Annotated in this window: 46 protein-coding genes and 1 pseudogene (1 of these 47 cut by a window edge); 45 read left to right on the top strand and 2 right to left on the bottom strand. The window is 58.2% G+C overall.

What is annotated here, in order from left to right; all coding sequences use genetic code 11:
* Window positions 1-261: 261 nt before the first annotated feature.
* Window positions 262-795, bottom strand: coding sequence for a hypothetical protein (locus CKO25_RS21945; RefSeq protein ID WP_200387912.1), 534 nt, complete (start codon window positions 793-795; stop codon window positions 262-264).
* A gap of 20 nt (window positions 796-815) precedes the next feature.
* Here CKO25_RS21945 and CKO25_RS21940 point away from each other — a divergent pair, with 20 nt between their 5' ends.
* From CKO25_RS21940 to CKO25_RS10580, 7 genes are all read left to right on the top strand, one after another.
* Window positions 816-1,052, top strand: a complete 237-nt coding sequence (locus CKO25_RS21940; protein WP_200387911.1) for a DUF4258 domain-containing protein — start codon at window positions 816-818, stop codon at window positions 1,050-1,052.
* The gene (locus tag CKO25_RS10605; protein ID WP_200387910.1) at window positions 1,052-1,255 is read left to right on the top strand and encodes a DUF2283 domain-containing protein; all 204 of its coding nucleotides are present in this window, start codon (window positions 1,052-1,054) and stop codon (window positions 1,253-1,255) included. The genes CKO25_RS21940 and CKO25_RS10605 overlap by 1 nt, the downstream gene beginning before the upstream one ends.
* A 147-nt stretch (window positions 1,256-1,402) precedes the next feature.
* Window positions 1,403-1,600, top strand: a complete 198-nt coding sequence (locus tag CKO25_RS10600) for a hypothetical protein (RefSeq protein WP_200387909.1) — start codon at window positions 1,403-1,405, stop codon at window positions 1,598-1,600.
* A gap of 150 nt (window positions 1,601-1,750) precedes the next feature.
* Complete coding sequence (locus CKO25_RS10595; RefSeq protein ID WP_200387908.1) at window positions 1,751-2,521, top strand: TIGR04255 family protein; 771 nt, start codon at window positions 1,751-1,753, stop codon at window positions 2,519-2,521.
* Window positions 2,518-2,994: a hypothetical protein gene (locus CKO25_RS10590; protein ID WP_200387907.1), complete on the top strand. Its 477-nt coding sequence runs from the start codon at window positions 2,518-2,520 to the stop codon at window positions 2,992-2,994. Before CKO25_RS10595 ends, CKO25_RS10590 begins: the two co-directional genes overlap by 4 nt.
* Window positions 2,936-3,436, top strand: a complete 501-nt coding sequence (locus CKO25_RS10585; RefSeq protein WP_200387906.1) for a hypothetical protein — start codon at window positions 2,936-2,938, stop codon at window positions 3,434-3,436. The genes CKO25_RS10590 and CKO25_RS10585 overlap by 59 nt, the downstream gene beginning before the upstream one ends.
* 787 nt (window positions 3,437-4,223) lie before the next feature.
* Window positions 4,224-4,823, top strand: coding sequence for a hypothetical protein (locus CKO25_RS10580; RefSeq protein WP_200387905.1), 600 nt, complete (start codon window positions 4,224-4,226; stop codon window positions 4,821-4,823).
* Window positions 4,824-4,933: 110 nt separating this feature from the next.
* On the opposite strand, the gene CKO25_RS10575 is transcribed toward CKO25_RS10580, so the two are convergent.
* Window positions 4,934-5,311 carry a hypothetical protein gene (locus CKO25_RS10575; RefSeq protein ID WP_200387904.1) on the bottom strand — a complete coding sequence of 126 codons (378 nt, stop codon included), beginning with the start codon at window positions 5,309-5,311 and terminating at the stop codon, window positions 4,934-4,936.
* Here CKO25_RS10575 and CKO25_RS22140 point away from each other — a divergent pair.
* From CKO25_RS22140 to CKO25_RS10385, 38 genes and pseudogenes are all read left to right on the top strand, one after another.
* A pseudogene (locus tag CKO25_RS22140) lies at window positions 5,240-5,497 on the top strand (PD-(D/E)XK nuclease family transposase); the annotation flags it as partial. The gene CKO25_RS10575 and the pseudogene CKO25_RS22140 sit on opposite strands and share 72 nt — an antisense overlap.
* A 137-nt stretch (window positions 5,498-5,634) precedes the next feature.
* Window positions 5,635-6,630, top strand: coding sequence for a glycosyltransferase family protein (locus CKO25_RS10565; RefSeq protein ID WP_200387903.1), 996 nt, complete (start codon window positions 5,635-5,637; stop codon window positions 6,628-6,630).
* A 49-nt stretch (window positions 6,631-6,679) separates the two neighbouring features.
* Window positions 6,680-8,689: a glycosyltransferase gene (locus CKO25_RS10560; RefSeq protein WP_200387902.1), complete on the top strand. Its 2,010-nt coding sequence runs from the start codon at window positions 6,680-6,682 to the stop codon at window positions 8,687-8,689.
* The gene (locus CKO25_RS10555) at window positions 8,686-9,186 is read left to right on the top strand and encodes a class I SAM-dependent methyltransferase (RefSeq protein ID WP_242467546.1); all 501 of its coding nucleotides are present in this window, start codon (window positions 8,686-8,688) and stop codon (window positions 9,184-9,186) included. Before CKO25_RS10560 ends, CKO25_RS10555 begins: the two co-directional genes overlap by 4 nt.
* A 14-nt stretch (window positions 9,187-9,200) precedes the next feature.
* A complete protein-coding gene (locus tag CKO25_RS10550; protein ID WP_200387901.1) occupies window positions 9,201-10,307 on the top strand; it encodes a glycosyltransferase in 1,107 nt (368 codons plus the stop codon).
* Between the two features lie 172 nt (window positions 10,308-10,479).
* On the top strand, window positions 10,480-11,223 hold the full coding sequence (locus tag CKO25_RS10545; protein WP_200387900.1) for a sulfotransferase family 2 domain-containing protein: 744 nt from the start codon (window positions 10,480-10,482) through the stop codon (window positions 11,221-11,223).
* 12 nt (window positions 11,224-11,235) lie between these two features.
* Complete coding sequence (locus CKO25_RS10540) at window positions 11,236-12,462, top strand: glycosyltransferase (protein WP_200387899.1); 1,227 nt, start codon at window positions 11,236-11,238, stop codon at window positions 12,460-12,462.
* A gap of 634 nt (window positions 12,463-13,096) precedes the next feature.
* Window positions 13,097-14,032 carry a glycosyltransferase family protein gene (locus CKO25_RS10535; RefSeq protein WP_200387898.1) on the top strand — a complete coding sequence of 312 codons (936 nt, stop codon included), beginning with the start codon at window positions 13,097-13,099 and terminating at the stop codon, window positions 14,030-14,032.
* A 4-nt stretch (window positions 14,033-14,036) separates the two neighbouring features.
* Window positions 14,037-15,893 (top strand): asparagine synthase (glutamine-hydrolyzing), encoded by a 1,857-nt coding sequence (gene asnB, locus CKO25_RS10530; protein ID WP_200387897.1) that lies wholly within the window; start codon window positions 14,037-14,039, stop codon window positions 15,891-15,893.
* 265 nt (window positions 15,894-16,158) lie between these two features.
* Window positions 16,159-17,205, top strand: a complete 1,047-nt coding sequence (locus tag CKO25_RS10525) for a glycosyltransferase family 2 protein (protein WP_200387896.1) — start codon at window positions 16,159-16,161, stop codon at window positions 17,203-17,205.
* Between the two features lie 61 nt (window positions 17,206-17,266).
* Window positions 17,267-18,013, top strand: coding sequence for a class I SAM-dependent methyltransferase (locus CKO25_RS10520; protein ID WP_200387895.1), 747 nt, complete (start codon window positions 17,267-17,269; stop codon window positions 18,011-18,013).
* A 429-nt stretch (window positions 18,014-18,442) separates the two neighbouring features.
* Window positions 18,443-19,714, top strand: coding sequence for a glycosyltransferase (locus CKO25_RS10515; RefSeq protein WP_200387894.1), 1,272 nt, complete (start codon window positions 18,443-18,445; stop codon window positions 19,712-19,714).
* Between the two features lie 3 nt (window positions 19,715-19,717).
* Entirely contained in the window at window positions 19,718-20,671 is a 954-nt protein-coding gene (locus tag CKO25_RS10510) for a glycosyltransferase family 2 protein (protein WP_200387893.1), read from the top strand.
* Window positions 20,665-21,885, top strand: a complete 1,221-nt coding sequence (locus CKO25_RS10505) for a hypothetical protein (protein ID WP_200387892.1) — start codon at window positions 20,665-20,667, stop codon at window positions 21,883-21,885. The genes CKO25_RS10510 and CKO25_RS10505 overlap by 7 nt, the downstream gene beginning before the upstream one ends.
* Before the next feature lie 20 nt (window positions 21,886-21,905).
* Window positions 21,906-22,664 carry a CmcI family methyltransferase gene (locus CKO25_RS10500; RefSeq protein ID WP_200387891.1) on the top strand — a complete coding sequence of 253 codons (759 nt, stop codon included), beginning with the start codon at window positions 21,906-21,908 and terminating at the stop codon, window positions 22,662-22,664.
* A complete protein-coding gene (locus CKO25_RS10495) occupies window positions 22,661-23,686 on the top strand; it encodes an STELLO glycosyltransferase family protein (protein ID WP_200387890.1) in 1,026 nt (341 codons plus the stop codon). The genes CKO25_RS10500 and CKO25_RS10495 overlap by 4 nt, the downstream gene beginning before the upstream one ends.
* Window positions 23,687-23,795: 109 nt before the next feature.
* Window positions 23,796-24,773, top strand: a complete 978-nt coding sequence (locus CKO25_RS10490; RefSeq protein ID WP_200387889.1) for an exostosin domain-containing protein — start codon at window positions 23,796-23,798, stop codon at window positions 24,771-24,773.
* A 299-nt stretch (window positions 24,774-25,072) separates the two neighbouring features.
* Entirely contained in the window at window positions 25,073-26,002 is a 930-nt protein-coding gene (locus CKO25_RS10485) for a glycosyltransferase family 2 protein (RefSeq protein ID WP_200387888.1), read from the top strand.
* The gene (locus CKO25_RS10480) at window positions 25,999-27,075 is read left to right on the top strand and encodes a glycosyltransferase family 2 protein (protein WP_200387887.1); all 1,077 of its coding nucleotides are present in this window, start codon (window positions 25,999-26,001) and stop codon (window positions 27,073-27,075) included. Before CKO25_RS10485 ends, CKO25_RS10480 begins: the two co-directional genes overlap by 4 nt.
* A complete protein-coding gene (locus CKO25_RS10475; protein WP_200387886.1) occupies window positions 27,072-28,082 on the top strand; it encodes a glycosyltransferase family 2 protein in 1,011 nt (336 codons plus the stop codon). The genes CKO25_RS10480 and CKO25_RS10475 overlap by 4 nt, the downstream gene beginning before the upstream one ends.
* A complete protein-coding gene (locus CKO25_RS10470; RefSeq protein WP_200387885.1) occupies window positions 28,079-29,050 on the top strand; it encodes an exostosin domain-containing protein in 972 nt (323 codons plus the stop codon). The genes CKO25_RS10475 and CKO25_RS10470 overlap by 4 nt, the downstream gene beginning before the upstream one ends.
* Window positions 29,047-29,994, top strand: coding sequence for a glycosyltransferase family 2 protein (locus CKO25_RS10465; protein WP_200387884.1), 948 nt, complete (start codon window positions 29,047-29,049; stop codon window positions 29,992-29,994). The genes CKO25_RS10470 and CKO25_RS10465 overlap by 4 nt, the downstream gene beginning before the upstream one ends.
* Window positions 29,981-30,514, top strand: coding sequence for an acyltransferase (locus tag CKO25_RS21605; protein WP_200387883.1), 534 nt, complete (start codon window positions 29,981-29,983; stop codon window positions 30,512-30,514). Before CKO25_RS10465 ends, CKO25_RS21605 begins: the two co-directional genes overlap by 14 nt.
* Window positions 30,514-31,206, top strand: a complete 693-nt coding sequence (locus tag CKO25_RS10455; protein WP_200387882.1) for an O-methyltransferase — start codon at window positions 30,514-30,516, stop codon at window positions 31,204-31,206. The genes CKO25_RS21605 and CKO25_RS10455 overlap by 1 nt, the downstream gene beginning before the upstream one ends.
* Before the next feature lie 40 nt (window positions 31,207-31,246).
* Window positions 31,247-32,158 (top strand): glycosyltransferase family 2 protein, encoded by a 912-nt coding sequence (locus CKO25_RS10450; protein WP_200387881.1) that lies wholly within the window; start codon window positions 31,247-31,249, stop codon window positions 32,156-32,158.
* A 78-nt stretch (window positions 32,159-32,236) separates the two neighbouring features.
* Window positions 32,237-32,965 (top strand): FkbM family methyltransferase, encoded by a 729-nt coding sequence (locus CKO25_RS10445; protein ID WP_200387880.1) that lies wholly within the window; start codon window positions 32,237-32,239, stop codon window positions 32,963-32,965.
* A gap of 309 nt (window positions 32,966-33,274) precedes the next feature.
* A complete protein-coding gene (locus tag CKO25_RS10440; RefSeq protein ID WP_200387879.1) occupies window positions 33,275-34,381 on the top strand; it encodes a glycosyltransferase family 4 protein in 1,107 nt (368 codons plus the stop codon).
* A gap of 34 nt (window positions 34,382-34,415) precedes the next feature.
* Window positions 34,416-35,534: a glycosyltransferase gene (locus CKO25_RS10435; RefSeq protein WP_200387878.1), complete on the top strand. Its 1,119-nt coding sequence runs from the start codon at window positions 34,416-34,418 to the stop codon at window positions 35,532-35,534.
* Between the two features lie 143 nt (window positions 35,535-35,677).
* Complete coding sequence (locus CKO25_RS10430; RefSeq protein WP_200387877.1) at window positions 35,678-36,820, top strand: acyltransferase family protein; 1,143 nt, start codon at window positions 35,678-35,680, stop codon at window positions 36,818-36,820.
* A 359-nt stretch (window positions 36,821-37,179) separates the two neighbouring features.
* A complete protein-coding gene (locus CKO25_RS10425; RefSeq protein ID WP_200387876.1) occupies window positions 37,180-38,319 on the top strand; it encodes a glycosyltransferase family 4 protein in 1,140 nt (379 codons plus the stop codon).
* A 19-nt stretch (window positions 38,320-38,338) separates the two neighbouring features.
* Window positions 38,339-39,091, top strand: coding sequence for a YdcF family protein (locus tag CKO25_RS10420; RefSeq protein ID WP_200387875.1), 753 nt, complete (start codon window positions 38,339-38,341; stop codon window positions 39,089-39,091).
* 5 nt (window positions 39,092-39,096) lie between these two features.
* Window positions 39,097-40,524: an O-antigen ligase family protein gene (locus tag CKO25_RS10415; RefSeq protein ID WP_200387874.1), complete on the top strand. Its 1,428-nt coding sequence runs from the start codon at window positions 39,097-39,099 to the stop codon at window positions 40,522-40,524.
* Window positions 40,521-41,150: an LbetaH domain-containing protein gene (locus tag CKO25_RS10410; RefSeq protein WP_200387873.1), complete on the top strand. Its 630-nt coding sequence runs from the start codon at window positions 40,521-40,523 to the stop codon at window positions 41,148-41,150. The genes CKO25_RS10415 and CKO25_RS10410 overlap by 4 nt, the downstream gene beginning before the upstream one ends.
* A 38-nt stretch (window positions 41,151-41,188) precedes the next feature.
* Complete coding sequence (locus tag CKO25_RS10405; RefSeq protein WP_200387872.1) at window positions 41,189-42,040, top strand: glycosyltransferase; 852 nt, start codon at window positions 41,189-41,191, stop codon at window positions 42,038-42,040.
* Between the two features lie 36 nt (window positions 42,041-42,076).
* On the top strand, window positions 42,077-42,853 hold the full coding sequence (locus CKO25_RS10400) for a glycosyltransferase family 2 protein (RefSeq protein ID WP_200387871.1): 777 nt from the start codon (window positions 42,077-42,079) through the stop codon (window positions 42,851-42,853).
* Between the two features lie 265 nt (window positions 42,854-43,118).
* A complete protein-coding gene (locus tag CKO25_RS10395; RefSeq protein ID WP_200387870.1) occupies window positions 43,119-43,907 on the top strand; it encodes a polysaccharide biosynthesis/export family protein in 789 nt (262 codons plus the stop codon).
* Between the two features lie 49 nt (window positions 43,908-43,956).
* Window positions 43,957-46,302, top strand: a complete 2,346-nt coding sequence (locus CKO25_RS10390) for a GumC family protein (RefSeq protein WP_200387869.1) — start codon at window positions 43,957-43,959, stop codon at window positions 46,300-46,302.
* Window positions 46,283-46,475, top strand: the beginning of a protein-coding gene (locus tag CKO25_RS10385; protein WP_200387868.1) for a tetratricopeptide repeat protein. It continues 1,181 nt past the right edge of the window; only the first 193 of its 1,374 coding nucleotides appear in the window; its start codon is at window positions 46,283-46,285; its stop codon lies beyond the right edge, outside the window. The genes CKO25_RS10390 and CKO25_RS10385 overlap by 20 nt, the downstream gene beginning before the upstream one ends.

The raw sequence follows: 46,475 nt of genomic DNA, 5'->3' as shown, positions 1-46,475 counted from the left end.
ATGGGGGGTCCTCCGCAGGTTTGGTCGCCCGTTGTGGACCATCAAACCCCATGCATGTTCATTTTCTCTATAGATTGCTTCTCTAGTACATTGTATCTAATGGCGTTTTATTGGGGATACCTCAGGGATGGACCACGTTTTAATCTTGGTCATGAACGCGATCAATCGTGGTCTTCCCCCGGTTCTCCACATCGCGATCAAGACAGTTGCGATACTCATGAAACAGCGCTTCGGGCAGGAGCAAAACCGTCCTCGCTACGGTCATCGGGTGTCGACATGGCTGCGAGTCTGATTGACAGTCTTGACTTCGGCGATACCTTCACCAATCCGGCAATGCGCCATCTCTTTTCGGACGAGGCGCGCTTTCGCTCCTGGCTGGACGTCGAGGCGGCGCTGGCGCGCACGCAGGCGCGGCTCGGCTTGATCCCGGTCGGCGCGGCCGAAGAGATCAGTCGAGCGGCGGTGATCAAGCGGCTCGATTTCAGGATGCTCGAGCAGCAGATCGACGAGGTGATCGGCGCGGTGGCGCGCCTCGCCCGCGATCATCGCGACACGGTCATGGCCGGCCGGACCTTCCAGCATCCAGCAGCAGGCGGCGCCCATCAGCTTCGGCTTCAAGGCGGCGGTGTGGCTCGACGAGCTGATCCGCCATCGCGAGCGCCTGTCCGAGATCACGCGCCGCGCCCTGGTGTGCCAGTTCGGCGGCCTCTGCGAAAACCAACGTCCAGCCGTATCGCGCTGGCCGTTGAAACTCTGACCGCCCATCTTAAAATTACTTTGATTGAGTACGGTCACTTCGAGGAATTTGCTCCGCCATGGATTTCAGTGCACATTGCCGGAAGATGCTCGAAGAGCGTGAAATTCCACTGGCTTGGGCTGAGAGGGCCTTCAGGGATCCTGACCGAACAGAGGAACGCGCAGACGGTACCCGCCATTATCTCAAGCAAGTCCCCGAACGTGGGCATCGCTGGCTCCGCGTGGTGATCAGTGTCGCGGGCGGCTCGCCGACCTGTGTGACTGTCTTTTTTGATCGCCGACTGAGGACATTTTGATGAAGCTGAAACTCGACAAAGAAGGCGACGCACTTTACTTTCGTCTCCGCTCTAGCACCATCGTTGAGTCCGAAGAGGTCCGGCCCGGCGTCATTCTCGACTTCGATGAGGACGATCAGGTCGTCGGCGTTGAGTTCTTGCATGTCTCCGAACGGGCTAGCAAGGAAGATCTCGCGGTGATGCAATTCGAGCACGACCGATAACTGCCGTCCCCCGGGAATAAACAGTGACGGACCACGTTTAATCTTGGAAATGAACGCGATAAATAAGTGAATCTAGGGCACGTGATACTTCTGACGTCAACCCGCGGACCTGAGTGACGACCAAGGCAGGATCCGGAGCTGAAGACTATGAAAAAGTACACATCGACCAAGCGGCCGGCCGGAATCGCACAGACAAGACTCCCGCAATCGGCGCATGCTGAGATTCGTGCGATTGCGCGCACGGTCGATCAGCTCGAGGCTGATCCCATAGCGCTGCAGCGTGTCATGCAGCGTGCCGGGATCGTCACGAAAAAGGGCAAGCTAACCAAAGCGTTCGGCGGCTAATGGCGGCGACCCCGCGTGACGAGATACTGCCAGGTTTGTTGCTCGGCTTTCACGGTACAGACCGCGACATCGTCGAGCGGGTCCTGGGAAGAGATCTCAGAGATACAGCGAATTTCTTTCTGGATTCACTGAAATGGTACTGATGAGGCTGTGGATATCACCGTGAATGTTAGAAAATTGACCAATGCCCCGGTGCGTGAGGCGGTCATCGATATTCAGTTTGATCCCGCTGCCAATCTCGACGACCTCGATGTATACGCCGAGGCGTTGGCGTCGGAGTTCGACAGGTCGTCACCTCTTTGGCGCACGGAATTTGGATTACAGGTCGGAATAGAGGGAACAGCACCGGCCCCTGAATCACAAGTCGCACGCCATGGTTTACGTCTGCAGTCGAGTCAGCGGCCCTATGTGTTGCAATGCCGATTGAACGGGTTCACCCTGAGTCGCTTGTATCCCTATGAAAACTGGGAAGAGCTCATAGAGTCCGCGCTTCGTTATTGGGATACATTCGCTAAGGTTGTGGTGCCGAACGAGGCTGGGCAAGGCCGAATCACTCAGATTGCTGTCCGCTACATCAACGAGCTTCGTTTGCCGTTACCGATCAGGGATTTTTCCGACTATCTCAGGGCGCCGCCAGAAGTGCCGGCTTCCTTGCCTCAGGCGTTGCAGTCCTTTCTGCAGAGGGTCGTGATTCCGCTCCCGGAGACGCAAGCCGTCGCGATTGTCACTCAAGCCCTCGACGCACCGTCGGCACCGGCAGAAAGCGTTACTGTGATCCTTGACATTGACCTAAAACAACGTTTGACGATCGATGTTTCTGACCAAGAGCGGCTATGGGATCAGCTGAAGGCGTTGAGAGCGGATAAAAACCGCATATTTTTTAGCTATGTAACTGACAAGCTACTGGAGACGCTCGAATGACGACCTTGGCGATTAATCCATCCGGTCACCTCGCGCCGTGGCTTTGGGGCGAAGAAGAAGATAGTGGTGGCCCACTGGCGCATCGCCTATCGCTGACGCTGCGAGAGGCGCGCAGAAGACTGAGCGGAACTGCCGGAGGTTTGGATTACTGTTTCGATGATCTGTATGCGCTTGCAATCGAATGCGGGATCCCCTCGCACAACAATTTATTCGCCGTCGGCCGAGCGTTTCTAACCGCTTTGCCGGCCGACATCGCTGCGCCATCCATCGACCTGGACCAGGACGGTGATCTCGTCTTCGATTGGCGTGGTCCGCAAGGGGCTATGTTGACCCTTTGCTTGGCAGACGACGGGCAACTGAACTTTGCCGCTCGCTTTAATGACCATTACACGAGAAACGGCCAGGACACTTTCGATGATTCGATTCCTACGGATCTTATCGGCCTTGCTCGGAAGGTCATCGCTACGCGATAGCCAGCGGCACCAATACATTTCACCGACTGGATCGGTTGCGCGATTTGTTTTTGAAAAGCGCAAGTTTTTCGCCGATGGACATCCTAAACCCCATGTTTTCGAGCCGATGAAGAACAAGCAAACCGGAGTATTTGAGACCTCGGTCTGTGGTTTGAATGAAATGGCTCACGAACGTCTCTGGTTTATCGGAGCGCACATACGCGACAAACCTGCCCTTGCCGCTGTGGAGATCGCTGTCGCAGAAGTCAATCGAGCAGGCCTGTGCTGCGAACCCGATCCTTGCACAGCTCCCATTGATTTCCCGGAGCATGGCCTAATCCTGGGCTGGCATGAGTCCGAAAAGTCCCGTCGGATCGAGAAGATGCAGTCACTTGCCGCAGCTTGCAAAGCGACGCACAGACCATCCTCATCATGTGATGACGTGGATTTGCCAGACGTTTGAGCATTTCCATGACGGATCATGAATAGAAACCCTCCATGCCGTGCTCCAGTTGAGCGGGAATAAACAGTGACGGACCACGTTTAATCTTGGTAATGAACGCGATGAATCGTGGTCTTCCCCCCGGTTCTCCCCATCGCGGTCAAGACAGTTGCGATACTCATGAAACAGCGCTTCGGACAAGAGCAAAACCGGCTCCGCCGGCGCCATGGTGGATGCGGTGTTGGCGAAGGTGGAGCGGCGTTGATTTGTTACCGACTGCACCGGCGTACCGGGCGACCCAACGTCAACTTGATGCGACTCTCCGTTTGATCGTCTAGTGGTCAACGTCGTCGCCCAATCATCGACGAAGCGTCGAAAATGCGGCCTGCCGGAATATCGACCCTCCGGTCGTGACGCGATTCGATGGGGTCGACGCCTGTGCTCGCTGATTAAACCAGCCACCCAAAACCCAAAGAGCTCTTGACATCCGCTCCGCGATGTCGCGCATGCCCGGTGGCGCTCTGCGCCACGTGACACGATGGCCGAAATGACGAACGAGGCCGTCGACGTCCGTCAACGATCTGATGATAAAACATAAAAAGCATGAAACTCTTACTGCACCCGTACAGGTTCCCGAAAAGAACATCCGGCGCAACTGCTCCCGAGACTCATGACACTGCAACCAGAGCCCTCGTCGCTCGACTGTCGAGAGGGAACGTGTTACTGCAATCCGGTCGCTATCAGACACGCGAGCAGCTTGAGGCGCGTGCTGCGCGGATGAAGCAGCATCGTTTCTTCGCGTTGTCTGATGATTGAGAAACCTGAGCGGTTCGCAACACTTGCCAGCCTCTTTCAGCAGGCGGAAGTCCAGCTTAAACAAGCTGAGGAGATCGATCGTAATCTCACGATCCCCGCGGTCAACGAGTTACGCTACGTGGCCTTCCACCTCATTCGGGCACTTTCCGAGCAGGGCCGAGATGGATTCGATTCCGATATCGAGCGTGCCGAGAATCACGCAAAGCGAGCAATTTACGATGCAACCGAGGCAAGCATCCTGGCATTGCTCGAGAAGGCCGAGGTCTACCAACTTGAATTTCGCTCTCTGGAGTGCACGACCGAGGTGCTGCCCAACTATGTCGATCTTCTCAAACGCTTGGAGTCAGCCCGGCGCGGCATCGCACAGGTTCGGGCCACCGAGGAGCATTATCTGAACCGCCAACAGTATTATCCGGAGGTTCTCGGGTATATCAGTGGCCTCAGGGATCTCGTTGCGACACTGGAGCAAGCCGACCCACTGATTCGGATGAAGAGCCGCAAAAGAGCAGTTCATTTTTACCTGATGGTGGCGTCGCTTGTTGCGGCCATACTCGGTATCCTCATTAGCCTTGCACTATTCCTTCTGCAATGACAAAACCAAGATGGTGGAATCGCCCCGACGGCTCAACCTGGGGCGACTGGTAATAAACAGAAATAATCAGAAGAATAAACAGGGACGGACCCTGAGGTATCCCCACCAACTCATCCCCCGGCGGCGCCGTCGGCGAGCAGGCCGTCATGATCGCTCGCAACCCGTTGGTCTGGTGGCGCGATGGCGGTGAGCAGCTCATCGAGCACATCACGGGTACTGTCGAGGACGAGCAGCAGACGCGCGAGGAAGATCCGCGAGTCGACGCGGCGCTTGCCGTTGCCCGGATGCAGCCGGCGGTGGGTGCCGGCGCGCTCGGCCGCGGTACCGAACAGCCAGAGCAGAACGGCGGCCAGAGTAAATAGGGACGGACGACGTTTAATCTCGGTGATGCATTCTTCAAGGACCTCGGTGATGCATTCTTCAAGGACGGGGAGCGTCTCGACGCCGACGCCCTGCCGCCCTGGATGCAAACCGACGAGATGAGGCAAGCCATGAGCACCCTGAAGGCCTTCTCCGACAAGGATCGCGCCTATCACGCGTACCAAGCGCGTCAGAACGATCTGCGCGAGCAACGCAGTATCCAGCGCCACTTCGACGAACTGCGCGCTGAAACCGAACAGCAACGGGCGGCGCTGGAACAACAACAGGCGGAGATGGAACAGCAACAGGCGGCGTTGGTGGTTGGCTACAAGCCCCTTTTCACCAATAACTCGGACACAACTCTGATCCAGGCCATCGGCCGGGGCGATCGAGGCCAGCGAATGGCAGGGTATCGCATCGACGAGTGCATCCACCGCCCCGAAGGATCGACATGACGTCTGCGCTGGAGACGATCACCGTCATCATCCGGTCCGTCGGAGAGCGCACCGAGTCGGTCTGCCGCCAGTTGATCCTCGACCAGGGAATCGAGGAAAACGCCATCTTCGTGATCCGCGAGGCCCCGTTCTCGCAGGCAATGCGCGTCGGTTTCCAAATTGGCCTGGCGCAAGGCCGGCCTTGGACCTTCTGTGTCGATGCCGATCTGCTACTGCGCCCCGGCTCGATCCTGCGGATGGTCGAGCTCGCCGAGGAGCAGCCCGAGAACGTCTGCGAGATTCAGGGCTACATCCTCGACAAGTTCTTCGGTGGACCGCGGATCGGCGGCATTCATCTCTACCGCACGGCGCTGCTCGAGCGGGTGCTCGCGGCGATCCCGGCTGAGGGGGTGGATATCCGCCCCGAGTACCACACCCTGCAAGCCATGAAGGCCGCGGGTTTTCCGTGGGTGCTGGTGCCGGAGTTGGTCGGGTTGCACGACTTCGAACAGAGCTATCGGGATATCTATCGCAAGTGCTTCGTGCAGGCGCACAAGCACGCGCATTTCACGGATCTGTTTCTGTCCATTTGGCGGGCGAGCGCTGCTGCGGACGACGACTATCGGGTTGCGCTAGCTGGCTTCGCACGGGGGATCGAGCATCATGGCGCGGTGCGCATCGATGCCCGCTCGGAGCCCTTTCGCGTGAGCCTTGATGCCTTCGGTATCGATGAGAAGGCCGCCATCGCCCCGGCGGACTGGTCGCTGGACCAAGTGGAGCGGATCATCGTCAGCTGGTCGGATCCCGAGATGTATCGCAACAAATTCCCGACACGCATGGGATTGGTCCCGCCGCCTCCGCGACCGGTGGCGCCGGTGCAGCCGGCGACGCGCCTGGCGCGCCTGCGTCGGCGCTTGGGCACGCAGGGCCTCGGCCGCACGGTGCCGTATGCGTTCGGATGGCTCTTGCAGCGCATCGGCCAGCGCATCCAGAGAATAGTGGCAAAGCCCTGATCGATGTGAAACCGCAGACCCCTTGGGTTGAGCCGAGATCAGTGCGCCGATGAGAATCGCCTTTGTAGCCTACGATTGGCCCGGCTATCGCGGCGGCCCCATCGTCAATGCGCGCCGCCTATTGCCGGAGCTGCAGCGCCGCGGGCACCAGGTGCATGCATTGATTCAGTACCATCGCGGCGGCTCGCCGACGGCCGATCTGTTGCGCGCGCAGGGCGTGCAGGTGCATGCCGTGGTATTCCATCGCTGGACGGAAGATCGCATCGACTGGCTGTTGGAGCGGCTGCGGGCCATCGGGCCGGATGTCTTCGTGCCGAATCTGTCGGTGGCCGGCTGGTACGCCGCTCGCTGGGCTCGCGAGGCAGGCATCCCGACGATCGCTGCCTATCGCAGTGACGATGCCTTTCATGCCGGGATGGTCGAGGAGTTCGTGCTGGGCGACCCGCGCTGGGCGGTGTCTGGCCTGATCTCCGTCAGTCAGGCGGCGCACGATCGTATCCTCGCGACTGACCCGGCGCGTACACGCCTTTGCGTGATCCCGTCGGGTGTGCCGGTGCCGAGCGCGGCGGCGGACCAGGCGGACGGTCCGCTGCGGTTGGTCTACGTGGGGCGTCTTGTACAAGAGCAGAAACGCATCCTGGAGACCATCGACGCCCTGGCCGCCGTGCTGCATCGGTTGCCGGATGCCACCGCCATGCTGATCGGGCACTGCGCCGCGGCACCGGATGAGGCGACGATCGATGCGCGCATCAAGGGACATGGTCTGGGCGATCGGCTGGCGCTTTTGGGTACCCTGGAGCCGGATGCACTGCACGATGTCCTGCGTCGGTTTCACGTGCTGGTCTTGCTGTCGGATTACGAAGGCACGCCGGGCTCGGTGATGGACGGCATGGCCTGCGGGCTGGTGCCTGTGTGTCTGGACATCCCGGGCGGGGTGCGCGAGCTGGTGCGACACGAGCAGACTGGCTTGCTGGTGGCGGATCGGGGTGATGCCTTCGTCGATGCCGTCTCGCGACTGGCGCATGACGGAGTGCTTAGGCGCAGACTGGCGACCAACGCCCGGCGGCATATCCGGCAGGGCTATTCGTTGGAGGTTGCTGCCGATCGCTGGGAGGCCTTTCTCGCACAGTTGGTCGAAGAGAATCCGGTGCCGCGCACGACGATCGCCCGGCCTGCGGACGATGCGCTGCCGCCGGTCAACCCGGGCTTGGCGCGCGAGGATCACCGTCGCCCGCTGCCGCCACCGCCACGTCCACTCTGGCGCCGGGTGCTAGGCGGGCTGCGTCGGCGTCTGCGGCCGGTTCGGCTCCTGCAGCGGGGGCGTCCGCCTGCCGATCCCTCGGCGGCCTTCCTGGCGCCGCGCTGCGAGGCCGGGAATCTGGACCGGTATCTGATCCGCCGCTCGATCCTGGACGCCTTGCACGCGCAGCGCGACCGGCTGCGCGGGACGCTGCTCGACGTCGGCTGCGGCCAGATGCCCTACAAGTCGATCCTGACGGCCCCGGCCGGACAGGTGACGCGGTATCTCGGGCTGGATTTCGCGGACAATCCCATCCACGACAACCAACCGGACCTCTGCTGGCAGGACGGCCGCATCCCGCTGGAGGATGCCGGCGTGGACTGCGCGCTCTGCACCGAGGTGCTGGAGCACTGCCCGGAGCCGGAGTTGGTCCTCCGCGAGATCGCGCGCGTGCTGCGGTCGGGAGGGGTTCTATTCCTGACGGTGCCCTTCCTCTGGCCGCTGCATGAAGTGCCGTACGATCACTACCGCTACACCCCCTTCGCCCTGCGCCGCCATCTGGAGCAGGCCGGTTTCGGCGACATCGAGTTGCACGCTACCGGTGGCTGGGACGCCAGCCTGGCCCAGATGCTGGGCCTGTGGGTCCGGCGGCGCCCGATGAGCACAAGTAAGCGGCAGATCCTGTCCTGGTTACTGCTGCCGATCTATCGCTGGCTCGCCCGTCGCGACGCGTTGATGCCGGTCCGGTTTCAGGAGGGGGTGATGCTGACCGGGGTTTGGGGAACGGCAGTGAAACACGAGACAAGCCGGAGCCGATGATGCTGAATACAACACATGCCGACAGGAACCTAGAAGGCGATGCCCACACACCTGGGAGAATTGGAGTGGATCTCCAGGCATTGCCATTTGCGGATGGGGCCTATGATTTTGTCTATGCGTCTCATGTGCTGGAGCACATTCCCGACGACACGAGAGCCCTCGCGGAAATCCGGCGCATCTTGTCGCCGAACGGCATCGCCATCCTGCCGGTTCCGATTGTGGCCGACAGGACGATCGAGTATCCCGAGCCCAATCCCCACGAATCGGATCACGTCAGGGCACCGGGCTTGGACTACTTCGAGCGCTATCGCAAGCATTTCGCAAAGGTCGAGTGCATTCGCTCCTCGCAGATACCCCGGCGCTACCAGCCGTATGTCTACGAGGACCGAACAGGTTGGCCCAACGGGCTATCCCCACTCCGGCCGGCGATGACCGGCAAGCGCCATGAAGACGTGGTGCCCGTGTGTTATGTCCGCACGGCCGCAGGGCTAATCTAATGGTTAAATCAGTCGTGGCCGTCGTTTCACCCAATAAAAATGCCTATTCGGAGACCTTCATTAAGGCGCATCGAGAGTTACTGGATGCGGATGTCCGCTACTACAGCGATGGCTTCATTCCGCGGGTTCTGGACTGTCAAGGACCATTGAGCTCGAATGCACTGCCGTGGTTACTACGCCAGCGCCTACGACGTCGATTATACGGTTCACAACTATCGCTTGACGAACTGGCTCTGCTCGACTCATTTGACCAGCAAAAGGTGGATGTGGTGCTAGCCGAGTATGGCATGACCGGCGCTGCACTTGTACCAGTTTGTCGGCGCGCAGGACTACCTCTGATCGTCCACTTTCATGGCCGCGACGCTACGGTGCAGTCGATACTCGATTCGCATCGTGATTCCTACGCGGTTCTTTTTGAGTACGCATCTGCCGTTGTAGCTGTTTCGCGCGACATGGAAAAACGCTTGATCGCTCTCGGATGCCCAAAGGATAAATTGATCTACAATCCATACGGTCCACGTGACGAATTCTTCGAGATCAAACCCCGTAATAGCGCTTCTCCAATGTTCATCGCGGTGGGTCGCTTTGTGGATAAGAAGGCACCCTTCAACATCCTCTTTGCGTTTAAACGGGTTCTCGAGCGGCATGTGAACGCGCGTCTTGTCATGGTAGGTACTGGCCCCCTCTGGTTCGCCTGCCAAGTGCTGACAGAGCGCCTCCAACTACAACATGCGGTGTCATTGCCGGGTGCAGTCGAACCCGCTCGGGTACGCGATCTCTTTGCAGGGGCCCTGGCGTTTGTGCAGCACTCCGTCACTGGGCCAGATGGCGACATGGAGGGCACGCCCGTGGCAGTCCTCGAAGCGGGCGCCGCAGGGCTTCCGATCATCGCAACCCGCCATGCAGGCATCGCTGACGTGGTGGTGGAAGGGGAGACCGGATATCTGGTTGACGAACATGATGTCGACGGCATGGCAGCTGACATGTCACGCCTACTAGAACAACCTGGATTGGCACATAAGATGGGAACAGCCGGTCGGTTGAGGATAAGAGAGAAGTTTACAATGGCGAGGCATATTGGGTGTCTGGATCAGTGCATTATCGACGTCATCGGTAATTGACGGTTCCGTTGTCTCATTAGTTCTCCGTACAGTTGGGAAATACGAGAAAGGCAGTTGTAAGCGGTGCTGTTTTCAGCATGCTTTAGTCTTTGGTGTGCCCGTGAAGCTCGATAATGAGCTTCGGGTTCTAGTTGACGCAAAAATGTATCAAAAAAGCGCGATGCGATAAGCCATGCATACTAGACTGAAGCGATTTGCACAAATGCACGGGGTGATTCGGCCTCCATCTCGCCTTCTGTTTGAGCATATTCCGAAATGTGCAGGCTCAACGATTAGCTCATATTTGCGGTCGTGTTATCCAGAATGCAACACTTTCGAGATCGATGGCGCACAGCCGAGAAAAAGCATTGAATCTTTTCTCCGCTCAAGTGAATCAACTCGGTATGGATACAGTTTGATCATGGGTCATGGTGCGCACCAACTCATCAGCTTTAGCCACCCTGAGACAATTGGCTTTACGGTATTGAGAGACCCCGTTGATCGAATCATATCGCACTATTATTTTGTCTTGAAATCTCCGAGACACTACTTGCATCAAGAGGTGGTTTCTCGTCGTATGTCATTGATTGACTATGCGACATCGAATCTCTCGGGCGAGCTCAGGAACAATTATGTCACTCGCTTTATCGGAGTTGATGCTGCAGAAGCGGAGCGAAACGCGAACGAATCGGTCACAGCCGTTATAGATGCACTTCGTCGGTATGCCGTCGTTGGCGTGACGGATCGCGTGTCGCTGGCGATCGAAAAGCTGTCTAAGATTGCTAACTTGCCTAATGACTATTCGGGCGAGCGGCATAATGTCAATAGGGGTCGCGTGGCCCGCGATCAAATACCACAAGAAACCAAACGCCTGATCGAGGAGGTTAACTTTCTTGATATGCGCTTGTACGAGTGGGTCCGTGCCGGTGCACCCTAGGTTATCCAGCTCATGATGACGGTTCTTCATGTCACAAGTTATGGGGAACTCTATGGTGCGAATCGATCCCTTTTGGATCTGGTTGACGGACTTCGAGATCACGGTGTCCGTTCGATCGTATTAGTACCCTGCGAAGGTGGTTTGACGGCGACCTGTCAGCGGCACGGAATCGAGTACTTGGTATGGCCTTTCGAGACTTGGGTTAACTCGCCGCCACGTTACGATGTACTCGATTTAAATGGAATATCAAGCTATCGGCGACTGTTGCGCCTCGCCGGATGGTCGTTGCTTAATTTTCGCCAGCGGATGTCGCGGGGCCGCGGACTCAGTGCAAAGCGACTGCGTAACGAACGTCAGTCGAGATTCCTTGCACGTTCTTTCTCCAGAAGCACTATTGACCTGGTGCATACCCACTCGGCCGTTAATCCGTTCGGGTCGCTGCTCGCACGTGACTTGTCGTTGCCGCACGTTTGGCATTTACGGGAATTCGTGGACCTGCATTATAGGTATCAATTTGATTTAGGCAAGGGTAGAGCGTTGGCCCGTATTAAGCAATCTAGCGCGGTCATCTGTATCTCAAATGCAATTTCCAATTATTACTTTGGCGATAAAAGAAACGTGTCTGTTGTTTACAACGGTGTCCTTCGCCTAGCAAGGTTCCAGGAATTGCTTGCCCATGCTGGAAAAGGGAGCAAGCCCCAGCCTGGAGTGTTCGCGATCGTAGGTTTGCTGCATGCTGCTAAGCAACAAAGCGAGGCAATCAAAGCTCTTTCATTGGTGTCAAAAAAACACCCATCCGTGCGACTTTTAATCGCTGGTGATGGTAGTGACGAGTCGCTACTTCGGTCACTTGCCGCTGAGTTAGGCGTCGATAAAAAAGTCGATTTTCTTGGATACGTTTCTAATCCGTTCGAAGTCTATAAACAGGCGAGTGCAGTTCTGATGTGCTCGCGATACGAAGCTATGGGTCGTGTAACAGCCGAAGCAATGGCAGCATGGCGACCCGTCATTGGATTTGACCAGGCCGGTACAGCGGAACTCATTCAGCACGGATTCAGTGGGTTGTTATATCGAGACGGACCGGAAGAATTAGCGAAGTGCATGGCTGATTTAATCGAGAATCCGGGGCTTGTTTTGAATATTTCCGAGAATGCCTGGAACATTGCCGTCACGAGACATACAATTGAAAAGTATTCTAATAGCGTCTATCAGGTCTATCGGAAAGTCATAGAGCCCTAATCTCTTTCAGATACCACCCCTCTTACCATATCTACGCTGTGTTAAGTTGGACATGGGGTGTCCAAGCAACCAGAGTCATGCAGAGTATGCGCTTAGTCATACGTACTGCAACCGATCTGTATAAGGTTCGCGCTTCCCAATCATTACCCTAGAGATACATGCCAGTGATTTGCTCGGAACATTTCCCATGAACCGCATCTATTCTTGCATGGATAAAGATATTTTTCGTTAGCTGTCCCTGATAGAATGAGCTGACTGCATTGGTCTATGAGTCACTATTTCGGGAACTTTTCTTGAGCATCAGGCCAATGCGAAGGCACAGACCATGTCTGACAATTCTAGCATACATGAGTTACCACGCACTCTATTGATTTCCGGTACTGCTCCTGGCCCTTCTGGTGTCGGGGGTATCGTTTTAGACGATCTTTGCACATTATTTAAGCCTGGCTATCTTAGTGCCTTTCTTCCCCGAAAGGCGTTGGATGTGTCTCAACCAATTGAGGTGTTTCGGATACGGGAGGCGGTTCGATTCTGGACTCAACGAACCGAAATCAAGTTCGCTAGCCTAGGTCGTCCAGGGCGGTTCGTGGCCGCGATAGTGCGTGGATTTCGACGAGAACAGTTCCAGCGTCAAATGGCTTTTGAGGCAGTGACTTTTGCAAAAGAACAAAAAGCTCAAGCAGTTTGGGCCGTGCTCGATTCACCCTTATCGATCGCCATCGCTAAGCGAGTTGCCGTTGCGCTTGACGTTCCCTTGATCACCACAGTGTGGGACGACATCGAACATAACATCCGCTATTTCCGTCTTGATCCAATTGCTGCGCGAGATGCGCGACGGTATTTTGCTAATGCCCTCCAACATAGTTGCTGTGCTGCACTGATTGGTGAAGCGATGCAATCGAGCTATGAGCGTAATTATGGGGTTCAAGGGGTTGTGGTGCGGCATGGTTTACCAGTTGATCTGCGTTTAGCTCCCAAGCGCTTACTTGATGCTACAGATATCATTCGGATCGGTTTTGCCGGCAGTATCTCTGCGAGATCAGCTTTCGAAGGGCTGTTGAACGCCTTAGATCGGATGGCATGGAGCTTTTCTGGAATACCTATAGAGCTACGCCTGATCACACCGCGAATTACTTTGAACGCTGGAGTACCACGCAGGATCGTTTATCTCGGTTGGCAGCCGACGATGGCGGAGGCAGTACATTTACTCGCTGACTGCCATTTGAATTACTTGCCACAGCCGTTTGAGCAGGAGTGGTCGCCCTTCACCCGATTGTCTTTCCCGAGCAAGCTCACAACCTATCTGGGCGCCGGCGCACCGCTACTGTTGCACACCCCCCCGTACGGATCCTTGCATGGTTTTTTTGATCGGTACCCGTTTGGGGTGAGGTGCGACACCCTTGAGCCCTCAAGCTTAATCAAAGCCCTGTGTGATCTACTCGAAGAGCCCGAGCGTTACCGTCAGGCCGGCGAAGCGCTGACGCGCGCCCTTGACGAGGCATTTACCGCCGAACGCTTTCACAGCGATTTCTTGCGCGTGCTCGCCTGTGCTCGGCCGCAAGCGGACTGATTTCATGTGCGGCATCGCAGGAATCTTACAACTGGATGGCAGACGTCCGGGACGCGAGGACATCGAGGCGCTGAATCAGCGGCAGATCCATCGCGGCCCGGACGGCGAGGGCGTCTATCTGGACGGTCCGATCGGGCTCGGGCACCGCCGCTTGGCCATCATCGACCCGGCCGGCGGTCAGCAACCGATGTGCAACGAGACAAACGAGGTCTGGCTGGTCGCCAACGGGGAGATCTACAACTTTCGCGCGTTGAGGGCCGAGTTGGAGCGCATGGGTCATCGCTTTCGCTCCCAGAGCGACTGTGAGGTGATCGTTCACGGCTATGAAGCATGGGGCGATCGGGTGGTGGAGCGCCTGCGCGGCATGTTCGCCTTTGCCCTCTGGGACGGTCCGCGACGGCGTCTTCTGTTGGCCCGCGATCGGCTCGGGATCAAGCCGCTGTGTTACTCCTCAACCGACAACCGCCTTGCCTTCGCCTCGGAGTTGCAGGCCTTGCGCGTCTTGCCGGACTTCGATGCGCGAGTCGATACCGAGGCACTCGACCGCTATCTGCATCTGCAGTATATCCCTGCGCCGCTGTCGATTTATCGGGGTGCCCGCAAGCTTCCCCCTGCGCATACGCTCGTGCTCACGGCCGATGGCGCCGCGCCGGTTCTGCGTCGATATTGGCAACTGGAATGGCGGCCGGATGAGTCTCTGAGCGAGTCGGAGTGGGTCGAGCGCCTGGATGCGGCCTTGGGCGATGCCGTGCGCTCCCATCTGGTGTCGGATGTGCCGTTCGGCGCCTTTCTCTCCGGCGGGGTGGATTCAAGCGCCGTGACCGCCTACATGCGCGAGACCCTCGGGCCGGGTCTGGACACCTTCACCATCGGCTTCGACCAAGCGGGATTCGACGAGCGTGGGCCGGCGCGCGAAACGGCGGAGCAGCTCGGGAGTCGGCATCACGAGTCCGTGGTGGACCTCAACATTCTGGATTTGCTGCCGCGCTTGGTCAGGCACTATGGCGAGCCCTTTGCCGACAGCTCTGCGCTCTGCACCTGGCGTGTTTGCGAGACCGCACGCGAGCACGTCACCATGGTTTTGTCCGGTGACGGGGGTGACGAGCTGTTCGCTGGCTACCCCTACTTCCCCAAGCTCGTGGAGCGGTTCCCGGTGCTGACGGGGCCGCGCCGCGTGCGACGCCTCGCCGGTGATCTGCTGCGCCGGATTGGTCTGCTCAATCCCGTCCCGACTCTGGCAGAAAGCTGGTATGGACGATCTCCCTTTTTTGATGACGCCTTGCGTCGTCGTCTCTGGTGGCCCGACTACCATGACCGGATAGGTACAACCCGGACCTGGCATGAGGCGCAATTCACCCGCGTCGACCGACTCGATACCCTGAGCCAGTGCCAGTCGGTGGATCTCCAGACTTATCTTCCCTTCGACAACCTGACGAAGGTTGATATTGCCAGCATGGCCCATGGATTGGAGGTGCGGGTTCCGTTGTTGGATCACGCACTAATCGATACCGTGACGCGCATCCCGGCACGCTACCGGATGGCGAAGGTCGATGCGGCGGGGGGGGCGGGCGGAGACATCTGGTGCGGTAAGTATGTCCTCAAGCGCGCCGCGCAGCGTTTCTACTCTTGGGAGTTTCTGCAGCGCCGCAAGGTGGGCTTCTCTGTCCCCCTGTCGGCCTGGTTCTCCGGTCCTTTCAAGAACGAGCTGCAAGTCCGGCTGCTGGACCCGGCCGCCGGCCTGGGGGACTGGTTCGATCCCGCCGAGATCAAGCGGCTGGTGTCCGAGCATGGACAGTCCGCCGATCATGGGCATCGGCTTTGGAGCCTGTTGTTTTTGGCGCAGTGGTTTTCGCAATACTGACTCAGAACTCGACGCAAGAGTAATAGTCGGCAAATGGCTGGGTTTGCAGTGTTCCCGTCAGCTTTACGGATAGGGGACATTCTGGATCTATTCTTGAAAACCGAGCATCTGCATATCCTCAGCTTTTACGAGCAAAACATCGCAATCCCTACGTGGGATGAAGTAAATTGTTGGTCGAAATGGACTAAGCTAAGCGCTTTCAGTTTGGAATAGCGGACTGCCGTGTGTTAGCTTCTTAATCATGCATATTCTGTGTTGACTAAAAATGAATCAGCCTCTCGTTAGTGTCGCTATCATTACGTATAACCATAGTAAATTCATAGGCGACGCTCTTAGGGGGGTCAAGGCGCAGGTAACCGACTTTCCGGTAGAAATTGTTATCGGCGATGACGGTTCAACGGATGACACCCGCGCTCGATGTGAAGAGTTCGCCCGGACGTATCATGGTACAGTTCTGATTTCTTCACGGAAACGTGACCATGAGGACCGGAAAAACTATGGCGCAGTTTTCATGCAGAATGCCTTGGCAACACTCGAAGAGTGTCAGGGCAAATACGTTGCACTACTTGAAGGCGATGATCGTTGGTGTGACGAGAGAAAACTCTCGCTGCAGGTGGAGTTTCTTGAGAAGAATCCTGAATACAGTATGTGTTGTCATGCTGTTGAGGTGGACTTCGGAGGGTCGAAACCTTGCGATGCGACGCAATTCAGTTGCATGGTCCCAGAAAGCGATCCAAATGAGAGGGACTTACGCGGAACTGATTGCCCACCGCATCAGCCGGCAACCTGCAGTATCGTAGTCAGAAACGAAGTGCTGCATGGCTGTGCTCAACAGCTTAGACGAATGCCGCTTTTCGATCTTCCCATCTTTTTCCTAGCCGATAAGAAAGGAAAGATACGGTACATACCTCACGTTATGGGTGTATATCGTATGCACGCCGGGGGCGAGTGGTCAGGTGGTGATGCCATCCGTCATTATCGCGATCTATCAAAAGCATGCGGATTAATGATTGCTGGGGAGATCTATCGTGACGAAACGGTGCGCCAATGGCTGCTTGAATTGCTTAGCTTCAACCTAGTGAATGCCATCAAGCGAGGTGCATGCGATCAGTCGGTTTCTGTAAAAGATGCGCTGCAAGAAATTATTGGACAAAACGTTGATCTACCGTGGTCTATTGGATCTGCATGCCAGGCGCTTTTAGACACAAGGAGGCAGTTGATAGAAACAAGGCGATCTAAATCATTCCGGTTAGGACAGTTTCTGGTTGGTGCGCCATTTAGGTCGGTTTTTCATAGATGGCTTTCGCATTGATAGTGCGCAATCCAAATGGATGTTGTTGTCAATTTACAATAATAATGCTCGGAGTGTGATTATGGATAGATATCTAAACGGTTTGCGCAGAATTAAGCATCGCCTAGTCAATAAGCTGAAGCTGCTCCAACTCTATCCTGCGACAAGTGAGATCAAACGATTTCAGGATGACATTGCTCAAGCCGATCAATTTTTAAGCCTTTTTGAAATAGCAGAATCCCAACTTGGAATCGGTCAGATCAAGGAAGAGATTCAGTCACTAATTGAACATGTACAAAGTATAAATCCAGGTATTATAGTCGAGATTGGCATCCAAAACGGTGGCAACTGCTTCTTATTTTTGCGTTCATTTGAAAGCTGTCGACTGGTGTTGGGTGTGGATCGCAAAGTGCGCAATTGGGAAAAGCTTGTTTATGCTGGAAGGACAGGGCAGCGTTTTTTTCCGATTGAGGGCGATTCATCGTCACCTGTTGTCGAGTCGATCTTGCGTAGGCAATTACGCGGTAAGAAAATCGATTTTCTTTTCATCGACGGGGATCACTCTTATGATGGAGTGCTGCGGGATTTGACCCTTTTCTTTCCTTATGTTTCAGACGGAGGGCTAATTGCATTCCACGATATCGTACCCGATTATTCTTACAGGCATGGCCGACAAACAACTTCGTGCTCGGGTGAAGTGCACTTACTTTGGAATAAACTCAAGACTTTTTTTGAGTTCAAAGAATTTATCGCCGACCCGGATCAAGATGGTTACGGTATAGGATTGATTCGCAAGCATGGACCAAATCTCCCATTTCTTGATCGCTAAATTAAAAGGTGAACTATTTACCACAGACGTCATGTCGTAACAACAGGAAGCGGGCGAGCTGGAGCCCCTTTTTGGTGAAGCTTTTGACTCATTTAGGACTAAATTCGGGATTTCAGTTCGATGACCTGGCCTGCACGAATATTCACACGGCTAGGGCAGGTCCGAGAGATGACATCAGAAGATTTGGATGTCCCTTCCTTAATAAAAAACACCTCAGTTTTGTGACTATGCGGAAGTGGTAATTTCTCGAAATGATATTGTTATCGATCATGTCTTAATTGCGGCTAGGGACACGTATTTCGACAGGAACTTGTCAATAGCTTTAACGAAAATGATTGCTCAAGTGGTGTTCTGGATGGCTGGGAAGCACTTGTGCGTTGGAGAGCGAATCCAACTATTGTGTCAACGGTTTTTGGCGTTGCACGTCACATGATGGACAAGAAGTCGTGGCGACTGCGCATCACCCTGATCCATGCCTCGGATTTCGGAGGCGGCGCCGAGCGCAGTGTCGTGACACTTCATCGCGCTCTGCAAGCACTTGGCCACGTGTCGACCCTGTTCGTCGGCCGCCGACAGACCGACGAACGTGGGGGGGTAGAGATTCCCTACCGCCGTGGCGTTCCCGGCATGCGGCGCTTGGCGCGGACACTGGAGCAGCGCTTCGGTTGGCAGGATATTTACAACCCGAGCTTTCGCAACCTGGTGCGCTTGATCCCGCCGAACACGGATGTCGTGCATTTCCATTCACTCTGGGGGAGCAACGGGTTCGCTGACTTGGGCGCATTGCCCGCCATCACCGCACGCTGGCCCGGCGTCGTCACCATGCGCGAGAACTGGCTGGTGACTGGCCACTGTGCCTGTTTTCACGATTGCGACCGATGGCGGACGGGATGCGGACGTTGCCCGAATCTGTCGCTCGCGCCACCGATTCCGCGGGATGGAACGGCCTTCAACTGGCGGCGCAAGCGCAGTCTGATTGGACGCTCGCGTTTACGGGTCGTCGCGATCTCCGACTGGCTCAAGGAAGTCGCGTTGGCAAGCCCGATCCTGTCCGGCAAGACGGTGACCCGGATCTACAACGGCATCGATCTGGAGACCTTCTCACCCCTGGAGCACCATCAGCGCACCGAATTGCGACAGACGTTGGGTATCCCAGCCGACCGGGTCGCGGTCCTGCTGGCGGGCCAAACCGTCGAGGGCATCCGAGAGGGTATCGCGACGCACCATGCCGTGGCGGCCTTGAACCAGCTTACCCCAGGCACGGTGCTGCCGGTCGTGGTCGGACATTCGGCCGACAGGGTGGCGGGTCAGTTGCGTACCGAGGCGATCGTGCTGCCGTTTCAACGCACACCTGCCGAGATGGCACGCTGCTTTCAAGGGGCGGATCTTTGTTTGGTGACCTCCGAGGTGGAAGCCTTCGGACGCATCGGTGCCGAGTCGCAGGCCTGTGGGACGCCGGTCGTGGCGATGGGCGCCTGCGCCATCCCCGAGGTAGTTCGGGATGGAGTCGGCGGTATCTTGGCGAGGGTCGGCGATGCAGCAACCTTGGCGGCCGCTATTGAGAGACTGGCGAGGGATCCGGCCGAGCGGTCGCGGCTCGGCACGCAGGGGCGCGAGTATGTGGAGACACATTTCGATCAGCGGTCGATCGCGTCGCGGTATGTCGACCTGTACCGGGAAGTTCTAGCGACGGGAAGCTGAGCATTGACCGATAGTCCGACCGTGGCGGTCATCGTCCCCGCCTTCAATCGCGCAGCTCTGCTGCCGCGCGCGATTGCGTCCATCTGGGCAACCGGCTATCCCGCCCTGGAGGTACTTATCGTCGACGATGGCTCCAACGATGACACCGGGGCGGTGGCCAATACCTTGGCAGTGTCGGCGCCCCCCGGCCGATGCCGCGTCCTGAGACATCCGGACGGCGCCAACCATGGTGTCTCCGCGACGCGGAACCTCGGCATCCGTGCGACCCGGTCTGAATGGATCGCCTTCCTGGATGCCGATGATGCCTATCTGCCGAACCGCTTCGAGTGTCTGCGGAACACGCAGCCGCAGATCGATGGCTACTTCGGAACGGCACGCATCGTCGTCGAAGGCGAGGACGACACCGGTCGTGCCTGGCTCGCGCAGGGTAGCGACCTGTTCGGCATCCGCGAGCGCGTGACCGGGCGAGCGCTCCTCGATCAACTGCTTGCCGGGCGCTGTTGGGCCATCAGTGCCATCACCGTGCGGCGCTCCCTGCTGGATCGGACCGGGCTCTTCGATCCCGAGAAGCATATCGCCGAGGACTGTGACCTCTGGATGCGCCTGGGGTGTGTCGGACGGCTTGAGCCGGTTCATCTGGACGATCCGATCAGTCTGTATTATCGAGACGGGGCAAACAGTTACCACTACGACGTGGCCCACCGAGCGGCAAACTTGCGGGTCTTGCTCGACACTCGGCGCTGGGCTCGGACGGTTGGGCTGCCTGCGACACAGCGCGGTCTGATCGCCGCGGCGGCGCGAAACTACGCGCGACGGACCCTGGTGGCGGCATTCGAGGCGCGGCGGCCCGAGGTCGGGAGAGAGGTCTTCCGGATGATGCTTGCAGCACGGCAGTACCGCTTCTTTCTGGACCCGCAGGTCTGGCGGGTGCAGCGGGCGATGGGGCGCATATGCTGACACGTGCGGAATCAGTGCAGGGTCTGAAGGACTTGCGGCAACATCTGTGGGAGCGGTGGTGGCTTCCGCATGCCGATACATTGGCACGCACGCGGCTTGAAAAACTCCATGCGCAGGGTGCCATGCCGCGTATCGCCTTAGTCAAACAGGATTGCAACGAGGATCTCTATTGTTGTACGCGGGGCACTCCGCTTGCCGAGATGCTGCGCTCGACCCTGCTCAGATCGGGCCCCGTCGCGCTGTTTACGCAGTTTCGAACGCAGTTCGTGCTCGTGCGTGCCGAGGAGGATCCTGAATGCGCGATCTGGAAAGAGAAGGCGCGGGATCTGCGTTGGTGTCCTGAAGAATGGTTTCGTAGCTTTCAGGATCGGGTGCCGGGGCGCGATTACGGCCAGACCGAGTTCGCAGTGTCTGTGGAGGATGTCGACTGGAGTGCGTTCGATCTCGTGATCAGTGTGGACGTGGCCGTGCCGGCCCGGATCACCCGACGCTTTCCGCAGGTCGTCTGGGCCTACTATGTCCGTGAGGTCAAGGCGCCGAGCTACCGCGTATCCTTGCAGACGCTATTGCCCGGCCAAGATCTGTTCTTGAAGCAGAACTTCGCCCCGCGTTTTCGTCGCGGCAACGCGGCGCATGTGGTCGATTTTCCTTACCATTTCCACTACCACGGGGTTTTTCTAGATGCCTTTCAGGAGGATGCCTCGCTGTGGTGCGGTGACGCGGACAAGGCGGGTATCTTTCTCGAGCATCACATGCGCGCTGCCCTGTCCGACAAAGAGTTGACGGTCCTCGAGCGGTTCGGGCCGGTCTACAGCACGCATCATGCCGCAGTCCGTCACGATGAGGTCGCGGGCAAGGCCGTCCCCGTGACAACGATGGAGCCGGAGGTGCTGGCGCAACTCCATGCGGCACGTTATTTCGTGAAGATGGGCGGGCGAAATGTCTTTGGCACGGCAATGGTGGAGGCCATTGCCTGCGGTGCGGTTGCGCTTGGAGATCCTCATCGGTTGTCTCATCGCTTCTTGTACTCGCGAGTTCTGTCTGCCGAGTCATTCGCCGCGCTCGTCGATCGGCTGGAGCGCCTCGAGGCAGAGCCGACGCTGCTGGCTGCGGCCCGCGCCCGCCAGCGTGCCCTCGTCGACCACCTTTGTTTTCGGCGGCCGGCGCTCGAGCTCGTCGATGCTTGTCAGAAGGTGCGTGCTCGCCGCCACTGAACACTGGAGATTCCATTCCTGTGCACCCGAAACAACTGCTGCCGCTTGCCCTCCGGGATCCGCTCAGACCCACCTATCAGCGTCTTCGCCGGGTCTGGCAAGAGAGCGCCCTGTCGCCGAAGCCGGCCGAGTGGCGTGAAGCCCGAGTGCGCATGCACGCATCGACAGTCTTCGATGATCTCTACCGCACCGCGGGCGAAGGATTCGGCATCACGCAGATTTACGACGAGATCGAGCAGCTCATCGAGCTGGTTCGGTCCGAGGCTCCGCAAGTGGTCGTGGAGATTGGCACACACAAGGGCGGCAATTCATTCATTTTCTGCCACGCGCTGCCGACAGTAGAGCTGGTGGTCGGTCTTGACTTGAACGTTCAAAACGCGGCCAAGCTGAAATATTGCGTCCGGCAAGGGCAGCGCTACATCGCGCTGCATGGCGACTCACAAACGCAGGCGCAGCGCAGCCGGCTTGAGCATGTGCTCAAAGGGCGCTCGATCGATTTTCTGTTCATCGATGGCGATCACTCCTATGCGGGTGCTCGGGCGGACTACGAGCTTTACGCCCCGCTGGTGCGGCCGGGCGGTCTCATCGCCTTTCATGACATCATCCCGGACCACGCCACGCGTTTCGGCAAGCAGACAGGCTGCTGGACCGGTGAGGTCTACAGGCTTTGGGCAGAGGTCCGCGAGCTCCATCCGGAGCACTTCGAGCTCGTTTCCGATGCAGAGCAAGACGGCTTCGGCATCGGTGTTGTCCGCGTGCCGATGAAGGGGGCCGCATGATGACGACTCCCGATGGCGGCTTTTGTGTGATGACGACCATCCAAGCGCCGACCGACGCGATGCGCGCGCTCGCTGCGCGTCTAAGCGAGGCGGAAATGGGGTTTGTGGTGGTCGGCGACGCGAAGGGACCCGGTGCCTATGCACTGGACGGGACCGCGTTTCTTTCGCTGGCGGATCAGCTTCGTGGGCCATTCGATCTGGCTCGTGCCCTACCCACCGGACATTACACGCGCAAGAATGTCGGCTACCTGCATGCCATCGCTGCCGGGGCGCCCTGTTTGTACGAGACCGACGACGACAACGCCCCGTTGCCCGTCTGGCAGCGCAGGGGGCCGCTTGTCTCTGCGCGGCCTGTGCTCGACGGCGGATGGGTGAACGTCTATCGCTGCTTCACCGATGCACTGATCTGGCCCCGCGGACTTCCCCTCGACGCCGTCGGGCCGTCACGTGATCATGCGCCGGCATTGGGTGAGGTTGCGCACTACCATGCACCGATCCAGCAGGGGCTCGCCAATGGTGCCCCGGATGTTGATGCAGTCTGGCGCTTGCTCCTCGATACCCCGCTCCAGTTCCGGCAGGGCGAAAGTGTCTATCTCCCCGAAGGCGCCTGGTGTCCCTTCAACAGCCAGAGCACCTGGTGGTGGCCCGAGGCGTTTCCGCTGCTGTACCTCCCAAGCTTCTGCAGCTTTCGCATGACGGACATCTGGCGCAGTTTCGTCGCGCAGCGTTGTCTTTGGGCTATGGGACGCGGTCTGGTCTTTCACGGGCCCGAGGTCTTTCAGGCCCGCAATGAGCACGACCTGATGCGTGACTTCGATGACGAGATCCCGGGTTATCGCTCCAATCGGTCGATTGCGAACTGCCTTGAAGGGCTGACCCTCGACAAGTCACCGAAGGCGGTGGGGGAGAACCTGTTGCACTGTTACGATGCGCTCGTGGAGGCGGGGCACTTTCCACAAGAAGAATTCGACCTCGCCAACGTCTGGCTTTCCGATCTGAAGCAGACTTTGCTGTATGATTAACCGAAAAGTCAGCGTCTGACAGCAGCCTTGACCTCATCCGTGCTATTTTCTGATACGCCTGTCTTTACTTGCTATGTTAAAAATATATTCCAATCTAGATTGGGTAAAGATGTACCCGAAAATCCCAGTTGCTACTCTTCTTTATCCCTTTGTTGGCTTATACCCTGAGGAGTTTCATGATCCTAGGGCGCCAATGGCTAATCGGTTTGATGATTTTATTGCGAACGGATCCGCATTTCTCGCTATGGCTAAGAAAGATGAGGCCGATCTCTTCGTTTTTCCATTCGAGTGGTATGGTTTGCCGAGAAATAGCTTCGGAATGCAACTGCTCGATGCTTTTTTCCTCGATGCTAGAGCTTGTGGCAAGACTGCTGTACTTCTGGCTTATGGGGATGATTATGTGGAGTTGCTTGAACATCCAGAGGTGATCGTTCTCCAATCTAACCTTGAACGCACCAAACTTAAGATAAACCATTATGCCATACCGGCATTTGTAGAAGACTTAGGACGTCCCTTCGTAGCTCAACGGTTTGGTTCATGGAGACTGAGACTGGGATTGAAGCGACGGCCCACCATCTCCTTCTGTGGTTTTTCTGGGAGCGCTGCTGAACGAAAAGAGGTTATAGGTCGACTACGTACAAGTAAGGCAATTAAGACGCGCTTTATTCTGCGCGAGCGCTATTTTGGCGGCGCATGGGATAAGGAAAAGAACGGTTTTGACTTTAAGAGGCTTCAAATAATTCGAAAAGAGTATGTGGATAACCTATACGCGGGTGATTATGTCTTGTGCGTACGAGGTTATGGTAACTACTCTGCACGTTTCTACGAATCACTTTGTGCGGGTCAAATCCCTTTATTCGTAGATACGGATTGCGCTTTGCCTTACTCTGATATAATTGATTACGAAGAATTCATTATCCGCATCACGAGTTCCGAAATTCCGTTCGTTGGCGAATTTTTGGCTGACATAAATGCCAGCTTCACTGATGAAGAGTTTCGTTGGAGGAAGCAGCGGGCGCGGCAAGTCTGGCTGAATCACCTAGCGCCAAAGGGATTCTTTGCAAGCATGCCGTACCTTCTGCAATAGCTGTGTTTCGGTGTGTTCTGGTCTACTTAATCAATAATGAGATACCCAGTGTTCTTTGCTTTTCGCCGCAGCAGTTTGACATTTTCGGAAGTCCTTCCGAAAAACCGCTTCATGAGGCGCTAAGATCAAACGTGGGGGGGGAAGCCCAGTTGATCATGCCGACCACACCATCGAACACGATAAATTCTGGGGCGGCCGACTATCCGCGTTAGTAACCCGTTTTGCGGCTTTGCGTCCTTTTACTCAGTCGAAGTCCGGCTCTGTCGTTTTTCTGGTTACTCGATCAGGGCTCTGATTTAATGAGACATTCGTCACAAAGGCCGCTCGTCTCGATCATCATCCCGAGCTACAACCAAGGCCGCTTCATTCGGACAACGCTGGAATCGATCCTTGCGCAGGACTACCGGCCGCTCGAGGTGGTAGTGGTGGACGGCGCTTCCAGCGATGAAACACTCGATGTGCTGCACGACTATGATTGCGTGGCAGAAATCCGTTGGGTCTCGGAGCCGGATGACGGAGTGGTGGATGCGGTCAACAAGGGCTTTGCACGTGCGCGGGGCGAGTTGGCGGCGATTCAGAGCTCAGATGACTATTACCTTCCGGGTGCGGTGTCGGCGGGCGTGGCGGCGCTGACCTCCGATGAAGGGCTAGGCTTCGTCTTCGGCGACATCATGAAAGTCGATGCCGACGGTTTTGAGCTCGGACGCACCAGCCTGGCCCCGTACTCACTGGAGAACGTGATCGCCGTGCGCACCTGGATCCCGCAGCCCTCGACCTTCTTTCGGTTGGCGCTGGCTCGCGAGCTTGGCGGCTGGCGGGAGTCGGTGCCCTATGCCGCCGATACGGACCTCTGGCTACGCATGGCGTTCCGCGCCCGGGCGTCCAAGCTGGACTGTCTGATGGCTGCACGCACCATGCACGAGGCACAACGCGACCAACACGGCGAGCGCATCCTGCGCGATTACAATCGGATGCTCGACGAGCTGGAACCGCTGGCGCAATCCGGGTGGCGTCTGCGGCGGGCGGCCGCGGCCGGACGTTTGCGCATGGCAGCACGCTACGGCACCTCGGCAGGTTACTGGGCTGGCTGGCGCCGACAGATCCGGGCACTGTGGCTGCATCCGGCATCCTTTAGGGATGTCGACCCGATGTCGTTGGTACCGGGCTGGTATCCGGTACGCGGGAAGCTGGATGTGTGGCGGCGCCGTTTGGAGCGTGAGCGAGGATGAGGCTGGTCAATACCACTGAATTCGATGCGCGACGTATTCTGGGCGCAGCGCTGCTGGATGTTCCGCGTCTACTGGGCCAGCTGGCAAAGGAAAGTGGATGGGTCCGTGCATCAAATCGCATCGAGAAGCTGACACCCGATCCAGATGGTCCGGGCTATCGGTGTGATTTTCAGTGGGGTAGTTCGCTGCACGCCTGCCGCGTCTTTCCATGGCTGGGGACCCTGATGCTGCGGCGCGCCTTCGGTCAGTGGCCGGTGCACTTTGCGGATGATGAGGTTGCTGTGTCGCCCGAGCCCGCACTGACCTTCATCATCCCGTTCCGAGGAACCGAGCGCCTGCCGCAGTTGCGGGCGGTGGTGCGGAGCATCCTGGCGCAGGAGGGTGTCCAGCTGGAGTGCATTGTCATCGAGCAATCGAACCAGTCGCAGGCCCGTGAGCATCTGCCGGCGGCAGTGCGCTACATCCACCTCCCGCATCCCGACGGTGACCCCGGCTGGCGCAAGTCATGGGCCTTCAATGTGGCTGCCGGGCAGGCGCGTGCGCCGGTGCTGGTCTGCCATGATGGGGATATCTTGGTGCCGACGGGCTATGGTCAGGCGCTCATTGAGACCTTGGCGCATGGGTTCGACAGTGTTCACATCCAGCGTTTTCTGTTCTATCTGAATGCTGGCGATACTGAACGGGTGCTTGGCGGTGGTCGACTTGATGCCTGCTGCCCCGATGAGGTGCGCCACAATTGGGTCGGGGGAACGCTTGCGATCCGACGCGACGCCTACTTTGGGATCGGCGGTTTCGATGAGCGTTTCGTCGACTGGGGCGGCGAGGACAACGAGTTCTTCGACCGATGCTTGACTCTGCGACACTGCCGATATGGATACGTGCCATTTGTCCATCTTTGGCACCGGCCGCAAGAGAATAGGTTGGGTTCAGGGCGTGAGAGAGCGCTTGATCTCATGCGTCAGCGTCTTGCCGTTCCCACCAAGGATCGCATAGTAGAACTTAGAGGCCAGAATGGTTTTCAAACGTCGCGCCACGTACGCGTGGGCTCGCTGGAATCGGAACAAGTTGCATGAGCCGAGTTATTTCCGACCTCGTCTCGACGATCATCCCTGTCTACAACCGGGCGTCAATGCTTCTCGAAGCGGTCGATAGCGTACTGGCTCAAACATGGCGGCCCATCGAAATCATCATTGTCGACGATGGCTCGACCGACGATACGCCGGCGACAGTGATGGGCTTGGTGGCTCAACACCCCGACATCGTCAAGACGGTTCGTATAACCAACTCCGGCCCTGGCCCGGCACGAGAAGCAGGTCTATGTCTCGCTCGCGGTGAGTTTATACAGTATCTCGACAGTGACGACCGGTTGCTTCCGGAGAAATTCGAACGGCAGGTGAAGGCATTGCGCGATCATCCTGGGTGCGGGATTGCCTATGGTCGCACGCGGTTGATCGACGGGGGGGGCAAGGTGCTGCGGACTCCTTTTAAATGGACTGGGCGGGAGTTCGACTACCTCTTCCCCGCATTGCTCGTAGACCGGTGGTGGTGCACGCACACGCCGCTCTATCGGCGAACATTGACAGATATGATCGGGGCTTGGAGCGATTTACGGTGGTCTCAAGATTGGGAATATGACGCACGCGCAGGCGCACTTCGTACGAAACTCGTGAGTTGTCATGCGGATGTGAGCGAGCACCGGATGCATGATGAGCCGAGGCAGACCGGACATGGTCGCTGGCTAGCGCCGCTGGATCGAGTCCGTTTTTTCGATCAATTGAGTGTTTGCGCACAAGCGGCCGGCATCGGATCGGCATCGATTGAGATGCGACACTATGTCCGCTGGCTGTTTCACAACGTGCGGGAGTGTGGTCAGCTTGGAGATGCTGAAGCCGCTCGCGACCTATTTGATCTCGCGCTCCGCGCTTCTGAAAGACCAGGGATTGACTTGCGAGCCTATGGTTTATTTGCCAGGATTGTTGGTTGGGAGCGCGCCGCACGCGGGTCGGAAAGATTGCGCGCTTTAGTGCGTAGGAAGTCAGGGATGGATTCGATCTCTTTGTCTTGGATGGAAACGTCTTGACGACCAGCATTCACATCACAACGACGGTTACCGACGGCGAGTTGGCCTATTTCCGTCGCGATGCAGAGCGTTTGCAGGTACTACTGGCTCGATGCCGAACGTGCGACGTGCGTCTGGAGGAGGAAGCGGGTATCGCTGAGATTGTTTTGTTCGTCGGGTCAATGCATCGTGGGCTTCAGGACGTGCGCGCCTCGTGCATCTTCAGGAAGGACCCGAGCAAGTGTTTTATCGTGCATGGCGGGGACGATCCGTTACCGACTGTTCCAGGCATTTATGCTTCGGTGCCATCACGTTGGTACGACCCTCTCCAACACCGTGCGGGGTTTTATCTGCGTACAGCGCTTCATGATCCGACGGATTGCTTCGCCGATATTGCGCCGGAGTATCTTTTCTCGTTTGTCGGGGCAGGTGCCAATCATCCGGTGCGGGAACAGATCCTCGCACTGCAGGGTGCGGGGGGCCTATTTATCGACTCGGCGAGAGACCCCGTTCCGCCGTGCGAAGCGAAAGCGCGATTTGTCGAAAGTCTGCGTGCCAGCCTTTTTGTCTTGTGTCCGCGAGGCGGAGGCACATCGAGTTTTCGGATCTTCGAGACGATGATGGCCGGGCGGGTTCCTGTGATCATCTCCGACGACTGGGTTGAGCCGAAGGGACCGAATTGGGGTCAATTTGCGCTTCGAGTGCGTGAACGGGAGGTTGCTGCGATTCCGAAGATGCTTGAGGAGGCTGCAGGCCTGGGGCTAGATATGGGGCGGCGTGCGCGTCAGGCATGGGAAGTTTGGTTTTCCCCGCAGACCGCTGGTGCAACCTTGTTTTCCTGGGTCATGGAGCTCAAGGCTGGCATGGACGACAAAGGCAGACAGCCGGTCGCACCGGGACTTGCAGCGCTTGCTGCTGCGGACTCGATGCGCATGGCGTTTGGGCGCGTCTTGCGCGGAAGATGGCATCAGGGTCGCTTGGAGTCATGAGCGACCCGAGCGTCTCGGTTGTGATGGGGGTTTATAACGGGGCTGCTGATCTTGAGCGCACCCTCGAAAGCGTCCTGGCACAAGAAGAAGTTGATTTGGAGTTCGTCGTCGTCGATGACGGTTCCACAGACGCCACGCCGTCGATTCTGGAGCAGTATGCCCGTCGCGATCCGCGTCTTCACGTGCTCAGCCAGGCCAATGCAGGGCTTACGTCCGCTCTGATTAGGGGTTGCGATTACGCTCGTGGGGAATTCATTGCCCGACAGGACGCGGGTGGTGACCTGTCGCTGCCCGGGCGATTTGCCCAGCAGTTGCTGCGTCTGCGTCTGCGCCAGGATTGCGTTTTGGTGTCTACGGGGACACGGATGGTGGGGCCCTCGGAGGAGTTCCTGTTCGATGCTGTTCTCACGGAAGCCGATCTGCGCAATGGGCTGGCGACGCTGCAGGTGCCGGGAATTCGTGGTCCGTGTCACGGGAGCGTGATGTTTCGCGCCGATGCTTATCGGCGGGTCGGGGGTTACAGGCATCCCTTTATCGTCGCTCAGGATATGGATTTATGGCTGCGACTTGCCGAGCGTGGAGAAATGACCGCCCTATCCGAGGTGCTCTACCGCAGTCGGCAAAGTGCCGGCGGTATCAGCCACCGAATGGGGAGTCGCCAATTTGAGTTTGGTGAGTTGGCGGTTGAAGCGGCACGTTGCCGCCGAGCGGGCCAACCCGAACCACCACTGCCGGAAGGCCGATGGACGCCGACGAAGGAAAATGGACGTTCAAGGCGGAGCGAAGTGGCGCACTTTCACTACTTTGTCGGCTCATGCGTAGCGGCACGCGATCCTCAGTTGGCCCGGCAGCACTTCGTCAAAGCCCTGCGGGCCCGACCACTGCACCTGCGGGCGCTGCTCCGGCTCCTTAGGCCGCGAGGGTATCGCAATGACGCGGAATGAATCCATTGCTGTTGCTTCGGACTATTTGCGCGCAAGCTGGCTGCGCGCCCGAGGGGCGCGGCTTGCATCAAAGGTTAGAGTGGGTTCGCGCTGCGAGATCTCACGCCCAAAGGCATTGGAAGCAGGTGGGCGTGTCGTGCTCGAGGCGCAGGTGGTGTTCAAGCTCGTCGGCAACGGTGCTGGCGTTAGCCTTGCGGAGCATGTGTTCATCGGGCGCGGAACGCTCTTCGACCTGTCCGGACCGCTATTCATCGGGGAGGGGACCATGCTGGCGCCGAACTGCTTTGTCACCGATCATAATCACGGCACTTCGGCGAGCGTACCGATGTGGCGTCAGTCCCCGCTGCACGCACCTGTGCGGATCGGCGCGGACTGCTGGCTTGGCGCGCGTGCGATCGTCCTGCCGGGCGTCACAATCGGGGACGGCGCCATCGTAGCGGCCGGTGCCGTAGTCACTGCGGACGTGGCGCCGAGCAGCATCGTCTGCGGAGTACCGGCCCGCTTCATGAGGTTAAGGTAGTGGCTGATTCCCCCCTCGTCCGGCTGTTTCAAGACCCTTCCCGGTTCGATCCGTCGCGCGACGGTCAGATCCCCTGGCGGCGTGACCCCCTGACCATCGGGGCGCGCGCCCTGTATATGACGGCCCGCATGACCTTCTCGAGGCATCCCACCGACGTGGTCGTCTGGCTCCGATCGATGATTCAACGGCGCACGCCTCTCGCGATGGCATTGCCATGGTTGACCTTCGATGCGATCCGAGCGGTGGAGCAGTACCTACGTCCAGGTAGCCGTGTGTTCGAGTACGGTTCGGGCCACTCGACGTTGTACTGGGCGCAACGCGGCGCGCAGGTGTATTCCGTGGAAGGCGATTCTGGCTGGTTCGAGCTTGCCCTGGAGCGTTTGGCAGGGTTCGACCAAGTGGCCGTTCGCTTTGAACGGGAGCAGCAGGGTTATGTTCACTGTATCGACGAGGTACCCGAGGATTTCGACCTTGTGTTGATCGACGGGAACTATCGCTTGGCCTGCATCGAGGCGGCCGTGCCGCGAATCCTTCCGGGCGGCTTGTTGGTCGTGGACAACACGGACTGGCACTGGTTCAACGATGTCGACCGATTGATCCCGGCCGGCTGGAATAAGCAGGTCTTCGGGGGCTGCGCGCCCTTCATCGGCTACCCTAGCCAAACAACAATTTGGGTGAAGCCTGCAGCCTGAGCCGACTGCTGTTGCCGCTGTATCGACGCACCCAATCCTCATGCTCAGTGTTTTGATTCCCACCTATCGGCGAGAGGCGGTCTTGCTCGAAAGCCTGCGCCAATTGCAGGCTCTGAGTCCTGCTCCATCGGAGATCGTTGTCGTTGATCAGACCGATCGGCATACGGAATACGCCCAGCAGCAATTACAAAGGCTGCATGCGCAAGGCCGGATCCGCTGGATTCGCCTGATGCAGCCGTCGATTCCAGGGGCGATGAATACAGGCTTGCTGGCAGCGCGGAGCGAGATCGTCCTGTTTCTCGACGACGATATCCGGCCCGGTGATGATCTAGTGGGCGCCCATCTACGGGCGCAAGCGGTGCATCCGGGTCTGATTGCCGGGCAGGTACTGCAACCTGGCGAGTGTTCTTCGCCACTAGCACCCAACGAGCGTTTCCGCTTCAACAGTACGGCATCAGCGTGGGTCAATGAGTTCATGGGCGGTAACTTCTCCGTCAGTCGCGACATGGCGCTGGCGTTGGGCGGTTTCGACGAGAACTTCGTCGGGGCGGCCTATCGGTTCGAGGCGGAGTTTGCTCATCGTTTCACGGCACGATATGGGGCTATCCGCTATGAGCCTGCGGCGCTGATCCACCACCTTCAAGTCTCCTCGGGCGGGACACGGGCGCATGGGCATCACCTGCGCACGATCAAACCTGGACATAGCGTCGGGGCCTACTATTTCTGGCTGCGTGTGAGGCCGCCGGGTTGGTGGTGGCGGCTGCTGGCACGGCCGTTGCGCGCGGTGCGAACGCGGCATCACCTTCAGCAACCATGGTGGATCCCGCTGACGCTCTTGGCTGAGCTTCGCGGCATGAGACAGGCGTTGGGATTGGTACGACAAGGTCCTAGGCTCTTAGCCGGGGATACGCCACCTGCCAACGCTGAATCGAGCGCTGATTTGACCGGATGATGTTCAGTAGCAATGGGGGGAGCGCGGCATTTTACCGAGTGATCACAAGGTCCTCAACGAACGGAAGCCTATTTTAAGATGAAAGAGAAACTCAAGAGACTGGTGAACGGTGCTTTCGCTCCGTTTGGCTTGCGTATCATTAGTTCACCAAGAGATGCGCTCACCGGACGTTACCTTTTCGAGGATCTCGGCAAGCTGATCGGCTCGCCATCGCCAATCATTCTTGACGTCGGTGCGAATTCAGGCCAGACAATCGACGCCTTGCTTGATGTCTTCGTATCTCCGAAAATCTATGCTTTCGAGCCATCGTCAATCATCTTCCGTGACCTCGAAAGTAAGTGCTATCCTGAAAATGTACAAATCTATAATTACGGGCTGGGTGCTCGGAGCGAAGTGCGTAGTTTCCGAAACTATCGGAATAGCTTGTTGAGCTCGTTCCTAGATTTGTCTGCTTCGGATCAGAACCCTTTCCGAAAAACAGGACTTTCCAGGAAGGAAAAAGTTCGGATCGAAACGGTCGATAGCTTTCTCGAATCGCAAGGCATCAAACAGCTAAATCTATTAAAAATTGATACGCAAGGCTTCGAGATGGAGGTGCTCAGGGGGGCAGGGTCTTCCTTCAAAGCGGGGCAAATCAACTTCGTGCAGCTGGAAATGAATTTTTTTAGCTTGTATGAAGGTCAAGCGACAGCGACTGAACTGATTGCTTACCTTACAGAAGCCGGATTCGTTCCCGTAGATTTTTATGAGAAAGCTATGCGTTGCAACAGAATGGCGTGGTGTACGGCCCTGTTTGGCCACGCGTGAACGGTGGTAACGACGTGGCTCCGTCTCCAGGTCGTAGTTGCCCTAACCGCAGTCGTCACTGCTTGGCTATGGATCGGATAGCCCCCGACGGCATGGCTGCGGGACGGGAATATCTATGTCGCCAGGTTAGATTCCGATTGGCACTGGCACCTCGGGTCCTCACCGGAGCGGGCTATTCGAACTTTACAGCGCGCAGCTGATTGACACCTGCGTGCGTGTGATGTGTAGAGGAACGCGCTTGCTTAATCTTGGTTTGTGCTCGACCGGGCGCCATCGCTCGGGACGTCTGATGCAGGGGTTGGCAATTCGATGAGTCGTTTGCGTGTTGCGCTGCTGTCGACGGCCTCGCCAGGTATGCCGGGGAGCATGTCGGTTTACGCCGAGCTGGTCGCTCGTGGGTTAGCAACATCTGCGCCGGAATGGGAGGTTGAGCTGGTGCAGCTTTTGGGTGCGCATGAGGATGCGAATGGCGGCCGGCTGATGGAGCGTTTCAACCGGGTGAGCAGCACGTTCGTTGCGCGGGGGCGTGCACAGGCTGCGAAGGCGGATGTCTACCACCTGCTCGACGCCAGCTTCGGCTATATGGTTGCGGGGCTCCCGTGGTCTCGAACGCTAGTCACGGTGCATGATGTGATCCCCGCCCTTCAGGCCCGTGGCCGTTTCGGTGTGCGTGCGCCGGGATGGGCGGCGAGGCAACTCATCAATGCCAGTTTGCGTGTCATCGCCAGAGCAGGGTGGGTGTGCGCGGTTAGCCGGCAGACGGCGGACGACGTGCACGCACTGACCGGGCGCTTTGTTGATACGGTCATCCATCTGCCTATAAAGGATTTTTCGGCTGTTGGGTTGGTTGAGCCGGACTGTTATGGTTCCAGTTCGCCTTTTGTGTTACACGTGGGGAACAACAGTTTTTACAAGAACCGAACCGGAGTCCTGAGCATTTTTTCCCATCTGGTGCGGAGTCGTCCGACCTTAGACTTAGTGATGGCGGGCCCGGCACCAACGGAGGAGCTCAGGCGCATGACGGCGGCTCTCAATCTTGAAACGCATGTCCGCTATGTGGTGAACCCCGAGGATGCCGAGCTTGCCGAGCTTTATCGGCGTGCTGTGCTGTTGCTGTTTCCGAGTCTCTATGAGGGGTTCGGCTGGCCGCCGCTGGAGGCACTACGTATGGGGTGTCCGGTAGTCTGTGCGGACACCGGTTCATTACCCGAGGTCGTCGGCGATGCCGGTCTTTACTGGAGCCCGACGGACACGGTTGGATTCGCGACCCAGGCACTGCGGTTGCTTGATGACCCCGATCTTCGCCGTGACATGCTGGGTCGCGCGCAACGTCACCTGATGCAGTTCGATACCCGTATATTTGCCCAGCGCTTGGTGAAGCTCTATCGGAAGGTGGCCGCAGGAGCGGGAGCATGATCGCTTTGTATCGCGTCGCCAGCGGGGGGCGCTGATGCGTGTTGCATTCAATGCGCTATCGGTTACCAACCTGTCCGGCCGGCATGTGTTGGTGGGACATATCCGACAGGTTTTGAAGTCCCCGGCACTGTCTGATCGGCACATCTTGCTCTATCACGCTGGCAACCGGGATCTGGCCCTGACATTTCGCGGCGAGCTCGATCTGGTGGAATGCCCGGCGTTAACGGCGGGGTGGCATGGCCGCTGGTGGTGGGAGACGGTTAAGATGCCGGCACTGCTGCGTCGACAGAGTGTGCAGACACTGTTCTCTCCAGCCGGAGTCACGGCAGATCGCGTGGAACTGCCACAACTGGTGCTTGCGCAGAATCCCTGGTGCCTCGTGCGCGAGGCTCAGAAAGGCTCGTCTGACCACTTCAAAGCGGCGTTGCAGCGCGCAGCGTACCGTAAAGCGCAACGGAATGCCGCCGTAATGTTTTTCAATTCCAATTACATGCGTCGAATCTATGCCGACAATGCCGGGATCGAGCCGCGTGATTGGCGGTTGCTGCCGCAAGGCCTGGATGACGAGACTTTCGTCGCGGGGTGCGATGCGAAGACGTTTGATGAGCGGCGCGCAGAGATCCTCGTGGTCTCGGTGATGGCGCGGCACAAGGCGGTCGAGGATGTAATCTCGGCGCTGGCACTGCTACGGCGTAACGGTATAGAAGCATCGCTGATACTGGTAGGGCCTTGGGCGGATGAGGGTTACGCCCGTTTCATTCGGGCGCGGATCGATGCCCTCGAGCTCGGTAAACAGGTTTTCGTGGTGGGGAAGGTCTCCAGGGCGGATCTGCATGCCCACTATGCCCGGGCGCGCGTGTTTTGCCTGTTGAGTCGGTGTGAGTCCTTCGGCATTCCGGCGGTGGAGGCGCAAGCCTTTTATACACCTTGCGTGGTTTCCGACTGCGGTGCCCCGCCGGAGATAGCGGGGCCTGGCGGTGTCGTGGTTCCAGCAGGTGATGTGGTGGCGGCGGCCAATGCCCTCGGTACGTTGCTGCAGGATCGCGCTGCCTGGGAGGAGCGCGCACGTGCCGCCCGTGTCAATGCGGAGCGTTTCCGCTGGGCGCGGTGCTCGCGACCTCTGGTCAATTGGATCCAGCAGGCTGCTAGGTGATTCCCCCTGTCCACCGTGCCGTGACGAGAAGGCTTGAGTATACCGTTGGCCTTGCGGCAGCGGATCCTTTGGCCTAGCAGACGGCAGAGTTGATCCGCCGTTGAGGCTCCAGACGTGCCGCGCATAACCATGAGCATCTCGCCGTGCAACTGAGACGCTGGCTGCGGCGGCCGACCGCGGCCGGCGACTTCGTACCTGTGATCGACGGCCTGCGCTTCGTCGCGATCATGGCTGTGATCCTCTATCATTTGAACGACTATTTAGTTACCAAAACTGGGCGTCGGGGCGAGTCGGACTGGCTATCGGACCTATTGGCACACGGCCATATCGGGGTACCGCTGTTCTTCGCCCTGAGCGGTTTCATTATCTCCCGGCCGTTCCTAGCCGGTACGGTGCCACGCATTGGGCATTACTTTGCGAGACGACTGACGCGACTGGAACCGCCGTACCTGGTCAATTTGTTGCTGATCTATACCCTGCTGGTGCTGGTACTCGGCATGGATGCGTTGGAACTGTTTCCGCACCTGGTGGCCAGCGCGCTCTACATCCACCATTTCGTGTTCGGCGGGGCTAGTACCATCAATTTCGTGGCCTGGTCGCTGGAGGTGGAATTCCAATTCTATGTGCTTGCGCCGCTGCTGCTAGCGGCGCTTGGTCTGGTCGGTACGCTGCCACGGCGGCTTGCGCTAGCGTCGCTTGTGCTGCTGGGTGGCTGGGCCCATCAGGCGCCCGTGGTCGCACACTCTTTCTTCGGACTCACCCTACTGCGCTACAGTGGATTTTTCGCAGCGGGTATCCTGGCCGCGGACGTGTTCGTAAACCGCTGGGAACAACGCCCCGTCCTCGGACTGACTGGAGACAGCCTGACCCTATTGGGTGTGGCTCTGCTGGGGTCTGGTTTGTCTGGCGCCGCTTGGGCCGCCGGACTGATGCCGGCCTGGGTGCTATTGATCCTGCTCGGCAGCCTGCGGGGGCGTTGGTCCTCACGCGTGCTCTCAGTGGCGCCCGTCTATCTGATCGGCGGCATGTGCTACACGCTATACCTCTATCACTTCTACGTGATCTCCGCTGTGGGTCGTCTGGCGTTACCGTGGATGCTCGCATCGCAGCCACTGTGGTTCAACCTGGTGCTGATGTCGCTGGTAGTGCTGCCAGTGGTGCTGCTTGTGGGGGCGTTGCTTTTCATCTTGGTCGAGCGGCCTTTCATGGTGTGGAGGCCAGGGCTTCGTTCGCGAACTGAAACAGCATCCGCCGAGTCTCAGGGGACACATTGCGTCGAACGCTGATTGGGACTCGGGTCTGTTGGTCAAAGAACCGAGGCGAATCATATGAGGCGCTTGCCGGCTGATTGGCAAAAATATACAAGCATAACGGTCGGAATGGCCGCCACGCAGCAGGATGTTGATGAGGGTTACGTGCTAAGCTCGCTGAACTCGGTTCCAGCATCTATGCCACTAGCATTCCTCAACTCGCCCACCGAGTGTTCAGACGACGACTGCCCGGCGGTTCGAGAGGCGGACGGACTGGTCACCGATTCACATGATTTGTCCGTGGCGAGGTCGCGATCGCTGTCACATGACATCAAAAACCGTTTTCCAGTCGATTTCGGGCGTACGCTAGATAAAGACCTCATCTTCTATTTTCCATGCGCTTAGGCATTCTCACCACCCATCCCATTCAATACCAAGTGCCTTGGTTCCGCCTATTGGCACAGCAGCCGGGTATCGATCTGGAGGTGCTGTACTGCATGCTACCAGACGCGGCACAGCAGGGGAGCGGCTTCGGGGTCGCTTTCGAGTGGGACGTGCCACTGCTGGACGGTTACCGGTATCGGGTGCTGGAGAATCGCGCCGCTGCGCCCGACGTGACGACCTTTGATGGCTGCGATACGCCGGAGATCTTTCGCATCCTGCGCAAGGAGTCTTGGGACGCTTTCATCGTCAATGGCTGGGTGGCCAAGAGCTGCCTGCAGCTGCTGGCGGCTTGCCGGTTGAATGCAGTGCCTTGTCTCGTGCGCGGAGAGTCGAATGCGATCCGGCCGCGGGCGGCTTGGAAGCGCGGTGTGCACCGCGTGCTTTTGAGCCAGTATGCGGCCTTTCTCGCCATCGGCAGCCAGAACCGGGCTTTCTATTCGGCCAACGGGGTGCCGTCGGACCGGATCTTCGATGCCCCGTATTGTGTGGAGAACGCGCGGTTTGCCTTTGAAGGGCGCCGGGCGCGAACGGATCCGCCGTTTCGCTTCCTGTTCAGCGGCAAGCTGATTCCAAAGAAGCGGCCAATGGATGTGATGAGGGCGCTGGCATGGCTGCGCGCGCAGGCGCCCGACTTGGGCGTGGAGTTGGTGGTGGCCGGCGACGGTGAACTGCGTGGGGAGTGTGAGTCCTTTGCCGCGTCGGAACGCTTACCTGTACGCTTCAGCGGATTCCTGAACCAGACGCTGATCGGGCAGGCTTATCGTGATGCGGACTGTCTGCTTCTGCCCTCGGATCATGGAGAGACCTGGGGCTTGGTGGTGAATGAGGCGATGGCCTCCGGGATGCCCGCGATCGTCAGCGATCAAGTAGGGTGTCATCCTGACTTGATTGTTGCAGGCGAGACAGGTTGGACGTTCAGCTGCGGCGACGTGGAGGGGTTGGGTCGGTGCATGCGTCAGATGGCCGAGGATCCCAAGCGGGCGCATGCGATGGGACAGACGGCTGCGCGGCGTGTTTGCGAGGGTTTCAGTTATGAGCGGGTGACGGGAGGAACGTTGACGGCGCTTCGTTGGCTTGGTGCCAGGCAATAAACGACTTCGGTGTGGAGCGATGACGCTGGTCTGGCTGTCTCCATTGCTGCATGCCTTGGCGCTGTGGGTGCTAGCGTTGCTGTTGCTCACCATGGGGCGCCGACGCGTGGCGTTGGTGGCGGGGCTGATCGGTTGGATCTGGTTGACGCTATGGTCGCTGCCGATCGTGAGCGGGTCCGCCCGAGCAGCCTTGGAAGCCGAGTTTCCGGCGGTGCCGCTAGATCGGCTGCCATCCGCGGACGCGATTGTGGTCTTGGGTGGGGCCATCGGTCCGCCAGATGCCCAACGTCCCTTTCCCACCCTCACCGATTCGTCCGACCGTCTTTGGCAAGCCGCACGTCTATTCCGGGCCGGCAAGGCACCGATGCTGATATTGAGCGGCGGCAGCGACCCTGCGGTATCCCTAACCTCGGAGGCACGGGCGATGCAGATTTTCCTATCAGAGTTGGGGGTCCCGCTCGAAGCGATGGTTCTGGAAGGGCGCAGCCGCACGACGCTGCAGAATGCCGAATTCTCTTCAGCATTGCTGCGTGAGGAAGGCATCAAGCGCGTGCTTCTCGTGACGTCGGCCTTTCATATGCGCCGCGCGATGGACGCCTTCGAGGCCCAAGGGCTGCAGGCGCTTCCGGCTGCTGCCGATCATGCCGCGGTCCCCGTCGGGGCGGGTGCCTGGATTCCGAGCGCCGGTGCGCTCAAAAATGCGGCCTTCGTGATCAAGGAATGGATCGGTCAGACGCTGCGGCTACGGACTGATTCAGCCTTGAATCGCTAGCCGATATGCCTCTATATGCCCTGTTCTTTGTGGTGGTCGCCGGCTCTGTGCTGACCTTGAGTCGCTGGCGTTACGGATTGTATGTTGCTGTGGTGATCGTGGCGTTTCAGGATCCGGTTCGTAAGCTGGCGCCAGGCGCAGCCGGATACTTGGTTTTAGCCACGACACCAGTGCTCTTGTCGACGATCGTCGCGCTAATTGGAAGCCGACGTTTTTGGTGGCGGGATCTGGCTACAAATTTCCCTGCCATCGACAGAGCAATGGCCTATTTCGTTCTCGCTTGCGTGCCACCTGTTTTGATCTCCGCGACCTATGGTCCAGGCAGTTGGATGCTCACTCTCTTGGGCATTTTTTCCTACGGCACCCTCCTGATGATGATTGTCGTCGGTTATCATTTCCCTAAAAATACAAAGTCTATACGCCAATTTCTCGGCTTCTATTGCATCGTGACCTCGGTGATGTTGATTGGCGGACCGATGCAGTACTTTGACTTATGGCCAGACTCACCCTTGCTCGGTACGGAAGCTCTCGATATGGACTGGATTCGTCATGGATCCGGGTACATCATCAAAATGATTGCTGGCTTTTATCGCAGCCCTGACGTTATGGGCTGGCATGCTGCTGCGGTTATGATGATCTCCTTCGTGCTGGCGATGACCGCGCGCGGCCCAACACGTTGGATCTGGTTGTTGCTGGGCGCGACTGCGGCCTTTCCATTATTGATTTGTGGGCGCCGCAAGATGGTCTACATGATCCCTGCCTTTTTCGTTGCCATGACGGCACTCCAACTGATGGCGGGGGGGCAAAGCAAAATCCTGACAAGAATTGGCCTCATTGTCGTTCCTCTAGCCAGTCTTTGGATCGGGCAGGTGTGGATGGGCCAAGACTCCGAACAAATCCGTTACTACACAGAGAACCCTCAGGACGTCCAGAGCCAATTCCAGCAACATGGCTTTGAGTCGTTGATTACGACGCATCGCCAGGCTGGGTTTTTGGGAAGTGGAATGGGTGTGGCGACACCTGGATCGCACCAACTTCAGGTGACGCGACCTCGAGTATGGCAAGAAAGCGGTCCGAGTCGGGTCTTGGTCGAGCTGGGAGTGCCGGGTCTTCTCGCCTTGGTCTTTCTGCTGGCTACAATTTTACGCTCAGCGTGGCAGGTGACCCGAACCCACCTGCGCGCGCAATCCCCAGTGGCTGGCTACGCGCTAGGCCTTCTAGCCTTCTTCATCGCAAACGTAAGCGGATTGATTATCTCGGGTCAGATCCTTGCGGATGCTTTCGTGGCAACCTTTCTGGGACTCTCGGTTGGGTTAGTGCTCGCCATGGCTCGGGTTTCGGTGCCAGCACGTGAGGAGCTGAACCGGGCGGTGAATCCTCCAGGACTGCCGAATCGGGCCGAAGGCATTCCATCAATGCGCTCAAGCTCATGACGCTCTCCGTCGACGTTTGCCGACAGCAGCGGCCATACAGCCGTCGTGAATATGTTGGACGTGTGCTCTGGTCTTTGGCGCAGCCGCTTTTTCGTCTCAGCCCTCGATCGCTATTCGTTTGGCGCACGACCTTACTGCGTCTGTTTGGCGCTCGGATCGGACCGCACGCCCATGTCTATCCCAGTGCGCGGATCTATTTGCCTTGGAATCTAACCTTGGGTGCGGACGCGAGTATCGGCGAATGGTCGCTTATCTACAATCTGGGGCCGGTCGACATCGGCGACCGAGCTACAATCTCGCATCGCGCCCATTTGTGCGCGGGGAGCCATGATTATCGGGATCCCACATTGCCCTTGCTGCGGTTGCCGATCACGATCGGGGCCGAGGCCTGGATCTGCGCGGACGCCTTCGTCGGTCCGGGCAGACGGATTGGTGAAGGGGCGATCGTTGGAGCGGCAGCCGTTGTCGTCAAGGATGTGCCAGCATGGACGATCGTGGCCGGAAATCCGGCTCGGTACGTGAAGTCACGCACGCTCAGCTCCACGTTGGGTGCGGTTTCTGAGCCAGCATGTTCTCAGCAACAGGGTGGGGAGGCACGAGTGGGACTCAACTCCAATCCACAGTGAGTACTTTAGAAGGCTTAGGGATGGGGATCTCGGTTTTGGTGCTGACGCTGAATGAGGAGGCCAATCTGCCGATCTGCCTAGAGGCTGTGAAGTGGTCAAACGACATCGTGGTACTCGATTCATTCAGCCAGGATGAAACGGTAGCGGCGGCGAAGCATCTAGGCGCGCGCGTCTATCAGCGCGTCTTCGACAACTTCGCCGGGCAGCGCAATTTCGCATTGGATCAGATCGCGTTCCAACACGAATGGGTCCTGCATCTCGACGCGGACGAGATCGTGACACCCGCGCTGCGAGTCGAGTTGGAAGCAGCGGTCGGCGACGGGCGTTTCGATGCTTGGCGCGTGCCCTCGAAGATGATGTTCAGGGGGCGCTGGCTGCGCTATTCCGGACTCTATCCCAGCTACCAGGTCCGGTTGGGGCATCGGGATCGCTTTCGATTCAAGCAGGTCGGCCATGGGCAACGTGAGGATCTGGCACCAGAGCGCATCGGCACGCTGACAGAACCTTATCTGCACAACTCTTTCTCTAAAGGTCTGACCGATTGGTTCGACAAGCACAACCGCTACGCGAGTGATGAGGCACGCGAGTCGCTGCAGTGGGTGCAACGCGGCGATGGCCTGGATTGGTCAGGGCTCGTGGCGCGGGACCCCACTCGTCGGCGCCGTGCGCTCAAGGCGCTAGCCATGCGTCTCCCGTTTCGTCCGTCATTGCGCTTTCTCTATATGTATTTCCTCCGTCTGGGATTTCTGGACGGACATGCCGGGCTGACCTATTGTCGGCTTCTGGCAATCTACGAGTACATGATCGTGCTGAAGAGGCTTGAATTGGCGTCGGGGGCGATACGGAGCGGTCGCCCACATGTGCCTGACGAATCGGCGAAGCATCAATGATCACGACCTGGGAACACAGCGGATGGCATCGATACGATGAAGATCTCGGTGGTGACGACCACCCGGTGTTGTGCGTCAACGATAGGGGATTGTTTGGCCTCGTTCGCGAGCCAGTCCCATCTGGATCGAGAACAAATTGTGATCGACGCGGCCAGCCAAGATGGCACCCTTGAGATCTTACAGGCGCATCGTGATCAGCTTGCGGTGCTGGTCAGCGAGTCTGATCGGGGCATTTATGACGGGTTGAACAAGGGAATCGCCCGGGCAAGCGGGGAGGTGATCGGTTTTCTTCATGGCGATGATGTGTTCGCCGGTCCGGATACCCTGGCATCTGTCGCGGCGGCCTTTTCCGATCCGAACGTCGAAGCCGTCTACGGCGACCTGGTGTATGTCTCTCGTGAGGACAGCCATCGAGTCATTCGCCATTGGCGTGCCGGCGAGTATCGGCGAAGTCGTTTGCGCTGGGGTTGGGCACCTCCACATCCCACCCTCTATGCGCGCCGTTCGCTCTACGACCGTATCGGTGGGTTCGACCTGCGTTATCGCATTGCCGGGGATTATGATCTCATGCTCCGCTTGCTGATGCGGTTGTCGGGGCGGGTGGTTTATCTGCCAGAGGTGCTCGTTCGGATGCGCGTTGGAGGAGTCAGCAACCAGTCGCTGAGACATCTGCTGCAAAAATCTTGGGAGGATTATCGGATCCTTCGCGCCAATGCGGTTGGCGGCGTCCTCGCACTCGCCTGGAAAAATCTGTCTAAACTGCCGCAGTTTGTGGTCTCGAGCCGGCGAACACCCTCACGACGCTCACGGTGAGCTCGCTTTCGAACCACCTTCTTGTGACCATGGTCGTCCTTGGGACCGCGGGCGATTATCGAATCCGCTTTTTGCCGGGAAGGGCTGGTGGATGGTTGGGATGGTGTCGATGACTTGTTTGAGAACCCTAGAATTTTGCCGATCCGTCGTCGCTCGCCAAGACCAGCATGCGGACATGCCCGATCCCGCTGAGACCGCCGTGGAACTCCGGCATGGTAGATTCGGTGCTGATCACAGGTCCGCCTGGATCAGGGAGGCGGTGACGGTGGCCGTCATTGTTCTGCTGACCCTGTTACTGAGCGGATGCTGGGGAGCGGTTCCTCGTGGACTTGGCTCGGGCGACAGTGGGATCACGACGACAGCCAACTTTTCGTCACCTTGGGACGCGGCGAACCAATATCCCAGGGTCCCGAACGATGTGGAAACCGTTCCAGTGACCATTGGCCCGCCACCCGACCCGAGCCTGGAGGATCTGGTCTATCGCATTGGTCCTTATGATCGTCTCCGGGTGGATGTGTTCGGCGTGCCAGAGCTGTCCTCGGCGGGACGGGTCAATTTTCAGGGCTTGTTCACCATGCCACTGGTGGGCGCTGTCCCACTCAACGGTCTAACGACGCAAGAGGCCGAGGCGAAACTTAAACAAATCCTGATGGACCTGTATTTACGTGATCCGAGCGTCTCCGTCTATGTCGAGGAGACGGCGAATATGAATATCACACTCTCGGGCAAGATGAGCGGGATGCGGCAAATCACCGGGCGCACCACACTCGGTCAGGTGATTGCCGCCTCGGGCGGAGTGCCGCCCGTTGGAAAGAAGCGCCAGGTCGTGATTTTTCGAGCGACGGATGACACACGCCAGACCCCGAACCCCAAGCTGCATGCCTTTGTGGTCGACTATCAGGCCATTCTCGAGGGGAAATTGCGTGACCCACTGCTGGTGGGAAACGATCGGATCTATGTTCCACCCTCTGCCCTCGCGATCTTTTTCGATCCCTGGCTTGGCGTCTTCAAGACGTACGCACCGATCGAACTTGATAAAACCGTGATCTTCTAATGCCAAGACCGCGCGTCAGGCTCGTCCCGAAGCAGGACCCGCCCGCCTCATGAAGGACTCATCCCAAACGGCCAACCCCCGAGGTCCGTCACCTAGTGGTGAGCCAATCGTCGCTGGGATCTCGCCAGGACCGCTCGATCCATCGCGTGGACTGCTGTTTTCGAACCCTGAGGGTGAGTTCGAGGGTCTTGATCTCAAGCGCTATCTAGCGATCCTATTCCACCGTAAGTGGCTGCTCATCTTGGCTGTCTTACTCTCCTTGGTCGTCGGCGTTTTTCAGACCATCCGCGAACCTCCAATGTATCGCGCCGTCGCGCGCGTTCAGGCCATCCCGCCATCTGACAGCTTACTCGGGTACCGGGATTTCTCGGCTCTCGCGTCTTCGCGAAATTTCGCGGGTGACCAGCTACAACTCTTGCGCAGCACGGCGTTGGCGGAGCGCGCCGCCCGGACTCTGAATCTGGAGCTCACGCCCAAGCCTTCACTAGCCGCTGGACAACCCTCTTTTTTCGACGAGATGCGGCAAGCTTTGAGCCACTGGTGGCTCCGGCTCCGGGGTCTTTCCGTTGAGCCTGAGCAAGAGGATCAAGCTGATCGTCATTTTGATGATCCAGTCGCTTCGAACCAGGCAGCCATCGCGGCTCGGATCCGCGGTTCTCTCGTCGTCACACCCGTGCGCGATTCGAATCTGATTGAACTGAGTATGGAAGGCAGTGATCCACGCATCATTGCGGCGCTCCTGAATGCCGTGGCCAGGACCTATGTCAATTTTCAAACGGAACTCCGAACCGAAGACGCCACCTCGACACGCCGATTCTATGAAGAACAGATCGAGCGGACCCGCATCCAACTCGAGGACGCGGAGCGTCAATTGACGGCCTATGCGCGCAGCAGGGATCTGATCCACGTCGATGATCTGCTCAAACATATGCAGTCTGAGTACAGTGCGTTGCGTGATCGACTCGGAGCAGCCGAGCGAGGCGTTTTCCAGGCTGAGGCAAAACTTCGCGCGATGCGTGAGATCGATGCGCAGGGCAGCTCGGAGTTTCTTGGTAGCCCGGTGATTCAATCTCTGAAAACGCGTCGCGGCGAGCTTGAAGATGAGTATCAGCGTCGCCTCGAGATCTTCCTGCCGGAATACCCGGCGATGATCCAATTGCGCCGCCAGATCGAGGCCATCGACCAACAGATGGCAGGCGAGCTCGATTCGATCTCGCGCAGCCTCCAAATCGACTACGAAGCCAATCTCAAGGAGCAGCAACTTCTCGCTGATCGTGTCGAGGAGGCGCGCTTGGAACTCCTGAAGGTCCGAGACGAAACGATCGACTACAACGCCTTGGCACGCGCGCGCGACACGATTCAGGCGATGTACAACGGGCTGCTGTCGCGGGTGACGGAGGCGGAGTTAGTATCTGGCATCGTGCAGGACAATATCCGTATCGTGGATCTGGCCTCGGTGCCGTCTCGACCGTTCAAACCGGATCTGCAGGCGAATCTCCAGAAAGCCGTCATGATCGGCCTGATTCTTGGACTCCTCCTGATCGTCTTGCTTGAGTACTTGGACGACACCTTCAAATCCTCGGCTGAAGTCGAGAAGGAGACAGGCTGTCCGGTGCTCGGATCGCTCCCCTTCATCACCGCCAAGGCACGCGATCCATCACCGCCGAATCTGGCATTGAGTGTTGCAACCAACCCCACAGGCCCGATGGCGGAGGCGAGCCGTTCGCTACGAACCTCACTCTTATTCTCGACGGCCGAGGGGGCGCCTAAGATCCTCCACACCACGGGCGCCACGGCTGGTGAGGGAAAATCGACCGCCTGCATCAGTATCGCCTCCTCCTTCGCGCAGAGCGGCAATACCGTGCTCTGTATCGATGCGGACCTGCGCAACCCGTCCTTGCATGCCATCTTCGATGTGCCCAACGATGTCGGACTGAGCAACTATTTGACCTCGAGCGTGCCCCCGGCGGAGATGACGCAACCGACCTCGATCGACGGTCTTTATCTGATCTCGAGTGGTCCGTTACCCCCGAATCCGGTCGAATTGCTCTCCAGTACCAAGATGATGCACCTGCTCAAGCTGGCCGCTGAGCGTTTCGACCATGTGTTGATCGATGGCCCACCGGTCGTGGGGCTGGCGGATGCCTTGGTCCTGTCGCAACTCGCGGGCGCGACCGTCTTTGTCATCGACCCGGCGCAGGTCAACCGCGTGGTTGTCCGCGAGAGCCTCAAGCGACTGCGCGGCAGTCAAGCACATCTCATCGGAGTCGTGCTGCAAAAAATCGGACGGGCGGGTCGTCGCGGTTATGGCTACGGCTACGGGTATGGCTACAAGTACAACAATCAATACTTGTATGGTTACGGACAGGAGCGTCATGAGCGCTCGCAGGCCTGACGACACGACGGCTGATCACAACGGGTTCTGGGCTTGGCCAGGGCCGGTGTGGCGCATCGGTTTGACCCTGGTCGGTGTGATCTTGGCGTGGCGCATCGGCGCTCTCGGTGTTGCGCGACTCTATGACGCGGAACTGGCCACGGCGGATCGCGATGTTGCTGGGACCGCACAGC

This window comes from Thiocapsa imhoffii, assembly GCF_016583985.1.
GTDB lineage: Bacteria > Pseudomonadota > Gammaproteobacteria > Chromatiales > Chromatiaceae > Thiocapsa > Thiocapsa imhoffii.
The sequence above is the reverse complement of the archived record's forward strand: the minus strand, read 5'-3'. Positions and strand labels throughout refer to the sequence as shown.

What these genes read in the sequence shown, in the direction of transcription:
- CKO25_RS10480 (WP_200387887.1), top strand. Translation starts at nt 25,999, where the DNA reads ATGAGGCTGGTCAATACCACTGAATTCGATGCGCGACGTATTCTGGGC.
- CKO25_RS10590 (WP_200387907.1), top strand. Translation starts at nt 2,518, where the DNA reads ATGACGACCTTGGCGATTAATCCATCCGGTCACCTCGCGCCGTGGCTT.
- CKO25_RS10565 (WP_200387903.1), top strand. Translation starts at nt 5,635, where the DNA reads ATGACGTCTGCGCTGGAGACGATCACCGTCATCATCCGGTCCGTCGGA.
- CKO25_RS10585 (WP_200387906.1), top strand. Translation starts at nt 2,936, where the DNA reads ATGATTCGATTCCTACGGATCTTATCGGCCTTGCTCGGAAGGTCATCG.
- CKO25_RS10605 (WP_200387910.1), top strand. Translation starts at nt 1,052, where the DNA reads ATGAAGCTGAAACTCGACAAAGAAGGCGACGCACTTTACTTTCGTCTC.
- CKO25_RS10415 (WP_200387874.1), top strand. Translation starts at nt 39,097, where the DNA reads ATGCCTCTATATGCCCTGTTCTTTGTGGTGGTCGCCGGCTCTGTGCTG.
- CKO25_RS21940 (WP_200387911.1), top strand. Translation starts at nt 816, where the DNA reads ATGGATTTCAGTGCACATTGCCGGAAGATGCTCGAAGAGCGTGAAATT.
- CKO25_RS10465 (WP_200387884.1), top strand. Translation starts at nt 29,047, where the DNA reads ATGAGCGACCCGAGCGTCTCGGTTGTGATGGGGGTTTATAACGGGGCT.
- CKO25_RS10525 (WP_200387896.1), top strand. Translation starts at nt 16,159, where the DNA reads ATGAATCAGCCTCTCGTTAGTGTCGCTATCATTACGTATAACCATAGT.
- CKO25_RS10580 (WP_200387905.1), top strand. Translation starts at nt 4,224, where the DNA reads ATGATTGAGAAACCTGAGCGGTTCGCAACACTTGCCAGCCTCTTTCAG.
- CKO25_RS10540 (WP_200387899.1), top strand. Translation starts at nt 11,236, where the DNA reads ATGATGACGGTTCTTCATGTCACAAGTTATGGGGAACTCTATGGTGCG.
- CKO25_RS10515 (WP_200387894.1), top strand. Translation starts at nt 18,443, where the DNA reads ATGATGGACAAGAAGTCGTGGCGACTGCGCATCACCCTGATCCATGCC.
- CKO25_RS10555 (WP_242467546.1), top strand. Translation starts at nt 8,686, where the DNA reads ATGATGCTGAATACAACACATGCCGACAGGAACCTAGAAGGCGATGCC.
- CKO25_RS10435 (WP_200387878.1), top strand. Translation starts at nt 34,416, where the DNA reads ATGCGTGTTGCATTCAATGCGCTATCGGTTACCAACCTGTCCGGCCGG.
- CKO25_RS10535 (WP_200387898.1), top strand. Translation starts at nt 13,097, where the DNA reads ATGGCTTTTGAGGCAGTGACTTTTGCAAAAGAACAAAAAGCTCAAGCA.
- CKO25_RS10450 (WP_200387881.1), top strand. Translation starts at nt 31,247, where the DNA reads ATGCTCAGTGTTTTGATTCCCACCTATCGGCGAGAGGCGGTCTTGCTC.
- CKO25_RS10440 (WP_200387879.1), top strand. Translation starts at nt 33,275, where the DNA reads ATGAGTCGTTTGCGTGTTGCGCTGCTGTCGACGGCCTCGCCAGGTATG.
- CKO25_RS10520 (WP_200387895.1), top strand. Translation starts at nt 17,267, where the DNA reads ATGGATAGATATCTAAACGGTTTGCGCAGAATTAAGCATCGCCTAGTC.
- CKO25_RS10505 (WP_200387892.1), top strand. Translation starts at nt 20,665, where the DNA reads ATGCTGACACGTGCGGAATCAGTGCAGGGTCTGAAGGACTTGCGGCAA.
- CKO25_RS10445 (WP_200387880.1), top strand. Translation starts at nt 32,237, where the DNA reads ATGAAAGAGAAACTCAAGAGACTGGTGAACGGTGCTTTCGCTCCGTTT.
- CKO25_RS21605 (WP_200387883.1), top strand. Translation starts at nt 29,981, where the DNA reads ATGACGCGGAATGAATCCATTGCTGTTGCTTCGGACTATTTGCGCGCA.
- asnB (WP_200387897.1), top strand. Translation starts at nt 14,037, where the DNA reads ATGTGCGGCATCGCAGGAATCTTACAACTGGATGGCAGACGTCCGGGA.
- CKO25_RS10390 (WP_200387869.1), top strand. Translation starts at nt 43,957, where the DNA reads ATGAAGGACTCATCCCAAACGGCCAACCCCCGAGGTCCGTCACCTAGT.
- CKO25_RS10545 (WP_200387900.1), top strand. Translation starts at nt 10,480, where the DNA reads ATGCATACTAGACTGAAGCGATTTGCACAAATGCACGGGGTGATTCGG.
- CKO25_RS10475 (WP_200387886.1), top strand. Translation starts at nt 27,072, where the DNA reads ATGAGCCGAGTTATTTCCGACCTCGTCTCGACGATCATCCCTGTCTAC.
- CKO25_RS10400 (WP_200387871.1), top strand. Translation starts at nt 42,077, where the DNA reads ATGAAGATCTCGGTGGTGACGACCACCCGGTGTTGTGCGTCAACGATA.
- CKO25_RS10485 (WP_200387888.1), top strand. Translation starts at nt 25,073, where the DNA reads ATGAGACATTCGTCACAAAGGCCGCTCGTCTCGATCATCATCCCGAGC.
- CKO25_RS10420 (WP_200387875.1), top strand. Translation starts at nt 38,339, where the DNA reads ATGACGCTGGTCTGGCTGTCTCCATTGCTGCATGCCTTGGCGCTGTGG.
- CKO25_RS10560 (WP_200387902.1), top strand. Translation starts at nt 6,680, where the DNA reads ATGAGAATCGCCTTTGTAGCCTACGATTGGCCCGGCTATCGCGGCGGC.
- CKO25_RS10600 (WP_200387909.1), top strand. Translation starts at nt 1,403, where the DNA reads ATGAAAAAGTACACATCGACCAAGCGGCCGGCCGGAATCGCACAGACA.
- CKO25_RS10495 (WP_200387890.1), top strand. Translation starts at nt 22,661, where the DNA reads ATGATGACGACTCCCGATGGCGGCTTTTGTGTGATGACGACCATCCAA.
- CKO25_RS10490 (WP_200387889.1), top strand. Translation starts at nt 23,796, where the DNA reads ATGTACCCGAAAATCCCAGTTGCTACTCTTCTTTATCCCTTTGTTGGC.
- CKO25_RS10410 (WP_200387873.1), top strand. Translation starts at nt 40,521, where the DNA reads ATGACGCTCTCCGTCGACGTTTGCCGACAGCAGCGGCCATACAGCCGT.
- CKO25_RS10425 (WP_200387876.1), top strand. Translation starts at nt 37,180, where the DNA reads ATGCGCTTAGGCATTCTCACCACCCATCCCATTCAATACCAAGTGCCT.